The sequence below is a fragment of the Pseudomonas fluorescens genome (genome assembly GCF_902497625.1).
GTDB classification, from domain to species: domain Bacteria; phylum Pseudomonadota; class Gammaproteobacteria; order Pseudomonadales; family Pseudomonadaceae; genus Aquipseudomonas; species Aquipseudomonas fluorescens_BQ.
The window spans coordinates 1-50833 of sequence record NZ_CABVGX010000040.1 but is presented as its reverse complement, the minus strand read 5'-3'; the positions used below and the strand labels follow the sequence as shown (position 1 = coordinate 50833).

Below are 50833 nucleotides of genomic sequence, written 5' to 3'. Positions count from 1 at the left end.
GTCCCAGTCGGTGCGGCTGCGCGCGAGCCCTTTGCCCAGGCGCAGTTCGGGGTATAACGCGCGGGCGGCGAGGTCGCCGGTCAGGTGCAGGGTCGAACCTTTACTGCACAGTTTGCCGAAATTGGCCGGGTGCGCCGGATCGCCGCTGACGCCGACGATGCGCTCGCCGTCATGCTCGATCAATACGCCGCAGCCGACACCGCAGTAACAGCAGGTCGAGGCCGTGATCTGGCTGTTCATCAGCTGGCTTCCTTAAAAATAACCGAACCCAGGTCTAGTTCATCGCTGACGGCTGCCGGGAACAGGTCGCCGAACATCAGGTGATCGCGAATGAGCCCGATGTCGTCGTTCTCGCGAATCTGTTGAAAATACCGACCACCATCAGCGGTATCCCCATACAGGCAAGCACCGACCAGTACATCATTCTTGATCACCAGTTTTTTATAGATTCCGCTGATCGGGTCGCAGAGTGTGATGGTCTCGGTGCCTTCACCGCCCATGAAGTCGCCGGCGGAGAAAAGGTCGATACCGGTCACCTTCAACTTGGTCGAGGTCACCGAGCCCTTGTAAGTGGCGAAGCCCAATTGAGCCAAGTGGTTGGCGCACACCTTGGCCTGTTCGAACAGCGGCGCGACCAGGCCGTAGGCGATACCACGGTGACTGGCGCATTCGCCGATCGCGTAAACCCGTGGGTCGTAGGTTTGCATCGTGTCGTTGACCAGAATCCCGCGATTGCACGGCAGGCCGGCTTTTTCTGCGAGCTCGGTGCGCGGCCGGACGCCGGCGGCCATCACGACCAGATCAGCGCTGAGGATCTCGCCGTTGCTGAATTCGATCGAGCCGACCCGACCGTTGCCGGCATCGTGCAGGGCCAGCGTCTGCTCGCGCAGGCGAAACTGCAGGCCGCGGGCCTCCAGCGCGGATTGCAGGAATTGGCCGCTGGTTTTGTCGAGTTGTCGTTCCAGCAGCCATTCGCCGATGTGCACCACCGTGACGTGCATGCCGCGCAGCATCAACCCGTTCGCCGCCTCCAGGCCGAGCAGACCGCCGCCGATAACCACCGCGTGTTTATGTGTTTTCGCGGTGTTGATCATCGCCTGCGTGTCGGCGATATCGCGGTAGCCGATCACGCCTTCCAAGGTGTTTCCGGGGATCGGCAGGATGAATGGCGTCGAGCCCGTGGCGATCAGCAGGCGATCGTATTCGGCCTCGGTGCCGTCGTCGGCGATAACCCGGCGTTTGACTCGGTCGATTTCCACCACGTTGCGATTGAGCAGCAGCTTGATGTCGTTTTCGAGGTACCAGTCCAGGTCATTAAGCACGATTTCTTCGAATGTCTGCTCGCCGGCCAGCACGGGCGAGAGCAGGATTCGGTTGTAGTTGGCATGGGGTTCAGCGCCGAAGACCGTGATGTCGTACAGTTCGTTGCTCAACTTGAGCAGCTCTTCCAGGGTGCGAACCCCGGCCATGCCGTTGCCGATCATCACCAGTTTTAATTTTTTCATCAGCTTCTCCGGGGAGTCCGTACCGGCCTCATCAGGCTGTCAGGTCGTGCTCGACATATTTTGCGCAAACAAAAAAGGCGTCCCGCTAGTTGCCTAGCGAGGACGCCTTTGTCCTGGTCCCGTTCTCTCGGGCAGCTCACCCTTCGTCTTTGAAGGCTGGGCTTTATGTGTGATGAGATGGGTAATGCAGTGGTTGTGCCAAGTAGCGCGGCCCGGCGGATTTGCGGGTATTGCCGGGTTGAAGGTGGGTGTTGCTGCACCGAATTAATGCGGAGTGCCCGTTTTGAGGCGGAGGGTCAAGGGATCGCAGCCTCGTTTCACTCGACAGCTGCTACGGGGGGATTTGGACCGGGGAATTTGATTGTCGGTCGGTGGTGTCGAATGTTGGGGTTCGGATCGGGCAGACGAATTTTCTGTAGCAGCTGTCGAGTGAAACGAGGCTGCGATCTTTCAGCCATGAAAAATCAACACCAGCAGCACCAGGTTCACCACCAGCGAAACCAGCGCCATCGTTCGCCAGACCTTCAACGGCTCGCGCTCCAGCAACGGTCGTGGGCGCACGCTCAGACTGCGTCGCTCGCCCTGTTCCAGCAGCAATAACCATTCCTCCGCCGTTTCAAATCGCGCGGCAGGTTCCACCTCCACCGCCCGCTCGAGGCTTTGCGCCAGCCATTCCGGCAGGTCCGGGCGGTAGCGGCTGGGGCTTACCGGCACGCCAAAACGAGGGCGCTGAAAGGCTTCGATTTCACCGAACGGGTAATGCCCGGTGAGCAGGAAATACAGGGTCACGCCGACCGCGTACAAATCCTGCTGCGCCGTCGGCGGATCACCACGAAAAGCCTCTGGCGCAATGTAGCTCGGGGTACCGGGCAGTTCACAGGCCTGATCTTCGGACAAGCCAGGGCAGTAGGCGAGCCCGAAATCCAGCAGGCGTAATTCACCGTCCTCGCCCAGTAACAGGTTTTCCGGTTTGATGTCGCGATGCAAAATCTGCCGACGATGCAGCATGCCCACCGCCCGCAGCAGGCGCTCGGCCAGGTCCTGCCATTGTGCAAGTGGCAAGGGTCCATGCGCCTGTAATTGTGCGAGGGTGCAGCCGGAATATTCACGCATCACGTAGTACAGATGCTGACGTTGGCTGGCCGCATGCACTTCCGGAAAATGCCTGCCGGCCACGCGTTTAAGAAACCATTCCTCAGACAGCAACGCCTGTCCGGCCAGGTGATCGTCGTGCAGCGCCGCCGGCAACGTCTTCATTAACCAGGGTTGCTGCTGCGCATCACGCACTCGGTACAGCAGCGATTGCTGGCTCTGCGCAAGAATCCCGTCAATCTGCCAGCCCTCGAACGCCTGACCCGGTTTCAGGGCAGGCGGCAGTGGCCACTGCTGCAGATGAATAAGCGCGTCGCCGATACTGGTTTCGCCGAGCGCATCGACCCGCACCAACAACGCACTGGCGTTGTCCTGACTGCCCGCCAGGTGCGCCGCGCTGACTAACGTCTGGGCGGCGCTGGATAAATCCGGCTGGTCGCGCAGAATCGCGGCAATCGCCGTATCCCCCAAAACAGCCCAGATGCCGTCGCTGAGCAGCACAAAACTCTCATCGACACGCAGCTCGCCGTCGAGAAAATCCAGCACCAGATGCTGATCCAGTCCCAGTGCGCGTTTCAGCACATGCTGCATGCCCGGCTGATCCCAGACATGATCTTCGCTGATGCGTTGCAACTGGTCAGCGTGCCAGCGATAAACCCTGCAGTCACCGACGTGCGCCAGGGTAAACCGCCTGCCGCGCATCACCAGGGCGCTGACGGTGGTCAGCAGCGGCTGGCCACCACCGTTGGCTTGCAACCAGCGGTTCTGCGCGAGCAGCAAGCGATCCAGTGCCTGCGCGACACCCCAGGTTTCCGGAGTGGCGTAATAATCCAGCGCCAGTGCCTGCAAGGTCGAGCGCGCGGCGAGGGCGCCATCGGCACACTGGCTGACGCCATCGGCAATGGCGAACAGATAACCTTTGCTCGCCGCCAGCGCCGGCGCAGGCGTCACCAGGCGCAAGGCGTCCTGGTTTTCCTCGCGCGGGCCGGTGGCGCTGGCTTCGGCAAAACTCAGTTGCAGGCTCATTCAGTATTCAGACCCGCGCCGCCGTCACGGCCGCCGAGCCCCAGGTGGTTCTCCAGCGACGTTTCACCCCGTGCAGACCGAACCAGGCGAGTACGCCAAGGCTGGCGAACAACCACAACGCCAGCTGGTAACTGCCGGTGCTTTGCTTGATCGCGCCCATCCCTGCGGCCAGCGCGAAACCGCCGATGCCGCCGGCCATGCCGATCAGGCCGGTCATCACGCCGATTTCCCGCCGAAAACGCTGCGGGACCAACTGGAAAACCGCACCGTTACCTGCGCCCAGACCGAGCATGGTGCAGACGAAAAGCGCCAGCGCCGCATAGGAGCTCGGCAGGTTGAAGCCGACGGCAGCTATGCAGATCGCCGCGACGGTGTACATCGCCAACAGGGTGCGGATGCCGCCGAAACGGTCGGCCATAGCGCCGCCCAACGGGCGCATCAGGCTGCCGCCAAACACACAGGCGGCGGTGTAGTAACCGGCAGTCACCGGGCTCAGGCCGTACTGGTCATTGAAGTAGCCGGGCAGGGCGCTGGCCAGGCCGATAAAACCGCCGAAGGTCACGCTGTAGAAGAACATGAACCACCAGCTGTCACGGTCTCCCAAGGCTTTGAAGTAATCCGCGACTGATTTGGCTTTCGGCCGCTCAGGGGCGTTTTTGGCCAGCCAGGCGAAAACGATGAGGGTCACGATCAGCGGGATCAGCGCGAAGCCGAATACGTTGCTCCAGCCGAACGCGGCCGCGAGCACCGGCGCGATCAGCGCGGCAAGCACCGTCCCGGAGTTTCCGGCACCGGCAATGCCCATGGCTTTGCCCTGATGCTGCGGCGGATACCATTGCGAGGCCAGCGGCAAGGCGACGGCGAAGGACGCGCCCGCCATACCGAGAAACAGACCCAGCAGCAGCGCTTGTTCATAGCTGTGAATGCCGTGCATCCAGGCGACGAACAGGGCGCAGATGACGATCACCTGGCCAATCAGCCCGGCGGTTTTCGGCGACAGGCGATCCGCAAGCAGGCCCATGATGAAGCGCAGTATGGCGCCGGCCAGAATCGGCGTGGCGACCATCAGGCCCCGTTGTTGGGTGGTCAGTTGCAGGTCGGCGGCGATCTGCACCGCCATCGGGCCCAGCAGATACCAGACCATGAAACTCAGGTCGAAATACAGAAAGGCTGCGAACAGGGTCGGGGTATGGCCGGATTTCCAGAAGCTTGAATTCATCGCGCACCTCAGCGGTTGGTCGTCTCGAATAGAGTCATGAGCTTGCGAGTGGGGCGCCGGCACGGCCGCACCACCGACCCCGTGTTGCGGGGCCAAAACAAAAAAACGCCGCCACCTGATTCGCCGGGAGGCAAACGAGGTGAGCGACGTCTTTGTCGTAGGTGGGGCAACCGCCGTTGGTTACCTGTGCTGATTGCTTAGCGAGATTTGTGCCAACAGTCTGGAACCGAGTCGTGTCCTTCGCGAGCAAGCCCGCTCCCACCCTTGGAATGCATTTCAAAACGTGGGAGCGGGCTTGCTCGCGAAAGGGCCCTTGCGGACCCCACAGGGCTTCAGCCCAACAACTCACTCATCGCAATAATCTGCTCCGCCACCTGAATCAGCTTCTGCTGACGGCTCATCGCCTGGCGGCGCATCAGGGTGTAGGCCTCTTCTTCATTGCACGCCTTCAACTTCATCAGCATGCCCTTGGCCAGCTCGATGCGCTTACGCTCGGCCAATTGCTGGTCGCGGGCGTGCAGCTGCGCACGCAGGGCCTGGTCGCTTTCGAAGCGTGCCATGGCGACGTCGAGAATCGGCTGCAAACGTTGTGCGTGAATGCCCTCGACGATGTAGGCGCTGACCCCGGACTTGATCGCCTGGCGCATCACATTGGGGTCGTGCTCATCGGTAAACATTACGATCGGCCGGGGCTGGTCGCGGGAAACCAGCACTACTTGCTCCAGCACATCGCGGCTCGGTGACTCGGTATCGATCAGAATCACGTCCGGGCGCACCGTTTCGACGCGCGCGGGCAGGTCGATGGTCAGCCCGGATTCATCGATCACCTCAAACCCGGCTTCGGTCAGCGCCGCTTTCAGGCGCCCGACTTTTTTCGCAGTGTCGTTGATCAGCAGGATACGCAGCATGTTCGCTATCTCCTGTCAGCGGCGGGCAAGAAGGCAGCGCTGTCGCTCAGCGCGTGCAGCCTGAAGCTGCGGGCGTACGCGGCGGGATCCGCTCCGTCCCAGATTCTGCCGTCGATCAGCTGGCTGCTGCGCATGTCCGCAGCGTTGGTGGCGACGCCGACGGCAGCGGCGGCCTCCCGGTACACGTCCAATTGCTGCACGTGCCGGGCGACCGCGAGGTAGTCCGGATCGTCGCGCAACAATCCCCAGCGGCGGAACTGGGTCATGAACCACATGCCGTCGGACAGATAAGGCAGATTGACTTCGCCATTGCCGTGGAAGCGCAGCCTGTGCGGGTCCTGCCAGTGATTGCCGAGGCCGTCGTCATAATCGCCCAGCAGGCGCGGTTCGATGCAGTCGAGCGGCGCGTCGAGAAACTCTGGCGCGCTCAGCAACTGCGCGGTACTTCGGCGATTTTCGCTGTTTTGATCTATGAAGCGGCTGGCTTCCAGAATCGCCATCACCAGCGCTCGCGCCGTGTTGGGGAATTGCTCGATGAAGGCGCGAGTGCAACCAAGCACCTTCTCCGGGTGATCCGGCCAGATGGTCTGCGTAGTTGCCATGGTAAAGCCCAGGCTCTGTTTCACCGCGCTGGCAGACCAGGGCTCGCCGACACAAAAGCCATCGATGCGTCCGGCCTGCAGGTGCGCGACCATTTGCGGCGGCGGCACCACGACGCTGTTGACGTCGTGCAACGGATGAATGCCCTGACTCGCGAGCCAGTAATACAGCCACATGGCGTGGGTCCCGGTCGGGAAGGTCTGGGCGAAGGTGAGTTTTGGACGACTTTGGTGCACGTGCCGATCGAGTGCTTCAGGACCGGTCACGCCAAGCGCTTGCAAGCCATGGGACAGATTGATGCTCTGGCCGTTCTGATTCAGGCCCATCAGCACGGCCATGTCGGTGGACGCGACGCCGCCGATGCCCAGGTGCACCGCGTAGATCAATCCGTACAGGCTGTGCGCGGCGTCGAGCTCACCGCTGACCAGTTTGTCGCGCAGGTTGGCCCAGGATGACTGGCGCTTGAGGTTCAAGCTCAGTCCATAAGGCTGGGCGAAGCCCTGGGTGGCGGCCACCACCAGCGAGGCGCAGTCGCTGAGGGCCATGAAGCCGAGGTTGATTTCGGTCTTTTCCGGGGCGTCGCTGCCGTTGACCCAGGCCAACGGGCTGGCTGTGGTTTGTTTCATAAGCAAACACCTTCCAAAAAAAAGCGCCGTCCCGGGCTCTCTCGATAACTGAGCCGAGTGACGACGCCATTGTCTTTCGACTCATCCCGTCGTTGGCATGAGTGCTGATTGCACTGAGTGGTGCAAGGCATATGCCAGCGCGGGTGGATTTAGCTGCGCGCCTCGCGCCCGACTGCGATGCCCGGCTATAATCGCCGCCTCATTTCGCCGCACTCGAGACCACGCCGCCCATGTACTCCCTGGCCCGTCAGCTGTTGTTCAAACTTTCCCCGGAAACCTCCCACGATCTGTCGCTGGATTTGATTGGCGCAGGCGGGCGTTTGGGCCTCAACGGCATGCTCAGCAAGGCACCGGCGAAAATGCCGGTGACGGTCATGGGCCTGAATTTACCGAACCCGGTGGGGCTGGCGGCCGGTCTGGACAAGAACGGCGCAGCCATCGACGGTTTCGCACAACTGGGCTTCGGTTTTGTCGAGATCGGCACCATTACCCCACGTGCGCAGCCAGGCAACCCGAAACCGCGGATTTTTCGGCTGCCGGAAGCCGAGGCGATCATCAACCGTATGGGCTTCAACAACCTCGGTGTCGATCATTTGCTCGCCCGCGTGGCGGCGGCGAAATACACCGGCGTGCTGGGCATCAATATCGGCAAGAACTTCGATACGCCGGTCGAGCGCGCGGTCGATGACTACCTGATCTGCCTGGACAAGGTTTACGCCCACGCCAGTTACATCACGGTCAACGTCAGTTCGCCGAACACTCCGGGCCTGCGCAGCCTGCAATTCGGGGACTCGCTCAAGCAATTGCTCGCCGACCTCGCCACCCGCCGCGCGGAGCTGGCGCTGCGTCACGGCAAGCATGTGCCACTGGCGATCAAGATCGCCCCGGACATGACCGACGAAGAAACCGTGCAGGTCGCCCAGGCGCTGGTGGAAACCGGGATGGATGCGGTGATCGCGACCAACACCACCCTCAGCCGTGTTGGCGTCGAAGGCATGGAACACGGCGACGAGGCGGGCGGCTTGTCTGGCGCACCGGTGCGCGAGAAAAGCACCCACACGGTGAAAGTGTTGGCGGCGGAGCTGGCGGGGCGCTTGCCGATCATTGCCGTGGGCGGGATCACTGAAGGCAGGCATGCTGCCGAGAAGATCGCAGCGGGTGCGAGCCTGGTGCAGATCTACTCCGGCTTCATCTACAAAGGTCCGGCGTTGATCCGTGAGTCCGTGGATGCCATTGCAGCGCTGCGCTGACCTGTAGCAGCTGCCGAGCCCGCGAGGCTGCGTTCGGCTGCAAAGCAGTCGCCAGTTCCCTGCACGCCAGGCTTATTGGGATTGATCGCGTTGGCGGGTCTCACGACTGCGTTGCGGCGGGACGCAGCCTCGCGGTGCTCGGCAGCTGCTACGGACCGCGTTTCAAACATAAAAAAGGGCTCCTTGAAGGAGCCCCTGGGCCGAAGCCCGCCGCCCGGATGGGGCGTGCGTGTTAAGTCGTTACGTATTCAGATTGTCGTGTCGGAGTGTTAAGCCCTGTGTCAGCCGACGGCGTGAAGTTCGTTGAGTCTATGGATTCCCGCAGTGCCGGTCATACCGTCCCAGTTGTCGCCGCGTCCTTCTCGCCAGCCGTTAATCCAGGCTTGACGTACCGACGGTAGAGTAAATGGGCAAAGCTCACGGGATTTGCCACCAACGCCATATTGATATCCGCGTAAAAATGCTCTTTCCAACGGGTCACGCTTAAGTCTTCTCATAGGGTATTGCCCTCACTTGTTGACTGTATTTATCGCGTCGACCTCGAATTGAGGTCTGGCAGAAAATCTCTGCCGTTGGGGCTCGCTGCCGGCGTGGCGAGCCAAGGTGTTGACGCCGTTGCGACGTCAACCTGTGTTGAGTTCTAACCAATGAGTCACACAGATGGAATGATCGTTTTGTCATAAGGACGTAATCATTAAGGTACTCTGGCCATAAGTAACATGATGTTCGGGGCAGGTTTATTGGCCAAACCCCGGTATGATCGGCCCCCACACTAGATGACGGGCTTAATCCTTTAACGAGAATCGCTCTTGTTGCTGCGAGCATTATTCGACGAAGGGTCGCCTTATGACATTTTGTTGCTTCAAGCTTTTTTATCTGCCCGTGCATCTAAGCTCATTTGACCCGAGCAGCACGGGTGGGTCGGCACACCTTCGTGCCACGCGGGCGCTCTTCAAGAAAAGCGCCTGATTGAAATCGGGCCGGCAATGCGTTGCCGGTCCACTAGCCAAAGGCTCTGGAATAACCATGTCCGATCGTTTCGAACTCTTCCTCACTTGCCCCAAAGGCCTTGAAGGCCTGCTCATCGAGGAAGCCATCGGGCTTGGCCTTGAAGAAGCGCGTGAGCACACCTCTGCCGTGCGCGGCATGGCCACCATGGAAACTGCTTATCGCCTCTGTCTGTGGTCGCGTCTGGCGAACCGGGTGTTGCTGGTGCTCAAGCGTTTCCCGATGAAGGACGCCGAAGACCTGTACCACGGCGTGCTCGACATCGAATGGCAAGACCACATGCTTAACGACGGCACCCTGGCCGTCGAGTTCAGCGGCCACGGGTCGGGCATCGACAATACCCACTTCGGCGCGTTGAAGGTCAAGGACGCGATCGTCGACAAACTGCGTACCCCGCAGGGGGACCGTCCTTCCATCGATAAACTCAACCCGGACCTGCGCATTCACCTGCGTCTGGACCGTGGCGAAGCCATTCTGTCGCTCGATCTGTCCGGGCACAGCCTGCACCAGCGCGGTTATCGACTGCAGCAGGGCGCTGCGCCGTTGAAGGAAAACCTCGCGGCCGCGATTCTGATCCGCTCCGGCTGGCCGCGCATTGCCGCCGACGGTGGTGCGCTGGCTGACCCGATGTGCGGTGTCGGTACGTTCCTGGTTGAAGCGGCGATGATCGCCGCCGATATGGCCCCCAACCTGCGCCGCGAGCAGTGGGGCTTTACCGCGTGGCTGGGTCACGTGCCGGCACTGTGGAAAAAGCTTCATGAAGAGGCCACCGAGCGCGCCGCTGCCGGTCTGGCCAGGCCACCGCTGTGGATTCGTGGCTACGAAGCCGATCCGCGCCTGATTCAACCTGGCCGCAACAACGTCGAACGGGCCGGCCTGAGCGAGTGGATCAAGATCTACCAGGGCGAAGTCGGTACGTTCGAACCGCGTCCGGACCAGAACCAGAAAGGTCTGGTCATCTGCAACCCGCCATACGGCGAACGTCTGGGCGACGAGGCAAGTCTGCTTTACCTCTACCAGAACCTTGGCGAACGTCTGCGTCAGGCCTGCCTGAACTGGGAAGCCGCCGTGTTCACCGGCGCGCCGGACCTGGGCAAGCGCATGGGCATCCGCAGTCACAAACAGTATTCGTTCTGGAACGGCGCGCTGCCGTGCAAACTGCTGCTGATCAAAGTCACGCCGGACCAGTTTGTCACGGGTGAGCGTCGCACCCCGGAGCAGCGTCAGGTCGAGCGTGAACAGGCTGAAGTCGAAGTTGCCGACAACGATGTCGCGCCGGGCAAGTACGAGAAGTACAACAAGAACGGCAACCCGATCAAACCGGCCCCGGTGGTGATCGAGCAACCGCGCTTGAGCGAAGGCGGGCAGATGTTTGCCAACCGTTTGCAGAAGAATCTCAAGGCGCTGGGCAAGTGGGTCAAGCGTGAAGGCATCGACTGCTATCGCATCTACGATGCCGACATGCCGGAATACTCGATGGCCATCGACCTGTATCACGATTGGGTCCACGTCCAGGAATACGCCGCGCCTAAATCCATCGACCCGGAAAAAGCCTCGGCGCGCATGTTCGATGCCCTGGCGGCCATTCCGCAGGCGTTGAACGTCGACAAGAGCCGCGTGGTGGTCAAGCGCCGCGAGCGTCAGAGCGGCACCAAGCAATACGAACGTCAAGCGGCCCAGGGCAAGTTTGTCGAGGTTAACGAAGGTGGCGTCAAGCTGCTGGTCAACCTCACCGATTACCTGGATACCGGTCTGTTCCTTGATCACCGGCCGATGCGCTTGCGGATTCAGAAGGAAGCAGAGGGTAAACGCTTCCTCAACCTGTATTGCTACACCGCAACCGCCAGTGTTCACGCGGCCAAGGGTGGCGCGCGCAGCACCACCAGTGTCGACCTGTCGAAAACCTACCTTGACTGGGCGCGACGCAACCTGTCGTTGAACGGTTTCTCCGACAAGAACCGTCTGGAGCAGGGCGATGTGATGGTCTGGCTGGACGCCTGCCGTGACGAGTTCGACCTGATCTTCATCGATCCGCCGACGTTCTCCAACTCCAAACGCATGGAAGGGATTTTCGACGTGCAGCGCGATCAGGTGCAATTGATTGACCTGGCCATGGCGCGACTCGCGCCGGGTGGCGTGCTGTATTTCTCCAACAACTTCCGCAAGTTTGAGCTCGAGCCAAACCTCAGCGAACGCTATGCCGTGGAAGAAATCACGGCGAAGACCATCGATCCGGATTTCGCCCGCAACGGCAAGATCCATCGGGCCTGGAAAATAATGGCGCGTTAACGGGGGTGAACTGTAGGAGCAGCCAGTGGACGCTCCTACAGTTCATTTATCTGCTGGTCAAATTAGTGGCTAATAGCTATAACTCATTCATGGCCAATGGGCTTTTCCGGCACCTGGCGTTATGAGTTGCCTCTATGTCGTTGCACGCCGTGCGCCCGAAGATTCTGGGGTTTATCAGTGAAGATGTGTCGGCCATACGCGTCGCGCTGCTGGTATTACTGATTGGCGGTTTGTTTACTGCAGTGCTTGCGTGGTCGACGCTGAACCTGTTCCACCAACAATTGCGGCAACGCTTCCAGCTGCTCGCCAGCGAACGTTACAGCCGTATCGAAGAACGTTTCGATGATCAGCAACAGCGTCTCGATGGTCTGCGTCGATTCTTCATCAATTCCGATAGTGTCGACCGCGCCGAATTCGACGGCTACACGCAACCGCTGCTGCGCCGCACCCAGGCGTATTCCTTTGCATTGCGCGTCAGCCAGGCCGAGCGGCCCGGGCTGGAGCGGCGTATGCGCGAGGAAGGCATGTCCGACTTCAGCATTCGCGAGCTGGATGCCAACGGTCAACTGCAACTGGCCGGTGACCGCGATGAATACGTCGCCGTACTGTTCAGCCAGACGCAAAGCAAACTCGGTGCGCCACTGGGCTACGACCTGCTTGCGCAACCTTTGCGCCGTGCCACGCTGGAACGGGCCGACCAGCATGGGCAGATGGCAGTGTCGCAGCCGATGCATCTGGTCAGCATTGAACCCGCATATGCTCGGGGTGTGCTGCTGGTGGCACCGGTCATCAATGCCGGCGACAGCCAACCTTACGGTTATGTGATGGCCGTGATCAGCATGCGTCAGTTGCTCGCCGATGGCTTGCCGGAAGCCCCACGCGATTACCTCGCTGTGCGCATTCTGGACCTGTCCACCGACGATCAGCACGAAGTCCTCTACGAGTCGCCGAACCGTGCGGCGCCGAGCGATCTGGCCGCAACGCGGCTGTTGCGCCTGGCTGATCATGATTACCAGGTCGACATCCAGCCCAGCGAAGCGTTTCTGCAAGCCAATCATTCGTCGGTGACCAGCGTGGTGGTGCTGGGCGGGTTGCTCAGCCTGATGCTCAGTGCGTTGCTCTACGTGTTGGTGAGCCAGCGTCAGCGTGCGCTGAAACTGGTCGAGCGGCGCACCGAGGAGCTGCACGCCCGCGAGCAGGAGTTGCGCGGCACCCACGGACAGTTGCGCGGAGTGCTGGATGCAGCGACTCAAGTGGCAATCATCGCCACCGATCTGCGCGGTGTGATCAGCACGTTCAATGCCGGCGCAGAGCAAATGCTCGGCTATGCGAGTGCGGAGGCGGTCGGGCACATGACGCTGGAAAGTCTGCACCTGCCGCGCGAACTGACGTCCCGTTCGGCCGAGCTGAGCGCGCGTTACGGCAAGTCGATTCCAACCTGCCAGGCCATGCTGGTCGAGGGCGGCGAGGAGGGCGGCCAGGAAGCGCGGGAATGGACACTGGTGCGCAGCGACGGCAGCCACCTGGCGGTCAACATGCTGGCGACGCCGCTGCTCGATGAGCAGGGTTTGTGGATCGGACACCTGGCCATCTGCATCGACATTACTGAACGCAAACGCGTGCACGAAGCGCTGGCGGCACGGGACTTGTTGCTGAAGAAGCTCAGCGCCCACGTTCCTGGCGGGATCTATCAGTTCAAAATGGAATTCGACGGACGATTCAGTGTGATCTACGCCAGCGACGGCATTCGCGAGATCTATGAGCTGGAGCCCGACGTGCTGCTGCTCAACGCCGAAGCGATTTTCACCCGGATCCATCCTCAAGACACCACCCGGGTTCGCGCCTCGATTCGCGCTTCGGCGGAAACGCTCAGTCCGTGGCGCGAGGAGTATCGCGTGCAGCTGCCGCAGCGCGGTGTGCGCTGGGTTCGCGGCGAGGCGACACCCGAAGAGTTGCCCGGTGGCGGCGTGCTCTGGCACGGTTACATCTCGGACATTTCCGACTTGAAGCGGGTGGAAGAAGAGCTGCGGGCGCTGTCGATCACTGATTCGCTGACCGGCATTCACAATCGACGCTACTTCCAGGAGCGCCTGACCACGGAGATGGCCAGGGTCGAGCGCGGAGGGGGTCAGCTCTCGGTGATCATGCTCGACATCGACCACTTCAAGCGCATCAACGATCTGCATGGTCACGCAGTGGGCGACAGAGTGTTGCAGACAGTGTGCGACCGCATTGGCCATCGCCTGCGGCGCACCGATGTGTTCTGTCGGCTGGGCGGCGAAGAGTTCATGGTGCTCTGCCCGGACATCGACGGCGAGCATGCTCGGCTGTTGGCGCTGGAATTGTGGCAAGGGCTGCGCAACACGCCGATCGACGACGTCGGCATCGTCACCGCGAGTTTCGGGATAGCCAGCTGGCGCGTCGGAGAGGGCGCCGACGCCTTGCTGCTGCGCGCTGATTCGGGGGTTTATGCGGCGAAACAGGCAGGCCGGGACCGGGTAGAGGGCGAGGTGAGCTAAGGCTGTACGCAAGTCCCCTGTGGGAGCGGGCTTGCTCGCGAATGCGGTTATCAGTCAGCACTTGTATTCACTGATCCACCGCATTCGCGAGCAAGCCCGCTCCCACATTGTCGGTCTTTGGTGTCCTTGAAATCTGTTACAGCACCGAAGCGGTTTGCGGCAGTTTCGGCTGGCGATAGAGGTCGAGCAGCACCTGATCCAGCACCGACGACGCGCCGAACGGAGCTTTGTCGTTGAGGATGGCCACGACCGCCCAGGTATTGCCATTGATGTCGCGGCTGTAACCGGCAATCGCCCGTACGGTGTTCAAGGTACCGGTCTTGACGTGAGCTTCGCCGGCCATCGCGGTGCGTTTCAGACGCTTGCGCATGGTGCCGTCGGTGCCGGCAATCGGCATCGAGCTGATGAATTCTGCCGAATACGGACTCTTCCACGCCGCCTGCAGCATGCCCGCCATTTCACGCGCACTCACGCGCTCGGCGCGGGACAGGCCGGAGCCGTTTTCCATGACCAGATGCGGTGCGGTGATGCCTTTCTTCGCCAGCCACTGACGCACTACCCGCTGCGCTGCTTTGGCATCGTCGCCATCGGCGTCGGTGCGGAAACGCTGGCCCAGGCTCAGGAACAACTGCTGGGCCATGGTGTTGTTGCTGTACTTGTTGATGTCGCGAATGATTTCGGCGAGGTCTGGCGAATAAGCCCGTGCGAGTACTTTCGCACCGCTTGGCACTGTTGCCAGGCGATCACGTCCCTGGATGCTGCCGCCCAGTTCTTTCCAGATCGCACGCACGGCGCCGGCGGTGTAGGTCGCGTGATCAAGCAGCGACAGGTAAGTCTGTGAGCTGCAGCCATCGCCCAATTGACCGCCGACGGTCACGGTTACGCTACCGTCGGGCTGGTTGACCGGGTTGTAGCGCACGCCACCGGTGCATTGTTTGGAGTTGACTGCCTTGACCTGGTTTTCGATGCGAACAGTGGCGATCGGCGGCTCGACGGAAATCAGCACCCGGCCATTGTCATTGCGCGCGACAAAACGCAGGGCCTTGAGGTTGACCAGCAGCGAATCGGGTTTCACCAGGAACGGTTTGTTGTCGTTATTGCCGTCGTCATTGAAGTCCGGCAGTTGCGGTTGCACGAAGAAGTTGCGGTCGAGCACCAGATCGCCGGTGATTTGCGTCACGCCGTTGGCACGCAGATCGCGCATCAGCAACCAGAGTTTTTCCATGTTCAGCTTCGGATCACCACCACCCTTGAGGTACAGGTTGCCGTTGAGGATGCCGCCGCTGAGGGTGCCATCGGTGTAGAACTCGGTTTTCCACTGATGGTTCGGGCCGAGCATTTCCAGCGCGGCGTAGGTGGTCACCAGTTTCATGGTCGAGGCCGGGTTGACCGAAACGTCAGCGTTGAAGATGGTCGGCGTGCCAGGGCCGTTGAGCGGGATCATTACCAGCGACAAGGCGTTGGTTTGCAGTTTGCTGGCCTTGAGCGCCTTTTCGACGTTGGGCGTCAGGCCAGTGTTGATAGGGGCGGCGGAAACGGTGAAGGCCAGCGGGAGAAGAAAACCGGCCAGTAACAATGGACGCAAAGATTTGATCATGTGTAATAAAACCCTACAGCCGAGGGGGGAAAAGACGAGGGCATGCTGAAAAATTCCCTCAGTGGTCATGAAAGTGTCGGCATTATGCCCCAAGGTGTCCCGGCTTGTGCCGTGCCCCGGTCGTCTAATCGGCTATTTTTTTACCGACGGTCGCCAGCGCCACCCAGAGAGTCGGGCAATTGGCCGCTTAAACTGCTAAAGTGCCGCCCGTTATTACTTATGAGGATTGTTCCAATGGCGACTAACCGTTCCCAGCGTCTGCGCAAAAAACTGTGCGTCGATGAATTTCAAGAGCTGGGTTTCGAGCTGAACCTGGATTTCAAAGAAGATTTGGCTGATGAAGCCATTGATGCTTTCCTCGACGCGTTCCTGAAAGAGGCCATGGAAGCCAACGGTCTGGGCTATGTTGGCGGCGACGACTTCGGTCTGGTTTGCCTGCAGAAGCGCGGCTCGGTCTCCGAAGAGCAGCGTGCTGCTGTTGAAGCCTGGCTCAAAGGCCGTAGCGAACTGACCGAAGCGACGGTCAGCCCGCTGATCGACGTCTGGTATCCGGAAAAGCCGATCAATCAGGCCTGACGGCAGTTGTAAGTTACAAGCTTCAAGCCGCAAGTTGATTCGGCTTGAAGCTTGAAGCTTGAAGCTTGAAGCTTACGGCTGCTTTTTTTGCCAATTCAGAATCACCAACGTCAATACCCCCGCGACAATCCCCCAGAACGCCGAACCGATGGAAAACAGCGTCAGCCCTGACGCCGTGACCATAAAGGTGATCAACGCCGCTTCCCGTTCCGTCACTTCGGCCATGGCGATGCTCAAGCCATTGATAATCGAGCCGAACAAGGCCAGCGCCGCGATCGACAGCACCAGTTCTTTCGGCAGCGCGGCAAACAAGGCTGCCAGCGTCGCACCGAACACCCCGGCGATGCCGTAAAAAATCCCGCACCAGAGCGCCGCTGTGTAGCGTTTATTGCGATCTTCGTGAGCATGCGGACCGGTGCAGATGGCCGCGCTGATCGCCGCCAGATTGATCCCGTGGGAGCCGAATGGCGCCAACAGCAACGAGGCAATGCCGGTGGTAGTGATCAGTGGCGAGGCTGGCACGTTGTAACCGTCCGCGCGCAGAACGGCGATGCCCGGCATGTTTTGCGAGGTCATCGCGACTACGAACAGCGGGATGCCAATGCTGATGGTTGCGGCCAAAGAGAAGTGCGGCGTGGTCCAGACCGGAGTCGCCAGTTCCAGATGGAACCCGCTGAAATCCAGCAGCCCCATGGATCCCGACAGCGCCGTGCCAACTAACAGCGCGGCCAGCACGGCGTAACGGGGCGACAACCGCTTGATCAGCAGGTAAGTGAAAAACATGCCCAGCACCAGCGCCGTGCGATGCTGCGCGGCGACGAAGATTTCACTACCGATCTTGAACAGAATCCCTGCCAGCAAGGCGGCGGCCAGAGATGCCGGGATCTTTTTCACCAGCCGCTCGAAGCTGCCGGTCAGGCCGCAGATGGTTACCAGCACTGCGCAGGTGATGTAGGCGCCAATCGCTTCGCCATAACTGACGCCACCCAGGCTGGTAATCAGCAGCGCCGCACCGGGCGTCGACCAGGCAATGGTTATCGGCATGCGATAGCGCAGCGACAGGCCGATCGAACACACCGCCATGCCAATCGAAATTGCCCAGATCCACGAAGAAATCTGCCCGCTGCTCAGCCCTGCCGCCTGACCGGCCTGAAACATCAACACCAGGGAACTGGTGTAGCCGGTCATCATCGCGATAAAACCGGCGACGATGGCTGACGGTGAGGTGTCGGCCAGCGGGCGGAGCTGCGACTGCGTAGCGTTGTTCATGGCGGTGATGTTCCTTGTCTATAAAACCAGTGAATCCCAAAGAGCCTTCGTGGCGAGGGGGCTTGCCAAGCAGTCTTCGTGGCGAGGGGGCTTGCCCCCGTTGGGCGGCGAAGCAGCCCCCAAATCTATGCTGATCCTTCAATCTTGCGAGTGCTACGCACTCGAACGGGGGCAAGCCCCCTCGCCACAGGCAAGCCCCCTTGCCACAGGCAAGCCCTTTGCCACAGGCAAGCCCTTTGCCACAGGCAAGCCCTTGGCCACAGGCAAGCCCTTGGCCACAGGCAAGCCCCCTTGCCACAGGCAAGCCCTTTGCCACAGAGGGATGTTTACCGCAGATCCGCGAGCACAGGTTTGCGTGGATAAGCCTAAACTCAAATGTGATGACTCGTCGCAATACAGCCGGGGCCGCAAAGAGCCGTACAGTCGTGTTGCCACCATTCATTGTGTACAATCGCCGTGTTTTTTACGCGATACTTGCCAGCGACCTACTGTGCCGTATTACATTCACGGTCTATTCGCCGCAGTTCTCCCGACTCGAGTGCCCATGAACGAACAGTTGCAACCCCTCAAGAAACAACCGCGAGCAGGCAAAGCCGGCCGCAGCGGAACCCAGGACGATATTGTCTACGCGCATATCTTCGAGGCCATCCTCGAACAGCGCCTGGCGCCCGGCACAAAGTTGAGCGAAGAAGCGCTGGGGGAAATTTTCGGGGTCAGTCGCACCATCATTCGCCGCGCACTCTCGCGCCTGGCCCATGAAGGCGTCGTGCTCCTGCGTCCGAACCGCGGCGCGGTGGTTGCCAGCCCGAGCGTCGAAGAGGCTCGTCAGGTGTTTCTGGCGCGGCGGCTGGTGGAGCGGGCCATCACGGAACTGGCTGTGCAGCATGCAACGGCCGAGCAGATCGCCGAATTGCGCCAGATGGTCAATGACGAGCGCGACAGTTTCTCCCGGGGTGATCGCGGTGCGGGAATCCGCCTCTCCGGGGAATTCCATCTGAAGCTGGCCGAAGCGGCAAAAAATGCTCCGCTGATCAGCTTTCAGCGCAGCCTTGTGTCGCAGACTTCCCTGATCATCGCCCAGTACGAAAGTGGCAACCGCTCGCACTGTTCGTATGACGAGCACACCCAGTTGATCGACGCCATCGAAGCGCGCAACGGCACGCTGGCGGTGGATTTGATGATGCACCACATGAATCACATCGACAGCAAACTCAACCTCGACGAAGAAAGCGCGTCGGATGATTTGCATGCAGTGTTCTCGCATTTGTTGCAGACCAGGAAGCCTGGGCGTTCGAGCGCGAAGCTTTGATTGTCGGTTGTTGCCGAAAAGATCGCAGCCTCATTCCACGCGTTCGCAGCCTCGTTTCACTCGACAGCTCCTACCGGGGAACTCGTTCCACGCGTTCGCAGCCTCGTTTCACTCGACAGCTCCTACGGGGGATCTCATTCCACGCGTTCGCAGCCTCGTTTCACTCGACAGCTCCTACGGGGATCTCACTCCACGCGTTCGCAGCCTCGTTTCACTCGACAGCTCCTACGGGGATCTCACTCCACGTTCGCAGCCTCGTTTCACTCGACAGCTCCTACGGGGGTCTCATTCCACGCGTTCGCAGCCTTGTTTCACTCGACAGCTCCTACGGGGATCTCATTCCAACGTAGGAGCTGTCGAGTGAAACGAGGCTGCGATCTTTCGATTTTTTGACCGGCAAAAAGAATCCCCCGAGCTGTAAGGCCCCGGGGGATTTTTTTTGCCCGAAGAAATCTTAGCGCTGATGCACCTGATTCCCCGCCGCATAGGTCTGCAGCACCGTGCGGTCATCGCCCAGCGTCATCAACACAAACAACGTCTCGGCAATGTTGGTGGACTGCTTCAAACGGTAGCTCAGCAACGGTGTCGCGTTGTAATCCAGCACCACGAAGTCGGCATCGGTGCCCGGCTGCAACGTGCCGATCCTGTCTTCCAGGCGCAGTGCCCGAGCGCCACCGAGTGTCGCCAGGTACAGCGACTTGAACGGGCTCAACCGCGCGCCCTGCAACTGCATCACTTTGTACGCCTCGTTCAGCGTCTGCAGCAGCGAGAAACTGGTGCCGCCACCGACGTCGGTGCCCAGGCCCACGTTGACTTTATGCTTCTCGGCCATCGGCAGATTGAACAGACCGCTGCCGAGGAACAGGTTCGAGGTCGGGCAGAAGGCGATCGCCGAGCCGGTTTCCGCCAGCCGCGCGCACTCGTCATCGCACAGGTGCACACCGTGGGCGAACACCGAGCGTTCACCCAGCAGCTGGAAGTGATCGTAAACGTCGAGATACCCCTTACGCTCCGGGAACAACTCTTTGACCCATTCGACTTCTTTCAGGTTTTCGCTGATGTGGGTCTGCATGTACAGATCCGGGTATTCGCTGAGCAATTGACCGGCGAGGGTCAATTGTTCGGGGGTGCTGGTCGGTGCAAAGCGCGGAGTGACCGCGTAGTGCAGGCGACCCTTGCCGTGCCAGCGCTCGATCAGCGCCTTGCTGTCGACGTAGCTCGATTCAGCGGTGTCGACCAGATAGTCCGGAGCATTGCGATCCATCATCACTTTACCGGCGATCATTCGCAGGTCCAGCCGCTCGGCGACTTCGAAGAACGAGTTCACCGATTGCGGGTGAACGCTGCCGAACACCAACGCTGTGGTGGTGCCGTTGCGCAGCAGTTCCTTGACGAAAATGTCCGCGACTTCATCGGCATGGGCCTTGTCGGCGAACTGGCTTTCGCACGGGAAGGTGTAAGTGTTGAGCCAGTCCAGCAGCTGTTCGCCATACGAGCCGACCATGCCGGTTTGCGGGAAGTGGATGTGCGTATCGATGAAGCCCGGGGTGATCAGCGCGTCCTGGTAATGCGTGATCTCGATATCCGCCGGCAGCGTCGGTAGCAGGTCGCTGGCGTGGCCGACGGCACTGATCTGACCGTTGTCGACCACCAGCAGGCCGTCTTCGAAATACTCATAAGACGCCTCGATACCGACTTCGGCGGGGTCGGCGATGCTGTGCAGAATGGCGGCGCGATAAGCTTTGCGAGTCAAAGGCATTGTCGTTCTCAATTCGTGGCAGTTAGTTCGAAGCCTGGCTGCGACGGGACGCAGGCAGCAATTTGGCGATCGACGATCCGGCACTGGCAGTGTGCTGGCCGAAATCGGCGTTATAGGTGGCGATGATTTCGCCGGCGATGGAGACGGCGATTTCCACAGGCAGCTTGCCTTTGACTTCGCCGATGCCCATCGGGCAGCGCATGCGTTGCAGCACGCTGCTGTCAAACCCGCGATCACGCAAACGATGTTCGAACTTCATCCGTTTGGTCTTCGAGCCGATCAGGCCGAAGTAGGCGAAGTCGTTGCGCTTGAGAATCGCGGCGGTGAGTTCGAGGTCGAGCTGATGATTGTGGGTCATGACGATGCAATAACTGCCGGCGGGCAGATCGTCGATTTCATCCACCGGTTCTTCCGCAACGATCTTGCGCACGCCATGGGGCAGTTGCTCAGGAAATTCAGCTTCCCGCGAGTCGATCCAGCGCACGCGGCAGGGCAGACTGGCGAGCAACGACACCAGCGCGCGGCCGACATGGCCGGCGCCGAACACGGCAATCTGCGCCTGGACCTGGCCCATCGGTTCAAACAGCAATACTGTCACACCACCGCAGCACTGACCCAGGCTGGCGCCGAGGCTGAAGCGCTCCAGGTGGGTGTCCTGTTTGCCGCTGGCGAGCATCTCGCGGCCGATCTGCATGGCTTTGTATTCCAGATGCCCGCCACCGATGGTGTCGAAGCTCTGGTTGGCGCTGATGACCATTTTCGAACCGGCATTGCGCGGTGTCGAGCCGAGCTCTTCGATGATGGTCACCAGTACGCACGGTTCACCGCGATTTTGCAGGTCAGCGAGGGCGTCGATCCAGTTGTACATGTTTCACCTCGACATCAGTGTTGTCTGTTTGGGCCTCTTCGCGAGCAAGCCCGCTCCCACATTTTGATCTCTGTCATTCTCAAATCTTGTGCCCACTGGAGATCTATTGTGGGAGCGGGCTTGCTCGCGAAAGCCGCACCTCGGTCCCTAGAGCGAAGCCAACTCAGCTTCAGCTTCAACAGCCTTAGCCACCTTCAACTGGCGCATCTGCTCACAGCCCCACAACACCCGCTCCGGCGTCGCCGGCGCGTCGATTTTCGGTTGGTGTTTGTAATCGCCCAGGCTCGCCACGGCGTCCTTGATCGCGCACCACGCAGCGATGCCGAGCATGAACGGCGGCTCGCCGACCGCCTTGGAATGGAACACCGTGTCTTCCGGATTCTTGCGGTTTTCCACCAGCTTCACCCGCAGGTCCAGCGGCATGTCCGCCACGGCCGGGACCTTGTAGCTGGCCGGGCCGTTGGTCATCAGCTTGCCCTTGTTGTTCCAGACCAGCTCTTCCATGGTCAGCCAGCCTGCGCCTTGAATGTAACCACCCTCGACCTGACCGATGTCGATGGCAGGGTTCAGCGAGTCACCGACGTCGTGAAGAATATCGGTACGCAGCATCTTGTATTCGCCGGTCAGGGTGTCGACGATGACCTCCGCGCACGCGGCACCAAATGCGTAGTAGTAGAACGGCCGACCCCGTGCCTGGCTGCGGTCGTAATAGATTTTCGGCGTCTTGTAGAAACCAGTGCTCGACAGCGACACCTGGGCGAAATACGCCTGTTGAATCAACGCTTCGAAGGTCAGAATGTGATCGCGCACGCGCACATGACCGTTGTGGAATTCCACGTCTTCTTCGCTGACTTTGTATTGCCGTGCAGCAAATTCGACCAGGCGCTGCTTGATGATTTCCGCCGCATTCTGCGCGGCTTTACCGTTAAGGTCAGCGCCGCTGGATGCTGCGGTAGGCGAGGTGTTCGGCACCTTGTCGGTATTGGTCGCGGTGATCTGTACGCGGTCCATCTCCACCTGGAACACTTCGGCGACGACCTGCGCAACCTTGGTGTTCAACCCCTGGCCCATTTCCGTGCCGCCGTGGTTCAGGTGGATGCTACCGTCGGTGTAGACGTGGATCAGCGCGCCGGCCTGGTTGAGGAAGCTTGCGGTGAACGAAATACCGAATTTGACTGGTGTCAGCGCCAGGCCTTTTTTCAGGATCGGACTGTTGGCGTTATAGCGACGAATCGCTTCGCGGCGCTCGGCGTACTGGCTGCTTTCTTCCAGTTCGGCGGTCATTTCCTCGAGCATGTTGTGCTCGACGGTCTGGTAGTAATGGGTGACGTTGCGTTCGGTCTTGCCGTAGTAGTTGGCCTTGCGCACGGCCAACGGGTCAAGCGCCAGATGGCGGGCAATCGCGTCCATCACTTCTTCGATGGCGACCATCCCTTGCGGGCCGCCGAAGCCACGGTAGGCGGTGTTCGACGCGGTGTTGGTCTTGCAGCGATGACCGTTGATGGTCGCATCGCCCAGGTAATACGAGTTGTCGGCATGGAACATCGCCCGGTCGACAATCGAGGCCGACAAGTCCGGCGAGCAACCGCAGTTGCCGGCCAGCTCCAGCGCGATGCCGTGCAGGCGACCGGTGCTGTCGAAGCCAACGTCGTATTCAACGTAGAACGGGTGACGCTTGCCGGTCATCAACATATCTTCGACGCGCGGCAGGCGCATCTTGGTCGGCTGGCCGGTGAGGTGCGCGATCACCGCACACAGGCATGCCGGACTGGCGGCCTGGGTTTCCTTGCCACCGAAACCACCGCCCATGCGGCGCATATCGACGACGATCTTGTTCATCGACACGTCGAGCACTTCGGCGACGAGTTTCTGCACTTCAGTGGGATTTTGCGTCGAGCAGTAGACGATCATCCCGCCATCTTCGGTCGGCATCACCGAAGAGATCTGGGTTTCGAGGTAGAAGTGTTCCTGGCCGCCTATGTGCAGCGTGCCCTGAATACGGTGCTCGGCGGTCGCCAACGCGCCGGCCGAATCGCCACGCTGATGCGTGTGGCTGTCGAGCACGAAATGGCGTTTGCGCAGGGCTTCCACCACGTCCAGCACCGGCTCCAGATCTTCATATTCGATGATCGCCGCCATCGCTGCTTTACGCGCGGTCTCCAGGTCTCTGGCGGCCACAGCGAGCACCGGTTGCCCAACGAATTGCACATCGTCAATGGCCAGCAACGGATCGCCCGGCAGCAGCGGGCCGATGTCTTTCAGCCCAGGCACGTCTGCGTGGGTAATGGCGATGCGCACGCCTTCAAAGGCATAGCAAGGCTGGGTGTCGATGCTGATGATTTTTGCGTGCGCGCGGTCCGACAGGCGAGCGTACACGTGCAACTGGTTGGGAAATTCCAGGCGGTCGTCGATGTATTGCGCCTCACCGCTGACGTGCTTGGCGCCGCTGTCGTGCTTGACGCTACGGCCGACGCCGCTGGTCAGGTCCTGAGCGAACAGTTCAGCCAGTTCGGCCTGAGTCTTCTCTACAGCGTGATGATTAGACATAAGCGGTCACCCGAGTCTCGATGTGCGGTGTTTGCAGTTCGATGAAGTACTTACGCAGCAGATTTTGCGCGCCCAGCAGGCGATATTCCTTGCTGGCGCGGAAATCCGAGAGCGGCGTGAAATCTTCGGCGAGGGCGGCGCAGGCGCGTTCGATGGTGGCGCTGTTGAATGGCGCACCGATCAAAACGGCTTCGCAATTGGCCGCGCGTTTCGGGATCGCAGCCATGCCGCCAAAGGCCACGCGGGCGTCGGCGATCACGCCGGTGTCGACGCGCAGATTGAAGGCCGCGCAGACTGCGGAAATATCATCGTCCAGACGCTTCGACACCTTGTAGGCGCGGAACAATTGTTCGGCACTGGCGCGCGGTACGATGATCTTTTCGATGAACTCGCTCTCCTGCCGTGCAGTGACGCGGTAGTCGATGAAGTAATCTTCCAGCGCCAGCGTGCGACGGGTTTCGCCTTTGCACAGAACGATCTGCGCACCCAGTGCGATCAGCAGCGGTGGCGAATCACCGATCGGTGAGGCGTTGCCGATGTTGCCGCCCAGGGTGCCCTGGTTGCGAATCTGCAGCGAAGCAAAACGCTGCAGCAGTTCGCCAAAGTCCGGGTACTCGTTCTTCAAGGCTTCGTAGCAGTCGGAGAGGGCGGTCGCGGCGCCGATTTCCAGGCGATCGTCAAAACGCTCGATGCGCTTCATCTCGGCGACGTTGCCGACGTAGATCATCACCGGCAGGGTGCGATGAAACTGGCTGACTTCCAGCGCGAGATCGGTGCCGCCGGCCAGCAGGCGTGCTTGTGGATAGGCGTCGTAAAGGTCGGCCAGATCGGCCACGGTCAGCGGCACCAGGCAGCGTTTGTCGCCGCTGTTGAGCTCGCCGATGTCGGTAGGGGCGATGGCTTTCAAGCGGGCGATGGTGTCCGCTTCACGGGCATCGAACTGGTCGGGTTGCTTGCCGCAGCAGGATTGCTCGGCCGCTTCCAGAATCGGCCGGTAGCCGGTGCAACGGCAAAGATTGCCGGCGAGGGCCTCGTGAGCCTTATGGGAATCGGGTTGCTCGCTGTTTTTCTGCAAGGCGAACAGCGACATGACGAAGCCCGGTGTGCAGAAGCCGCATTGCGAACCGTGACACTCGACCATGGCTTTTTGCACGCTGTGCAGTTCGCCCTGATGCTTGAGGTCTTCGACACTGATCAACTGCTTGCCGTGCAGTGACGAAACAAACGTCAGGCACGAGTTGAGACTGCGATAGCGAATGTGTTCGCGGCCGTTGCCATCGGTCTGCAATTCGCCAACCACCACGGTGCACGCGCCACAGTCACCGCTGGCGCAGCCCTCTTTGGTACCGGGTTTGCCCACATGTTCGCGCAGGTAATTGAGCACGGTCAGGTTTGGGTCCAGGGCGTGCTCGCTACGGAGTTCCTGGTTAAGTAAAAACTGGATCACGGAAGGCCTCGCAGACTCATTATTGTTGTTAACCGACTTGGACCGAATTTATCAGGTCTGACTTTGTGGTCAATGATTTTCTGACTTAAAGGTCAGGAAATCTTATTTTGTCGATCAACGACCTGTGACTTCATTATTGACCCTCACGGGAGACCCTGCCTTTTTGCGGGAATCGTGCCAAAACCGCTGAGTGGGCACTCCGCCATGACCTCTCACTTGCGCTACACTGCGCCGCTTGTGAAGATTGAAGAGTTTGAAGGGACAACCATGACGTTCAAGGCGCCGGATAGCCTCGCCGAGCAAATCGCCCACCACCTCGCCGAACGCATCATTCGTGGCGAAATGAAGCCCGGGGAGCGCATTCAGGAACAGAAAGTCACGCTGGCGCTGAATGTCAGCCGCGGATCGGTCCGCGAAGCCTTGCTGATCCTCGAACGCCGCCACCTGATCGCGATCCTGCCGCGCCGTGGTGCGCACGTGACCGAACTCACTGCGCACAAAGTGCAGAGCCTATGCACGCTGATGAGCGAGTTGTACATTCTGCTCGGCAACGCCGTCGCCAGTGGCTGGCAGGTTCAAGCCGACATGGCGCCGTTCGTGCAGATTCAGCAGCGTCTGGCGGCCAGTTGCGAGCGTCAGGACATTCGCACCTTCGTCGACGACAGCTTCAACGTGATGCGCGCGGCTTACCCGTTCGCCAACAACCCGTATTTGCAGGAAACCGTCGAAAACCTGCAGCCGGCCATGAGCCGCGCGTATTTCCTTGCCCTCGACCAGCGCAAAGCCTCGATGAGTGAGTTCCTCGAGCTGTTCGAACGCTTGCTCGCGGCCGTGCTGGCCCGCGACTTTCCACTGATCCGCGAAGTGCTGACGGCCTACGCCCAGCGCAGCAGCGATCTGGTGGTTTCCGCCCTGACGGACGCCTGAGGGTGCGGCTGAAGTGCATCAAGCTGGCGGGGTTCAAGTCCTTCGTCGACCCGACCACGGTGAACTTCCCCAGTAACATGGCCGCGGTGGTCGGGCCCAATGGGTGCGGCAAGTCGAATATCATCGACGCCGTGCGCTGGGTGATGGGCGAGAGCTCGGCAAAAAACCTGCGCGGCGAGTCGATGACCGACGTCATCTTCAACGGCTCGACCAGCCGCAAACCGGTGAGCCAGGCCAGCATCGAGCTGGTGTTCGACAACTCCGACGGTACCCTGGTCGGTGAATACGCCGCCTACGCGGAAATCTCCATTCGCCGCAAGGTTACCCGCGACAGCCAGAACAGCTACTTCCTCAACGGCACCAAATGCCGCCGCCGGGACATCACCGACATCTTCCTCGGTACCGGCCTCGGCCCGCGCAGCTACTCGATCATTGAACAGGGGATGATCTCCAAGCTGATCGAAGCCAAGCCTGAAGACCTGCGCAACTTTATTGAAGAAGCGGCCGGCATATCCAAATACAAGGAGCGCCGCCGTGAGACCGAAAATCGCATTCGCCGGACCCACGAAAACCTCGCCCGCCTGACCGACCTTCGCGAAGAGCTGGAACGTCAGCTCGAACGTCTGCACAGGCAAGCCGAGGCGGCAAAGAAATATCAGGAATACAAAGGCGAGGAGCGTCAGCTCAAGGCGCAATTGTCGGCCTTGCGCTGGCAGGCACTGAATGAGCAGGTTGGGCAGCGCGAAGCGGTGATCGGCACCCAGGAAGTCAGCTTCGAAGCCTTGGTCGCCGAGCAGCGCAATGCCGACGCGAGCATCGAACGCTTGCGTGACGGTCACCACGACCTGTCCGAGCGCTTCAATCTGGTGCAGGGACGCTTCTATTCGGTCGGCGGTGACATCGCGCGGGTCGAGCAGAGCATTCAGCATGGTCAGCAGCGTTTACGGCAATTGCAGGATGACCTGAAAGAAGCCGAACGCGCCCGTCTGGAAACAGAATCGCACCTTGGCCATGACCGCACCTTGCTGCTGACCCTCGGCGAGGAGCTCGACCTGCTCACGCCCGAGCAGGAAGTCAGCAGCGCAGCCGCTGAAGAAGCCGCCGCCGCGCTGGAAGAATCCGAAGCCACCATGCACGCGTGGCAGGAGCGGTGGGACGCCTTCAACCTGACGTCCGCCGAACCGCGTCGCCAGTCCGAGGTTCAACAGTCGCGCATTCAGCAGCTGGAAACCAGCATGGAGCGCTTGGCGGATCGCCAAAAGCGTCTTGGCGAAGAGCGGGCTCTGCTCTCGGCCGATCCGGAAGACGCAGCGATCATGGAAATCAGCGAGCAGTTGGCGGCCTCCGAAGCCACGCTCGAAGATCTGCAGGCCAGCGAAGAGGCGCAAGTCGAACGGCTCGAACAGTTACGGCAGCAATTGCAGCATGCGTTGACCGCGCAACAGCAGGCGCAGGGCGATCTGCAGCGGCTGAACGGGCGCCTCGCGTCCCTTGAGGCGTTACAGCAAGCGGCGCTCGATCCAGGCACCGGCACCGCCGAATGGCTGCGTGAGCAGCACCTCGCCGACCGTCCACGCTTGGCCGAAGGCCTGACCGTTGAAGCCGGATGGGAACTGGCGGTGGAAACCGTGCTCGGCGCCGACCTGCAGGCGGTGCTGGTCGATGACGTTGGCGATTATGATCTGGCCGGTTTTGCCCAGGGCGATCTGCGCCTGGTCAGCCCGGCTAGCGATGGCGTGCGGGTGCCCGGCAGTCTGCTCGACAAGGTCGAGGCGAACATTGATCTGTCGCCTTGGCTGGCACAGGTGAAACCGGTCGACAGCCTCGAACAGGCGTTGGCCCTGCGCGGTCAGTTGTCGGCCGGACAAAGCCTGATCAGTCGCGACGGTTACTGGGTCGGTCGGCACTTTTTACGCGTGCGTCGCGCCAGTGAAGCGGAAAGCGGCGTACTGGCGCGTGGTCAGGAAATTCAGGACCTGAGTCTTGAGCGCGAGGAGCGTGAAGCCACGGTCGAAACCCTGGAAACGCAGCTGCAAAATCTGCGCGCGCAGCAGCGTCAGCAGGAGAACGGCCGCGAACACTTGCGCCGTCTGCTGCAAGATGAAGCACGTCAGCAAGGTGAATTAAAAGCGCAGTTGTCCGCCGGCAAAGCCAAGGCGGAACAGCTTACCCTGCGCCGCACTCGTCTCGACGAGGAACTCAGCGAGCTGGCCGAACAGCGCGCGCTGGAACACGAAAGCGTGGGCGAAGCGCGCCTGCAGTTGCAGGATGCCCTCGACGCGATGGCGCTCGATACCGAACAGCGCGAACTACTGCTGGCTCAGCGCGACAGCCTGCGCGAGCGCCTTGATCGCGTGCGTCAGGAAGCCCGGCAGCACAAGGATCATGCGCATCAACTGGCGGTGCGCCTGGGCTCGCTCAAGGCGCAGCATGACTCGACACGCCAGGCTCTGGAGCGGCTGGAAATGCAGTCCGAGCGCCTGACTGAAAAGCGCGAGCAACTGAGCCTTAATCTGGAGGAGGGCGAGGCACCGCTGGAAGAGTTGCGCCTCAAACTCGAAGAGCTGCTCGACAAGCGCATGACCGTCGACGAGGAACTCAAGACTGCGCAGATCGCCATGGAAGACGCCGACCGCGAACTGCGCGACGCGGAAAAGCGCCGTAGCCAGGCCGAACAGCAATCGCAGTTGATCCGCGGCCAGATGGAAACTCAGCGCATGGAGTGGCAAGCCCTGACCGTGCGCCGCAAGACTCTGCAGGATCAGTTGCTGGAAGACGGCTACGACCTTCACGGCGTGCTCGCGACGTTGACCGCCGAGGCCAATGAGAAAGACGCCGAGGAAGAGCTTGAGCGCATCGCCGCGCGCATTCAGCGCCTGGGCGCGATCAACCTCGCGGCCATCGACGAATACCAGCAACAGTCCGAGCGTAAGCGTTACCTGGATGCGCAGAACGACGATCTGGTGGAAGCGCTCGATACCCTGGAAAACGTGATTCGCAAGATCGACAAGGAAACCCGTAATCGTTTCAAAGATACCTTTGATCAGATCAATAGCGGTTTACAGGCACTTTTTCCAAAAGTTTTCGGTGGTGGCAGCGCGTATTTGGAACTGACGGGCGAAGATCTACTCGATACAGGGGTGACGATCATGGCGCGACCGCCCGGAAAGAAGAACAGCACCATCCATTTGCTGTCCGGCGGTGAAAAAGCCTTGACCGCGCTGGCACTGGTTTTTGCGATCTTCAAGTTGAATCCGGCGCCGTTTTGCATGCTCGATGAGGTTGACGCGCCACTTGATGACGCTAACGTCGGTCGCTACGCGCGGCTGGTGAAAGAGATGTCGCAAACGGTGCAGTTCATTTATATCACTCACAACAAGATCGCCATGGAAATGGCCGATCAACTGATGGGGGTGACGATGCATGAGCCGGGTTGTTCGCGACTGGTAGCCGTCGACGTGGAGGAGGCAATGGCGATGGTGGACGCCTGACGGCGAGCTGCAAGCGGCAAGCTAACAGCTGCAAGTGATGCGGCTTGCAGCTTGGAGCTTAAAGCTTGTAGCTGCGAAGCCGCCTGTCGTGCTAGTTTAATGTCAATTTTTCGTGTACGTGGGTAAAACGCCTGTCAGAACATAGAGTTGGCGCCACGTTTTAAAGCGGTTTGCGAGTTGTAAACCCCTTATTTTTCAGCATTTTTTATAGAGGCACGGGATTACATGGAAATCGGTCTGCGCGAGTGGCTGATCGTCATCGGCATTATTGTCATTGCCGGTATTCTTTTCGATGGCTGGCGCCGGATGCGCGGCGGCAAGGGAAAACTGAAATTTCGTCTTGACCGCAATTTGTCCAATCTGCCCGACGAGGACACCGGCGCCGAGCTGCTGGGCCCGCCGCGGGTGCTGGATACCCACAAGGAACCGCAACTGGACGAGCACGATCTGCCGTCGGTGAGCATGCCTGCCCGGGAAACCAGGGAGTCGGGTTCCAAGCGTGGCAAGCGCGGGCACGGTGAGCCCTCGCAAGGCGATTTGAATCTGAACCTGGATCTGGACGGCGGCCCGAGCTTCAGCAGCGCTGATGATTTCCCGGACGACACCAAACCGTCGCCATCGGCCAGTGACAGAGAGCAGCCGCAAGCTGAAGAAGTACTGGTGATCAGCGTGATCTGCCGCGATGCAGCCGGCTTCAAGGGCCCGGCGCTGTTGCAGAATATTCTCGAAAGTGGCCTGCGTTTCGGCGAGATGGACATTTTTCATCGCCACGAGAGCATGGCCGGCAACGGCGAAGTGCTGTTCTCGATGGCCAATGCGGTCAAGCCCGGCGTATTCGATCTGGACGATATCGACCATTTCAGCACCCCGGCCGTGAGTTTCTTCCTCGGCCTGCCAGGCCCGCGTCATCCCAAGCAGGCTTTTGATGTGATGGTCGCCGCGGCGCGTAAATTGTCGCAGGAACTGAACGGCGAGCTGAAGGATGACCAGCGCAGCGTACTGACTGCTCAAACTATCGAGCATTACCGTCAGCGCATTGTTGAATTTGAACGCCGTGCTTTGACGCAGAAGCGTTGATTCGAAGGTTGGCACGGGGCTTTTGTGGTGAGGGGGCTTGCCCCCGTTGGGCTGCGAAGCGGCCCTAAAACCATCCAGCCCGGTGTGTCAGATAAAGCGCGTTTGCGGTATTTACGACTGCTTCGCAGCCGAACGGGGGCAAGCCCCCTCGCCACAAAGCGCACGTCTTAAGCTATTGTGATTTACAGATTGAGCAGCCTCGGCTGCTTTTTTGCTTTATGAGAGAACACCCATGACCGCCGCCAAAACCCGCATCCTGGAACTGCGCGCTGAGCTGGATCAGCACAACTATCGCTATCACGTGCTGGACGAGCCGAGCATCCCGGACGCCGAATACGACCGCTTGTTTCACGAGCTTAAGGCTCTGGAAGCGGCCAATCCCGACCTCGTGACCAGCGATTCGCCGACCCAGCGTGTCGGCAGCGCGGCGCTGTCTGCGTTCACGCAAGTGCGCCACGAAGTGCCGATGCTCAGCCTTGGCAACGCCTTCGAAGAAAGCGACATGCGCGAGTTCGATCGCCGGGTGACGGAAGGCCTCGATCTGCCGGCCGGCGATTTGCTCGGCGGCGCAGCGGCGGTGGAATACAGTTGCGAACCCAAGCTTGATGGCCTGGCGGTCAGCCTGCTTTATCAGGATGGCGTGCTGATACGCGGCGCGACCCGCGGGGATGGCACCACAGGCGAAGACATCAGCGTCAACGTGCGCACGGTGCGCAACATTCCGCTGAAACTCCAGGGCAGTTGTTGGCCGGCGACCCTCGAAGTGCGCGGCGAAGTGTTCATGTCCAAGGCCGGCTTCGAACGCCTCAACGCCACGCAACTGGAGGTTGGCGGCAAGACCTTCGCCAACCCGCGCAATGCCGCGGCGGGGAGCTTGCGTCAGCTGGATTCAAAGGTCACCGCCAACCGTCCGCTGGAATTCTGCTGCTACGGCATCGGCCAGATTTCCGCTGACGTCGCCGATACCCATATCGGCAATCTCAAGCAGCTTCAGCATTGGGGTTTGCCCATCAGCCGTGAACTCAAACTCGCTCACGGTATCGACGAGTGCCTGGACTACTATCGCGACATCGGTTCACGCCGCAACGACCTGACCTATGAAATCGACGGTGTCGTCTTCAAGGTCAACAGCATTGCCTCTCAGCGCGAACTCGGCTTCCGCGCCCGCGAGCCGCGTTGGGCCATCGCCCACAAATTCCCGGCGATGGAAGAGCTCACAGAGTTGCTCGACGTGGAATTCCAGGTCGGCCGCACCGGCGCGGTCACTCCCGTGGCGCGGCTGAAACCGGTGAAAGTGGCCGGCGTCACTGTGGCCAATGCGACCTTGCACAACATGGATGAAGTGGCGCGTCTGGGCCTGATGATCGGCGATACCGTGATCATTCGCCGAGCCGGCGACGTGATTCCGCAAGTGGTGCAAGTCGTCACCGAGCGCCGTCCGGAAAACGCCAGAGCAGTGCAGATTCCCGAGCAATGCCCGGTGTGCGGCTCGCAAGTCGAGCGCACGCAACTGGTCAAGCGCAGCAAGGGTCGCGAGACCGTCAGCGAAGGTGCGGTCTACCGCTGCGTCGGCCGTCTGGCCTGCGGGGCGCAACTCAAGCAGGCCATCATTCACTTTGTCTCGCGCCGCGCGATGGATATCGAGGGTCTGGGCGACAAGAGCGTCGAGCAATTGGTCGATGAAGGTCTGGTGAGTTCGCCAGCCGATCTGTATGCCCTGAAGTTCGAGGACATTGTCGACCTGGAAGGTTTCGCCGAGCTGTCGAGCAAGAAGCTGCTCAGCGCCATCGAGAACAGCAAGAAGCCAAGCCTGGCGCGCTTTATTTACGCGCTCGGCATTCCTGATGTCGGGGAGGAGACGGCCAAGGTGCTGGCGCGCTCCCTCGGTACCCTGGAGCGCGTTCAGCAAGCATTGCCGCATGTGCTCACGTACCTGCCGGATGTGGGCCTGGAAGTGGCGCACGAGATTCACAGTTTCTTTGAGGATGAGCACAACCAGCAGGTCATCAAGGATCTGCTCAGGCATGGTCTGCAGATCCAGGATCAGGGCGATCTGGGTGCCGAGTTCGCTGCGAGTACCACGCTGGGCGGTTTTCTCGACAAACTGCACATACCTTCGGTCGGGCCGGGCGGGGCGCAGAAACTCGCGGAGCGCTTCGGTTCGCTGCAAGGCGTGTTCACCGCGGACTGGCTGGACATGCGTCAGGCGTTGCCGGAGAAACAAGCGAATTCCGTGCGAGAGTTTTTCGCGATTGCCGAAAACCGACAGCTCGCTGAAGCCGCCGAACAGCAGCTGCGCGAGTTCGGCATGCATTGGCAGAGCGAGAAAAAAGTCGTCGAAGGGTTGCCGCTGGCCGGACAGACCTGGGTGTTGACCGGTTCGCTGGAATTGATGAGCCGCGATGTCGCCAAGGACAAACTGGAAAGCCTCGGCGCCAAAGTGGCGGGCTCGGTCTCGGCCAAGACCCACTGCGTTGTGGCCGGGCCAGGCGCGGGCTCGAAGTTGACCAAGGCCAATGAGCTGGGGTTGAAGGTGCTGGATGAAGAGGCGTTTGTGGCGTTTTTGAGTTCGCACGGTATCGCGATCTGACGTGTTAGATCAAAAGATCGCGGCCTTCGGCAACGCCTGCAAAGTACCGGCGTACGACTGCAGGAGCCGCCGAAGGCTGCGATCTTTTGATTCATTCCCGGCAAATCGCAGAACGCCGTTCCAGCGGCAGTGATCCAGTGCTGGCAAGCTCAACCGCACTTCATCCGAAATCCCCCAAACCTGTAGCAGCTGCCGAAGGCTGCGTCCGGCTGCGCCCGGCTGCGCAGCAGCCGTAAACCCGACGTCCACCGTCGGGCTGACAGACCCCAGCGCCATTTTTTACGACTGCTGCGCAGCCAGACGCAGCCTCGCAGGCTCGACAGCTGCTACGGGGTGCGGTGATGCGCGAGAGCAACGCCGGTAACCCGGCCGCCGTTTCGCTTGAGTCGCATGTCGTTGAACGTACTCATATTTTTTAATCTGCTCGAACGGTTGTAACTTCGTCTCAGACAGGTACAATGGCGCGGCTCGCCGTCAGGTGAGTGTCGTTATGGTGACCCCATCGGTCCCCCCGCAACGATTACCCGTGAACCTGGTCAGATCCGGAAGGAAGCAGCCACAGCGGGAACATTGTGTGCCGGGGTGTGGCTGGTGGGGGCACCACCTATCTCTAAATCCTTGATTTTGCAAGGATTTGTCAGTCAAAAAACTCGAAGTGTGACAGCGTTTAGGTACACCAAAGTGTGCACCATAAGCGGCATGTTATCGTCTGCCTGTTGTTTCTCCAACACTTCTCCTGACCAACCACCTATAGATGCAACTGGCGGCACCCTGCGGCTGGCCCCTAGCCATTGCGGTCATTACTATCACTGAACCTTTTCGGTGAGGTGTAAACATGAGCGATGACGTAAAGAAGACCTGGCAGCAGTTTGTTTTCGAGTACCAACCGCCCTCAGAAGCCGCTTGGATCAACGACCTCGCTATCAGGTGCTTCAGGGATACGGGAGACGGTGATTATATTGCTGCGAGGCTGGCCCTGAAGGCCGGTTTAGCTACGCAGGCCATCTGGTCTGGGTTGCAAGCTGTCGAAAAGTACTTGAAGTGCATGCTGCTTCTTCGCAGGGTCAGCTCAAAGGGGGTAGGGCACAAAATCGCTGAAGGCCTCAGGCTGGTAAATGATCGCTTAGGCTACGACATAGTTTTGCCCGACCATGAGCAAGCAGTCTTCAATCATCTCGCAGAGTCTTGTGGTGATCGATATCTAGTCGCATCACTCCACCTATTCGATCACGAGCTGTCAGGGTTAGATGCACTGGTGTGGCGCCTCCGCCAGTACTGCGATGTGCTTGATGTCGAGCACTATAACGACAAGCCGTCTGAAGAAGTTTTGTCTAGGAGCCTGGATAAGATTAAGGCAAGGCTGTACGGAGAGCCTGTCGGTGGGCACCTAGAACGCGGCGCTCTTGAGAAGATCCTGGCTTACCAGCATCACCGGGCCCGTGAAGGTCTTGTCTGGCGTAACGCAATGTTCGGTGGGGGGCAGCCTTTCAGCGCCTCTGGGAATTTCAACTTCGTTGCGACCAACTCGCCATTGTACTTGAACCCTCAAATCGCCAGAGCGGTGAGTAAGCTGGTGCAGCTACCATACGGGGCCCTGGAGGCATTCGAAGAGCTCGCGATAGAGCAGGGGAAAGTCTGACGAGTCAGCGGCTATTCGCCGCCATAACGTTCCTGTGGTGGTCTTGCCATCCATCAGCCGCGGATCAGGTCGTCAGGATACTGTTTACATATACAGTATTTGGTGCGTGCGTGATGGAAGACGATGATCAATGACAGAGGGTTTGCACTGGGCCTTCCCTCTCGCGAGGAAATGCTCAAGCATCAGTATGATTAGCTTTGTGCCGAGCTGGAGACTACGCGGCGAGACTTGAGGAAGGCTCATCAGGACATCGCCGGACTGATCGTCATGAGTCGGAACAGGTTAACTGAGTTGTCTGCTTTAAAGGTTGAGCACGAGCATTTGAAGTGGACACTTACTGAGACGTACCGGAGGGAACGTGAAAGAGGCATGACACAATTGGGATATGCATACCGTTACCACGGCGCCAGGGAAAAAGACGTAGCATCAGGTCTCGAATGATGTGATGGCAGGAAGCCATTGCACCCGGTAACATGCTGCCACTCACTCGCATCGGAACGCGACCATGAATAAGATAATAGCCGTTGCCGCCTGTCTGCTGACACTCTCGGGATGTCAGGACTCTGAAGAACAACGTCTGCTCACGCTGGCGGATGCCGCAAAAAAGAGCATAGCCGAGCGGTATAAAGACCCAGAATCAGTAATCTTTAAGGACCTGAAGCTGGATTGGCAACAACAGCATATTTGTGGGGAGCTGAACGCTAAGAACGGCTACGGTGGGTATACCGGATTTGAACGGTTTCGAGCTGATCTAGACGGAGTTGGTGCGAATACGGTTGTGACAAACGTTTGGACCCCGACAGAGATGCTCATGCAAATGAAAGCTGACGTTGCAGTGGGACGACAGACTATCTCGCACGCAGAGGGAATCAACAAAATAGGCTTTGATCTCATGTGTGCAGACGTTGAGCTGCTCAAGGGATCAAAGAAGATACCCATTAACATACCTTCTACAAGCTGACGAAACTCGCTGCCATAAAGCCACCGGAGAACACGCATGACTGCAGGCATGGGCTTTGCTTTGATCATGAGCCTAGTGATTTTAATTGGCGGTGTGCTGGCTGGACTCTCGGTTAGGGGTTTTATCTGCCTGCTTCGCCAGAGGGGTGAACCACTAGCGCGCAATCGGGGATGGATAGCAGTGATCGCATGTGTCGGGTGTTTCGCATGGTATCCCTTGCATGGCACCTTTAACGCCGGGGGGGCTGTTGTGTCATTCCTATTTGCTGTGGGGATGCTGACCTCCATCGTGTATTAAACATCAGCCAGCCTTGAGCTATTGGCTGAGGGTGTGGAAGCTGGACGGAGGCTCACGCATGGAAAGAATGTTCATGGTAGGTATGGCGATAAACAAACCTAGTGGCACTGTGAGAGTCTGGCGGTATGATCGGAGCTACTTGAATCACGGAATTCAACAATGAAGGGATGTCTTGTAATATTTGCGAGCATAGGCGGATTTTTGACTCTTATTTTCGCATGGTTAGTCCTGCTAACTAACAAGCCGAACTATCCTGATCGCGCCGATAGAGTTGATCATCCTAAATTTGATGAAGCACTATGCATGGAAGCAGCAAGAGAAGAAATATATAGACGGCATTATTCTTATGACGATCAGGCGAACAGCAAGACAGACAGGTGGATATACAAGACTCATTTCAAATTCTTAGACAATGATATGGATGGACTTGGTTTTTCGATGCCCGGTAACTATAAAGTCGGCAACATATATTCCAAATACGCCGGATACATTCCCGGAATTGTCACATGGGGAAGGAAGAGCACCCAAGTGATTATCCAAAAAGCGCCGGGATTGCTAACCTCGCAGCTAGCCATAGAGCCAACATACGTTGCTATCAAGCTTCGCTGTCAGCCTGACAGATTACTGGCTACCAATACGCCCTACAATAGGGCGAGTCTTTTCCATCTAGACCGCCCAGACAACGACCCCACTATTACCATAAATCGACAGCTCGGCATTAGACAAGTCGATGAAAGTTTTGATACAAGTTTCATGCCGTTGGACAAAAGCCTTAGAAACCCTGACGGTAGCGAACTTGTCGTGCAATGTCATAAAAGCGGCAGGCGCCACTGCTGGAACTCTTTTCTCTTTAGAGATGGCGTATGGGTAATCTACAGATTTCCAACTGAGCAACTAGCTGACTGGAAAAAAATACATGATCTTGTATTGTCGAATTTAGAGTCAGCGATAATAAGGTGATTCGCTCGTGCCTCCTTGCCCGCCGTTTTTCAGACAAGGCACAGGGTGGGGGCCGATCTACACAGCGGCTGAAATAGTATGGCTGGAGATTCTGTCGGTCTTGCTCGGGCTATTAAGCGGGCTAGCGCGCACCCAAGGCTGAGTCGCCGAAATCTCACGAATAAGTTGAGGGGTCTATGGGTGGCGCCGACAGCGATTGTAGCGCAGCTGAGACGGTGATTGATTGTTTTGCTAGGACCAGGTCTGACGAGTGACGAACTCATGCTCCTCGAAGGCTATACGTCTCTTAACCGAATGTGATGTTCAACGTCTTCACGACACCAGACACTTGCAACGCTGACCACTCACCACCTCTAGCCGTAGTGATCTTCTTACCGTTGAGGCAATCCGCAACCTGCTGAAGCGTTGTCGCACTACGATGGATACACAGTTGGATAGGATCATGGATAGATGCTGTGAATGTGCTTACACGTACGTGTACAGCGTCTTGAGCCTTCGCACGTTGGCTTGTGTACGGCCTATGGCTAATGCGTCAGCTCTGCTCTGTACACCCTGCACGGAAACAGCATCTCTGCTATCAGCCTTGGCTTTCAGAGTGGCGAGAGTGTCTTTCGTACGATCACTGATCAACTTGCGTTCCTGATCAGCAAGTGCGGCGAACAAATGAAGCTGGAAGGGGGTTGCGTCTGGTGGGCTTGCCTCCTATCTCTAAATCCTTGATTCTACACGGATTTGTCGGTCAGAAAACTCGAAGTGTGACAGCGTTTAGCCATACCAAAATGGTACGGCCATGCGGCATGTTAACGTCTTCCAATCCTCCGACCAAGCTCGACTCAATTGATCGCGCAAAGATACGCTCGGTTAAGTGCTTTTCCGCACGCGACCAGCGAGTTCTGAAGCTGGACAGTGCCCTCCAACGCCTCCATGACCCAGCAAGCGGGGTGGTAGTGACCCTTGTAGTCGAAGCCTTCAACCTTCCCGCCTCGGTTTTCATCAATAAACGAAAGTGATGGGTTGTGGGTGATGAGCTGGCGATGCTTCACGGTGTTCGAGAATGCTTGGATGTACGCAAACCATTCGGAAGATATCGCAGCGGAAAGCTCTTCTTTCAGTTCTCCGTGTGACAGCGCTTTGGCAACTTCCTGAACGTACGGGTTGGCCTTGCACGGCTTCGTTAACATCAGCTGATTCACGAGTTGCCCAAAACTATCGAAAGAGCTTCGTGTAATGGTGGTGCAAGCAATGAAATTTGCTTCGCTGACAATTCCAGCCTGCCACAGCACACCATCGTCGTCCTCAATCCCAAAGATCCGATTAGCGAAACTCATTCCGTCGGGATCATTTGTTACGTTGAAAGCCTCGAAGGCATCACGAGCAAGGCACTTGTGGTAATCAAAAATTTCGCGGGATCGGGCTAGAGAGTTAATCAGGGATATAAGCTCTTTCGCTCTGCTGGGGTGGTTGATCTTCACGCCGTCGCGTAACTGGTCAAGTTGCCATTGGGTAGTCACGACAGTTCCTCTGAAATCTGCTGAAGCATCACCGGAAGTACAGGCCCAAGGCGTGTAGCGGATGGTGCCTGTGGTTCACTGCCGGAGGTAGTTGTTGATGTGCAGGTACATCCAGAGTGCGGCAATGGAGCTTGCCGCGCCCCAGACGAGGGGGATTACGTAATCTGTTAGCCACGGGGTCACAAACGCCCCTCGCACGATGACGAACGCTTTGATCGGCCATGTGATAAACACTGAGGGCTTGTAGATGCAAAGCTGAGCTTCACTCCAAAAGGGATTCCACCCTTCCTTCGTTCGCACTCGGTAATCAAACCATAGACGGACCTCAGTGCGAAATTCTCTGCTTACGTAGCGTATATCGGTGCTTTCAGGATGTGCCATGTTGTCGGCTTCAATTTTGCCGTGACAGGTGAGCATGCCCCGACCTCGGTAAAACTCTACCGCCTCTGCACCGTTCGGGTCTTCGGCGAACATCTCCCGCAATCTTGCCTTCATGGAGCGTGTCTGAAGACGAATCGCCGCCCATCGCAGACTTGCATCGTAAAGGTTCTGCATAGCGTCATCAAAAAATAGCGCTAGTGCGGGGATGCGCAGGTAGTACCGCCACCAGAGGTAGACGTTGAGCAGACATAGCACTAGCCACGCTTTGCCAACATTCGTCCCCAACTGAATCTCCGTTCCCATCAGCTGAAATTTTTCCAGCTTCGCTCCGAAGAACCACAGCGCCAAAACGATACCGGAGTATCCGATCAGGAATCCGCGTGCCTTGTTAAAATCAGTCGGATCAATATCGTGCATATCCAGCAGCCTCATGAGCGATGGCAGATGGTAGCAGTTCGCCCAAGGGTCATGCACTCAAGGCCTTTTTGGGCCATTTCTCACCACTTGTCTTCGCGTTATCTCACCCACTATTGATTCCATGCTCTGCCAACGGATGCTGTCCGGGGCGGATTTTTTTTCGTCTGCGTTTTGTTGCTGCGAAGCGCAAATCACAGCGCCGACAGCCCCGGGCGTTATCGATTGGCCCCATCGGCTGCGGGTTTTCCGCCGACGTACAGACGAATAATGTCGTCAATTTCCCCGGACATTTTCATCCGCAGCAGGGTGCGCAGGATCCGTTGTACCGGCACTTTCGGATCATTGCGCACATAACAGCCGACTTTCTGCACCTGCAATACCGCCACGCCTTGCAGTTGCTGATTGGGCTGCAGACGCTGGTTGAACCATTCCAGCGTCCACTGATTGCTGACTGCATATTGGTAGCGCCCGGCCAGCAGTTTCTCCAGTACCTGCTCCTGATTGCGCGCGTCTTCACGCTGCAGCTGGTCTGCATCGAACAACGGTTGCAGGCTCGGGTAGCTGTAGCCGTGCACCGTGCCGATCGATTGTCTTGGTAGATCTGCCGGAACGACCGGGTCAGGCGGCGCCTGCTTGCTGATCAGCAGATCCGGTTGGGTCCACAGCAGAATGCTCCAGATGTAGTCGCCGGACTGGTTCGGCAGCCAGGACTGCGCGGAGTAGCAGCGGATGTCGACCTCGCCGCGTTCCATGGCGTTTTGCACGCGGGCTCGGGGCAACACATGAAACTCCGCCGGTGCGCCGACCTGGGTCGCGAGGCTGATCATCACGTCATGCAGGATGCCTTGAATCGGGCGGCCGCGTTCCAGTTGCACCATCGGCATCGCCCAACTGTCGGGCACGACAAAGCGCAACGGCGGCTCGGCGGCAGCGGCGCTCAGACTCATCAACAGCAGTGCCCCCAAGGCCAGCCGCATAGACACTCCGATCCAAATGGAAAACGAGCCATAAGCGCCCGCAAATTGCATCTTAGCCAGATTAGACGAGCGCGCCGGATGCAATTTTGCCCCTGCTCCGCTAGCATTAGCCGCTTCTGCTTTCCAGTGGCGACGGTTTTCGATGAGTTATCAGGTTCTTGCACGTAAATGGCGTCCGCGCTCGTTCCGCGAAATGGTCGGCCAGACCCATGTGCTCAAGGCTCTGATCAATGCCTTGGACAGCCAGCGGCTGCACCATGCCTACCTGTTCACCGGCACGCGAGGCGTCGGCAAGACCACTATTGCGCGGATCATCGCGAAATGCCTGAACTGTGAAACAGGTATCACTTCGACACCCTGCGGCGAGTGCTCGGTGTGCCGGGAAATCGATGAAGGCCGTTTTGTCGACCTGATCGAGATCGACGCCGCGAGCCGGACCAAGGTCGAGGACACCCGCGAACTGCTCGACAATGTGCAATACGCCCCAAGTCGCGGGCGCTTCAAGGTCTATCTGATCGACGAAGTGCACATGCTGTCCAGCCACTCTTTCAATGCGCTTTTGAAAACCCTTGAAGAGCCGCCGCCGTACGTTAAATTCATCCTGGCGACCACCGACCCGCAGAAACTTCCTGCAACCATTCTCTCGCGGTGCCTGCAGTTCTCCCTGAAGAACATGACGCCGGAGCGCGTGGTTGAGCATTTGACCCACGTCCTCGGTGTGGAAAATGTGCCGTTCGAGGACGATGCACTGTGGTTGCTGGGTCGAGCCGCCGACGGTTCGATGCGCGACGCCATGAGCCTGACCGATCAGGCGATTGCCTTCGGTGAGGGCAAGGTCATGGCCGCCGATGTGCGGGCGATGCTGGGCACCCTCGATCACGGCCAGGTCTATGACGTCCTGCATTCGCTGATCGAAGGCGACGCCAGGGCGCTGCTCGAAGCCGTTCGCCATCTGGCTGAGCAGGGCCCGGACTGGAATGGCGTGCTCTCGGAAATTCTCAATGTATTGCACCGGGTTGCCATCGCCCAGGCATTGCCTGAGGGCGTCGACAATGGCCACGGCGATCGTGACCGGGTGTTGGCACTGGCCCAGGCGCTACCGGCCGAAGATGTACAGTTTTACTACCAGATGGGCCTGATCGGCCGCCGCGATTTGCCGCTGGCGCCGGACCCGCGTGGTGGTTTCGAGATGGTCTTGCTGCGCATGCTCGCGTTCCGCCCGGCAGACACCGCGGACGTCCCGAGGCAACCGCTAAAGCCAGTGGGGATCAGCCAGGCCACAGTTGATTCCGCAAATGCAGTGGCTGCCGCGCCTGTCGTCGCGGCGGTAGCCCCTATGGCGGCTGTACCCGTTGCGAAGAATACGCCGCCTGAGCCTGAGCCTGAGCCCGTAGCGCCGATTGCCGAACCGCAGCCGGAGCCCGTCGCGATCGAAGCGGTTGTCGATCTGCCGTGGAATGACCCGGTCGAACCCGAAGTAGCGCAGCAGGCCGCCGTCGAGCCGATGCTGGAAACCGCCGCCGAGCAGCCCGAGTTGCCGCCGATGCCGTTGCCGACCCCGGACAGCGTCGTGCCCGATGCCCCCGAATGGGCGGCCGCGCCGATCCCGGAACCGTCTGTGGCTGAGGTCGATGCCGCCACGCCCGGTGTCGACCTTGATGACGAGCCGCCGCTGGATGAGGATTACATCGAGCCTGACATGGATTCGTCCTACAGCTACCTCGATGAGCTGGCCAGCGAACATGCTGCCGAACCGGCGCCGGAACCTGAGCCAGAACCCGCCGCAATGCCGGCCACCGGTTTGGCGCTGCAGTGGCTGGAGCTGTTCCCGAAACTGCCGATTTCCGGCATGACAGGTAGCATCGCCGCCAACTGCACACTGATCGCCGTCGATGGCGACAACTGGTTGCTGCACCTGGATCCGGCTCATAGCGCCTTGTTCAACGCGACCCAGCAACGCCGTCTCAACGACGCGTTGAACCAATATCACGGGCGCACGCTTACATTGAGCATGGAGCTGATCAAGCCCGAGCAGGAAACCCCGGCTCAGGCGGCTTCCCGGCGACGGGTCGACCGCCAGCGCGAAGCCGAGGCATCGATCCACGGCGATCCGTTCATCCAGCAAATGATGCAGCAGTTCGGTGCGGTCATCCGTAACGATACTATTGAACCTGTCGAAGCTCTGGTCAGTCAGGGCTAATATCTGAAGGCGTTCGGTCGCAGGGCCGGGCGCTGCTTAATCCAAGTACTTTGAGGTGATTCCCATGATGAAAGGTGGCATGGCCGGCCTGATGAAGCAGGCGCAGCAGATGCAGGAAAAAATGGCCAAGATGCAGGAAGAACTGGCCAACGCCGAAGTCACCGGTAAAGCCGGCGGCGATATGGTCACTGTGGTTATGACCGGTCGGCACGACGTCAAGCGTGTGACCATAGACCCGAGCATGGTTGAAGGTCTGAGCGAGGACGACCGCGAAATGCTGGAAGCCGTGTTCGCCGCCGCCGTCAACGACGCCGTGCGCAAGATCGAAGCCAACAGCCAGGACAAAATGTCCGGCATGACCGCTGGCATGCAACTGCCGCCGGGGATGAAATTGCCGTTCTGATTCGCCAACGCGGGTTAAGTGAGTTACACAAAATGCCAGGCGTTGCTTGGCATTTTTGTATTCGCGGTATTTTGTCGTTCCCACGCAGACGGTTCGACGCCTCGACGAAGGAACGATCAAGCGTCGATCCTGTGGGAGCGTGGCTTGCCCGCGATGAAGTCACCTCGGTACAACTGACGAAACTTCGAACCCGACACCGCCACAAAGGTCTGCTCCCTATACCGCCAATTTTCACCGATCACAGGAGACGCTCACATGCCAGACGCATTGACCCTCAACCAACGATTCGTATTGGCCTCCCGCCCGACAGGCGCGCCGACCCCGGAAAATTTTCGCCTGGAGCGTGAAGCGCTGCCAGACCTGGCCGAGGGTCAAGTGTTGCTCAAGACCCTTTACCTGTCGCTCGACCCCTACATGCGTGGGCGCATGAGTGACGCACCGTCCTACGCCGCGCCGGTAGAAATCGGTGAAGTGATGACCGGCGGTGCCGTCAGCCGTGTCGAGCGTTCGCTCAATCCCAAATTTCATGAAGGCGATCTGGTCGTCGGCGCGACGGGCTGGCAGAGCCACAGCATCAGCGACGGTCGCGACATCATGCCAGTGCCGTCCGGTCTGCCGAGCCCATCGATGGCACTGGGCGTGTTGGGCATGCCCGGGATGACTGCTTACATGGGCCTGATGGACATTGGCCAGCCGAAAGAAGGTGAAACCCTGGTGGTGGCCGCAGCGTCCGGTGCGGTCGGTTCGGTCGTCGGCCAGGTGGCGAAGATCAAGGGTCTGCGCGTGGTGGGCGTTGCCGGCGGCGCGGACAAATGCCGCTATGTGGTGGAAGAGTTGGGATTCGACGCCTGTGTCGACCATAAGAGCGACAATTTCGCCGACGAGCTCGCGCAAGCATGCCCCGACGGCATCGACATCTATTACGAAAATGTCGGCGGCAAGGTATTCGATGCCGTCGTGCCGCTGCTCAACGCCAAGGCGCGCGTGCCGCTGTGCGGCTTGATCGCCTCCTACAATGCACACGAAGCCCCGAGCGGTCCGGATCGCCTGCCGTTGTTGCAACGCACTTTGCTGACCAAGCGGGTACGCATTCAGGGCTTCATCGTCTTCGACGATTACGGCGACCGTCAGCCCGAGTTCGTCAGCGCGATGGCACCGTGGGTTCGCGATGGCAAGGTCAAGTTCCGTGAGGACGTGGTCGATGGCCTCGAGAACGCACCGGAGGCATTCATCGGCCTGTTGGAAGGCCGCAACTTTGGCAAATTGGTGGTGCGGGTTGCTCAGGACTGAGTAATTGTCGCCGCTATTTGACGCTTTACAGAGGCGCGGGTATAAACCGCGTCTCGTTATGTTGTCGGATGTTTCCTCATGAGCTTCAGCCCTTTGATTCGCCAACTGATCGATTCCCTGCGAATTCTGCCGGGCGTGGGTCAGAAAACTGCCCAACGTATGGCCTTGCAACTGCTCGAGCGTGATCGCAGCGGTGGCTCGCGCCTGGCATCGGCGTTGAGCCAGGCCATGGAAGGGGTGGGCCACTGCCGTTTGTGCCGCACCCTGACTGAAGACGATCTATGCCCACAATGCGCTGATACCCGCCGCGATGACACCTTGCTCTGTGTGGTCGAAGGGCCGATGGATGTTTATGCGGTGGAGCAGACAGGTTTCCGCGGTCGCTACTTCGTGTTGAAGGGCCACTTGTCGCCGCTTGACGGGCTGGGCCCGGAAGCGATTGGCATCCCGCAATTGCTTGAGCGCATTCAGCAGGCGGGCACGTTTACCGAAGTCATTCTTGCGACCAACCCGACGGTCGAAGGTGAAGCGACAGCACACTACATCGCCCAGTTGCTCAACAACAAGGGCCTGATCGCCTCACGCATCGCCCATGGTGTACCGCTGGGTGGCGAACTGGAGCTGGTCGATGGCGGGACGCTGGCGCATTCGTTTGCCGGGCGTAAGCCGATAGCCCTGTAATACCTGGAGTGACGCCATCGCGAGCAGGCTCGCTCCTGCATTGTACTTAGGAGGTTCACAAAGTTCCTATGGGAGCGAGCCTGCTCGCGATGCAAACAACTCGGTCCACCCGATTCACACAATCCTGTTGAAAACCAAGCAAGCGCTCGGTTAACGTCGCTGAACCCCTCAGTGGAGTTCGCCGATGCCTGCCTTTCAGGAATACTTCGATCCCAGCCACCAGTTAGTCCGCGACAGCGTCAGACGTTTCGTCGAGCGCGAGATTCTTCCGGACGTTGATCAGTGGGAAGAAGCCGAAAGCTTTCCCCGCGAACTCTACCTCAAGGCGGGCGCAGCGGGCATTCTCGGTATTGGCTACCCGCAAGAGCTGGGGGGCAGCCACGAAGGTGACCTGTTCGCCAAAATCGCCGCCAGCGAAGAGCTGCTGCGCTGTGGTTCCGGCGGTCTGGTCGCGGGCCTCGGTTCCCTGGATATCGGCCTTCCGCCGATCCTTAAATGGGCCCGTCCCGAGGTCCGAGAGCGCGTGGTGCCGGCCGTGCTGACCGGTGAAAAAATCAGCGCGCTGGCGGTCACCGAGCCCAGCGGCGGTTCAGACGTGGCCCATTTACAAACCCGGGCCGTGCGCGAAGGTGATTTTTATCGGGTCAGCGGCAGCAAAACTTTCATCACCAGCGGTGTTCGCGCTGATTTTTACACGGTCGCGGTACGCACGGGCGCAACCGGTTTCGGTGGTATCAGTCTGTTGCTGATCGAGAAAGGCACCCCAGGTTTCACGGTCGGTCGTCAGTTGAAGAAAATGGGCTGGTGGGCGTCGGACACGGCTGAGTTGTTCTTCGACAATTGCCTGGTGCCTGTAGGCAATTTGATCGGCGCAGAGAACATGGGCTTCGCCTGCATCATGGGCAACTTCCAGAGCGAACGACTCGCTCTGGCGCTGATGGCCAACATGACCGCGCAATTGGCGCTCGAAGAAAGCCTTAAGTGGGCTCGGCAGCGTGAGGCATTCGGTAAGCCGATCGGCAAATTTCAGGTGCTCAAGCATCGCCTCGCCGAGATGGCCACGGCGCTGGAAGTTTCGCGGGAATTTACCTATCGCCAGGCGGCAAAAATGGCGGCGGGGCAGAGTGTGATCAAAGAGATTTCAATGGCCAAGAATTTCGCCACCGACACTGCCGACCGGATCACCCACGATGCAGTGCAGATCCTCGGTGGTCTGGGGTACATGCGCGAAGGTCTGGTGGAGCGTCTGTACCGCGATAACCGTATTCTGTCGATTGGCGGCGGCACCCGGGAAGTGATGAACGAAATCATCAGCAAGCAGATGGGGCTTTAGTTTTTTGGTGTTGCAGGTATCGCGCTCGTCGGAATGCCGCCCAGAGCAGGCATTCCGACGAAGAGGGCGGTACAGGCCCCGCTTATTTATCCGTCAACGCAAACTGCGTCAGGCAGAAGGTCGGGATGCCCATATCCTGCAATCGCTGCGAACCGTTCAGCTCCGGCAGATCAATGATCGCCGCAGCTTCATGCACCCGCGCACCCATCCGGCGAATCAGGTTTGCTGCCGCAATCAGAGTGCCGCCGGTGGCGATCAGGTCATCGAACATCACTACAGAATCCCCCTCGCACAGACTGTCTGCATGTACTTCGAGAAACGCTTCGCCGTACTCCGTCGCATAACCTTCGGCCAAGACATCGGCCGGCAGCTTGCCTTGCTTGCGGAACAGTACCAGCGGTTTGTTCAACTGATAGGCCAACACTGAGCCGATCAGAAAACCCCGGGCATCCATGGCGCCGATGTGGGTGAAATCGACCTCGACATAGCGGTGAGCGAAACTATCCATCACCAGACGCAACGCCGCAGGCGACTGGAATAGCGGCGTGATGTCGCGAAAGATCACGCCCGGTTTGGGGAAGTCGATCACGGGGCGGATCAGGGATTTGATGTCGAAGGAGTCGAAGACCATCGTCGAGGTGTCCTGGCAGGCTACAAACGACGCAGTATAACGGTGGCTGAACCGTTTCGCTCAGCCACCATCCATCGGATCAGCTTTCGATGGAGCCGCCCGCGAGCGCGCACAGCTGAATCGGGTCAAGAATGTGGATCTCCTTGCCCTCGGCTGCAATCAGCTCGTTCTGCTGGAATCGGGTGAACACCCGCGACACGGTTTCCACCGCCAGGCCCAGATAATTACCGATTTCATTACGCGACATGCTTAAACGAAACTGGTTGGCCGAGAAGCCGCGAGCGCGGAAGCGCGCCGACAAGTTGACCAGGAATGTAGCGATGCGCTCGTCGGCAGTTTTTTTCGACAACAGCAGCATCATTTGCTGATCGTCACGAATTTCCCGACTCATGACTCGCATCAATTGCCGGCGCAGTTGCGGCAACTGCAGTGCCAGTTCATCGAGGCGTTCGAAGGGGATTTCACACACCGAGGTGGTTTCCAGTGCCTGCGCCGACACTGGATGCTTTTCAGTGTCCATGCCGGACAAACCGACCAGTTCGCTCGGCAAATGGAAACCTGTGAGTTGTTCTTCTCCGCCATCGCTCAGGCCAAAGGTCTTCAGGGCGCCCGAGCGGACGGCATAAACGGCTTCGAAAACGTCGCCCTGGCGGAACAGGAATTCGCCTTTTTTCAGCGGGCGGCCACGCTTGACGATTTCGTCCAGCGCATCCATGTCTTCCAGATTCAGCGACAGCGGGAGGCAAAGCGGGGCGAGACTGCAATCCTTGCAATGGGCCTGGGTGTGAGCACGCAACTTGACTGGCTCAGACATTTCTTCAATCCTTGTGGGAAAAACACACATAAGACGTAAGGGTAACCCACGACAGCATATTCAGGCCAGCTTGCAACGATTTAGATCACCCGGGAAAACCGCTGGTGATTGTGTTGCTCCAGGTACGCGTCGAACACCATGCACACGGAGCGGACCAATAGCCGACCGGCGGGGAGCACGCTGATTTTTTCGTTATCGAGTGCGATCAGGCCATCAGTGGCCATGCTTTGCAGTTGCGGCCACTGCGCGCTGAAATAACCTCGAAAATCGATGTTGAACACTCGTTCAATCTCGGCGAATTCGAGGTGGAAGGTGCAGATCAATTGCTGAATCACCGCCCGTCGCAGGCGGTCATCCGCGTTGCACACCAGGCCGCGTTGGGTCGCCATTTGTGCCGAAGCCAAAGCGTTCTGGTAGTGATTCAGGTCGCTGCTGTTCTGACAGTACAGATCGCCGATCTGACTGATCGCGGAAACGCCCAGGCCGATCAGGTCGCAATGACCATGGGTGGTGTAGCCCTGGAAATTGCGTTGCAGCGTCGATTCTTCCTGGGCAATGGCCAGCTCATCGTCGGGCAGGGCGAAATGGTCCATGCCGATGTAGCGGTAGCCGGCGGCGGTCAGCTGATCGATGGTGCGCTGCAGAATGTCCAGTTTTTGCGCAGCGGTCGGCAGTTCGTGGCTGTGAATGCGCCGCTGCGGCATGAAGCGTTCCGGCAGGTGTGCGTAGTTGAACACAGACAAGCGGTCGGGTTGCAGGCTGATGACTTCCTCGACTGTGCGGGCGAAGTTGTCCGGAGTCTGCTTCGGCAGGCCGTAGATCAGATCGATGTTGATCGAGCGAAACTGCAGGGTTCGCGCAGCCTCGATCACCGCGCGGGTCTCTTCCAGGCTCTGCAGGCGGTTGACCGCGCGTTGCACTGCGGGATCCAGATCCTGCAGGCCGATGCTGACCCGGTTGAAACCCAGCTCCCGCAGCAGGCCCATGGTCGACCAGTCGGCTTCCCGTGGGTCGATCTCGATTCCGTAATCGCCTGAGTCGTCGTCCAGCAGGTTGAAACTCTTGCGCAGTCGAGACATCAGCTGACGCAGTTCATCGTGACTGAGAAAGGTAGGTGTGCCGCCGCCGAAGTGCAATTGTTCGACCTTTTGTGCCGGGTCGAGGTGGCAAGCGATCAGCTGGATTTCCTGTTCGAGGCGTTGCAGGTAGGGAAGGGCGCGGCCGCGATCCTTGGTGATGACTTTGTTGCATGCGCAGTAGTAGCAAATGTTCGCGCAGAACGGCACATGCACATACAACGACAGCGGCCGCTGGGCTTTGCGGCTTTCGCGCAGAGCGTGGAAAAGGTCGAAAGTGCCGACAAGGCTGTCGAACTGCACGGCCGTCGGATAGGAGGTATAGCGCGGTCCCGCCAGGTCGTAGCGGCGGATCAGATCGTTGTCCCAACGAATGGCGTCGAGCATCATGCGGGCGTTCCCCGGATAGGCTGGCAGTGTCAGCAAGTCTATGGGGTGGGGCGTTGAGGCGTGTTGATTTGTATCAAGTGAACACAGACCTGTAGCAGCTGCCGAAGGCTGCGTCCGGCGGCGAAGCCGTCGTAAACCCGGACACCTGGGTGTGTCAGGGGAGTTGCGTGGGCCTTGTTGGCGAGGACTTTGTCCTCGGACGCAGCCTTCGGCAGCTGCTACAGGGAAGGTTTGTAGTCGGACGCAGCCTTCGGCAGCTGCTACAGGGAAGGTTTGTAGTCGGACGCAGCCTTCGGCAGCTGCTACATGGAAGGTTTGTAGTCGGACGCAGCCTTCGGCAGCTGCTACAAGGGCGGTTGTGGAGTCGGACGCGGCTTCTACAGGTACACGCGCTTTCATGTAGCAGCTGCCGAAGGCTGCGATCTCTTCAATGGCCCATCAACCAATGCTGATGCGGGCCGGGCAGGGTCCAGAGGCCGAAGAGGATGACCAGCACGCCGCCGGTCATGCGCACGCTGCGTTTGCGCAACAACGCCGTGACGCGCTCGGCGGCCAGGCCGGTGGCGAGTAATACCGGCCAGGTACCCAGGCCGAAAGCCAGCATCAGCAGTGCGCTGTCGAGCGCATTGCCCTGGCTCGCGGCCCACAACAAAGTGCTGTACACCAGCCCGCACGGCAGCCAGCCCCACAAGGCGCCGAGCAGCAAGGCGCGCGGAAGGCTCGAGACCGGCAGCAGCCTGTTGGCAACCGGTTGAATGTACCGCCACAGCCCGCGACCCAGGCTTTCAATGCGAGTGAGGCCGCTCCACCATCCCGCCAGGTACAGGCCCATGGCGATCAGCAGCAGACCGGCAAGGACGCGCATGAACATCGCCGCCGGACTGTTTGCCACCGCCCATCCGGCCAGGCCGATCAGCAGTCCTGCCGTGGCGTAACTGAGGACTCTTCCGAAATTGTAGGCCAGCAGCAGACGAAACCGGCGGCTGCGTTGTTCTTTGGGGATCGCCAGCGTCAGCGCGCCCATCAACCCGCCGCACATGCCCAGGCAATGGCCGCCGCCAAGCAGCCCGAGGATTACCGCGGATACCAGCAGGGGCACCAAATCAAGCATGCGGTGGCGCCTTGTCGTCCGAATCCAGTGGCCGAGCACTGGCTTCATCGACGGCGGCCTGGTGATTCGGGTCCTGATCGTCGAACAAAATGCTGTGGGCCGGGCCGTCGAGGTCATCGTACTGACCACTGTCGACCGCCCAGAAGAAAATATAAATCGCGATGCCGACGATCAGCAGCGCCGCCGGGATCATCACGTAGAGAGCTGGCATGGGTGAACTCCATGCCCGCGCGGCTCAGGCCGGCAGCGGGCGGGTGTGCGC

General features: G+C 59.4%; 37 protein-coding genes, 1 other RNA gene and 1 pseudogene. 18 read left to right on the top strand and 21 right to left on the bottom strand.

What is annotated here, in order from left to right; genetic code table 11:
• The 6 genes and pseudogenes from F8N12_RS21220 to F8N12_RS21195 form a co-directional block, all read right to left on the bottom strand.
• On the bottom strand, nt 1–240 hold a 240-nt coding region (locus F8N12_RS21220), incomplete at its 3' end, for a hypothetical protein (RefSeq protein WP_150582143.1).
• Nucleotides 241–305: 65 nt separating this feature from the next.
• Nucleotides 306–1505 (bottom strand): annotated as a pseudogene (locus tag F8N12_RS21215) (NAD(P)/FAD-dependent oxidoreductase); the annotation flags it as partial.
• 450 nt (nt 1506–1955) lie between these two features.
• The gene (locus tag F8N12_RS21210) at nt 1956–3623 is read right to left on the bottom strand and encodes a bifunctional protein-serine/threonine kinase/phosphatase (protein ID WP_150582142.1); all 1668 of its coding nucleotides are present in this window, start codon (nt 3621–3623) and stop codon (nt 1956–1958) included.
• 7 nt (nt 3624–3630) lie between these two features.
• Nucleotides 3631–4842, bottom strand: a complete 1212-nt coding sequence (locus F8N12_RS21205; RefSeq protein WP_150582141.1) for a nitrate/nitrite transporter — start codon at nt 4840–4842, stop codon at nt 3631–3633.
• A 332-nt stretch (nt 4843–5174) separates the two neighbouring features.
• A complete protein-coding gene (locus F8N12_RS21200; RefSeq protein ID WP_150582140.1) occupies nt 5175–5750 on the bottom strand; it encodes an ANTAR domain-containing response regulator in 576 nt (191 codons plus the stop codon).
• Nucleotides 5751–5755: 5 nt separating this feature from the next.
• Nucleotides 5756–6976, bottom strand: a complete 1221-nt coding sequence (locus F8N12_RS21195) for a CmpA/NrtA family ABC transporter substrate-binding protein (protein WP_150582139.1) — start codon at nt 6974–6976, stop codon at nt 5756–5758.
• A 230-nt stretch (nt 6977–7206) separates the two neighbouring features.
• Between F8N12_RS21195 and F8N12_RS21190 the strand changes: the two genes are divergently transcribed.
• Nucleotides 7207–8226 (top strand): quinone-dependent dihydroorotate dehydrogenase, encoded by a 1020-nt coding sequence (locus tag F8N12_RS21190; protein WP_150582138.1) that lies wholly within the window; start codon nt 7207–7209, stop codon nt 8224–8226.
• 281 nt (nt 8227–8507) lie between these two features.
• Here the strand turns inward: F8N12_RS21190 and rmf are convergent, their stop codons facing one another.
• Nucleotides 8508–8723, bottom strand: a complete 216-nt coding sequence (gene rmf, locus F8N12_RS21185; protein WP_003223300.1) for a ribosome modulation factor — start codon at nt 8721–8723, stop codon at nt 8508–8510.
• A gap of 529 nt (nt 8724–9252) precedes the next feature.
• Here rmf and rlmKL point away from each other — a divergent pair.
• Both rlmKL and F8N12_RS21170 read left to right on the top strand, forming a co-directional pair.
• Complete coding sequence (gene rlmKL / locus F8N12_RS21175) at nt 9253–11523, top strand: bifunctional 23S rRNA (guanine(2069)-N(7))-methyltransferase RlmK/23S rRNA (guanine(2445)-N(2))-methyltransferase RlmL (protein WP_150582137.1); 2271 nt, start codon at nt 9253–9255, stop codon at nt 11521–11523.
• Nucleotides 11524–11657: 134 nt separating this feature from the next.
• Nucleotides 11658–14042, top strand: coding sequence for a diguanylate cyclase (locus tag F8N12_RS21170; RefSeq protein ID WP_150582136.1), 2385 nt, complete (start codon nt 11658–11660; stop codon nt 14040–14042).
• 136 nt (nt 14043–14178) lie between these two features.
• Here F8N12_RS21170 and dacB read toward each other — a convergent pair whose 3' ends face one another.
• The gene (gene dacB / locus F8N12_RS21160; RefSeq protein ID WP_150582135.1) at nt 14179–15639 is read right to left on the bottom strand and encodes a D-alanyl-D-alanine carboxypeptidase/D-alanyl-D-alanine-endopeptidase; all 1461 of its coding nucleotides are present in this window, start codon (nt 15637–15639) and stop codon (nt 14179–14181) included.
• Nucleotides 15640–15873: 234 nt separating this feature from the next.
• On the opposite strand from dacB, the gene F8N12_RS21155 reads away from it, so the two are divergent.
• Nucleotides 15874–16215, top strand: coding sequence for a YggL family protein (locus F8N12_RS21155; RefSeq protein WP_150582134.1), 342 nt, complete (start codon nt 15874–15876; stop codon nt 16213–16215).
• Nucleotides 16216–16287: 72 nt separating this feature from the next.
• Here F8N12_RS21155 and F8N12_RS21150 read toward each other — a convergent pair whose 3' ends face one another.
• Nucleotides 16288–17484 carry a benzoate/H(+) symporter BenE family transporter gene (locus tag F8N12_RS21150; RefSeq protein ID WP_150582133.1) on the bottom strand — a complete coding sequence of 399 codons (1197 nt, stop codon included), beginning with the start codon at nt 17482–17484 and terminating at the stop codon, nt 16288–16290.
• Between the two features lie 544 nt (nt 17485–18028).
• Here F8N12_RS21150 and F8N12_RS21145 point away from each other — a divergent pair.
• Nucleotides 18029–18793 carry a GntR family transcriptional regulator gene (locus tag F8N12_RS21145; protein ID WP_150582132.1) on the top strand — a complete coding sequence of 255 codons (765 nt, stop codon included), beginning with the start codon at nt 18029–18031 and terminating at the stop codon, nt 18791–18793.
• 454 nt (nt 18794–19247) lie between these two features.
• On the opposite strand, the gene guaD is transcribed toward F8N12_RS21145, so the two are convergent.
• The 4 genes from guaD to xdhA form a co-directional block, all read right to left on the bottom strand.
• Entirely contained in the window at nt 19248–20552 is a 1305-nt protein-coding gene (gene guaD, locus F8N12_RS21140; protein ID WP_150582131.1) for a guanine deaminase, read from the bottom strand.
• Nucleotides 20553–20574: 22 nt separating this feature from the next.
• Nucleotides 20575–21420 carry a xanthine dehydrogenase accessory protein XdhC gene (gene xdhC / locus F8N12_RS21135; protein ID WP_150582130.1) on the bottom strand — a complete coding sequence of 282 codons (846 nt, stop codon included), beginning with the start codon at nt 21418–21420 and terminating at the stop codon, nt 20575–20577.
• 147 nt (nt 21421–21567) lie between these two features.
• Complete coding sequence (gene xdhB / locus F8N12_RS21130) at nt 21568–23967, bottom strand: xanthine dehydrogenase molybdopterin binding subunit (RefSeq protein ID WP_150582129.1); 2400 nt, start codon at nt 23965–23967, stop codon at nt 21568–21570.
• The gene (gene xdhA, locus F8N12_RS21125) at nt 23960–25414 is read right to left on the bottom strand and encodes a xanthine dehydrogenase small subunit (protein ID WP_150582128.1); all 1455 of its coding nucleotides are present in this window, start codon (nt 25412–25414) and stop codon (nt 23960–23962) included. The genes xdhB and xdhA overlap by 8 nt, the downstream gene beginning before the upstream one ends.
• Before the next feature lie 267 nt (nt 25415–25681).
• Between xdhA and F8N12_RS21120 the strand changes: the two genes are divergently transcribed.
• From F8N12_RS21120 to F8N12_RS21080, 8 genes are all read left to right on the top strand, one after another.
• The gene (locus F8N12_RS21120) at nt 25682–26341 is read left to right on the top strand and encodes a GntR family transcriptional regulator (RefSeq protein WP_150582145.1); all 660 of its coding nucleotides are present in this window, start codon (nt 25682–25684) and stop codon (nt 26339–26341) included.
• 2 nt (nt 26342–26343) lie between these two features.
• Nucleotides 26344–29832 carry a chromosome segregation protein SMC gene (smc, locus tag F8N12_RS21115; RefSeq protein WP_150582127.1) on the top strand — a complete coding sequence of 1163 codons (3489 nt, stop codon included), beginning with the start codon at nt 26344–26346 and terminating at the stop codon, nt 29830–29832.
• Nucleotides 29833–30057: 225 nt separating this feature from the next.
• Nucleotides 30058–30909, top strand: a complete 852-nt coding sequence (gene zipA, locus F8N12_RS21110; RefSeq protein WP_150582126.1) for a cell division protein ZipA — start codon at nt 30058–30060, stop codon at nt 30907–30909.
• Between the two features lie 232 nt (nt 30910–31141).
• A complete protein-coding gene (ligA, locus tag F8N12_RS21105) occupies nt 31142–33499 on the top strand; it encodes an NAD-dependent DNA ligase LigA (RefSeq protein ID WP_150582125.1) in 2358 nt (785 codons plus the stop codon).
• Nucleotides 33500–33999: 500 nt separating this feature from the next.
• Nucleotides 34000–34096, top strand: an RNA gene (ffs, locus tag F8N12_RS21100) — signal recognition particle sRNA small type.
• Nucleotides 34097–34334: 238 nt separating this feature from the next.
• Complete coding sequence (locus F8N12_RS21095; protein ID WP_150582124.1) at nt 34335–35138, top strand: hypothetical protein; 804 nt, start codon at nt 34335–34337, stop codon at nt 35136–35138.
• 505 nt (nt 35139–35643) lie between these two features.
• Nucleotides 35644–36099, top strand: coding sequence for a hypothetical protein (locus F8N12_RS21085; protein ID WP_150582123.1), 456 nt, complete (start codon nt 35644–35646; stop codon nt 36097–36099).
• A gap of 456 nt (nt 36100–36555) precedes the next feature.
• The gene (locus F8N12_RS21080) at nt 36556–37356 is read left to right on the top strand and encodes a hypothetical protein (RefSeq protein ID WP_150582122.1); all 801 of its coding nucleotides are present in this window, start codon (nt 36556–36558) and stop codon (nt 37354–37356) included.
• 833 nt (nt 37357–38189) lie between these two features.
• Here the strand turns inward: F8N12_RS21080 and F8N12_RS21075 are convergent.
• From F8N12_RS21075 to F8N12_RS21065, 3 genes are all read right to left on the bottom strand, one after another.
• A complete protein-coding gene (locus F8N12_RS21075; RefSeq protein ID WP_150582121.1) occupies nt 38190–38867 on the bottom strand; it encodes a hypothetical protein in 678 nt (225 codons plus the stop codon).
• A 75-nt stretch (nt 38868–38942) separates the two neighbouring features.
• Nucleotides 38943–39665, bottom strand: a complete 723-nt coding sequence (locus tag F8N12_RS21070) for a hypothetical protein (RefSeq protein ID WP_150582120.1) — start codon at nt 39663–39665, stop codon at nt 38943–38945.
• A gap of 215 nt (nt 39666–39880) precedes the next feature.
• Nucleotides 39881–40642, bottom strand: a complete 762-nt coding sequence (locus F8N12_RS21065; protein WP_150582119.1) for a substrate-binding periplasmic protein — start codon at nt 40640–40642, stop codon at nt 39881–39883.
• Between the two features lie 142 nt (nt 40643–40784).
• Here F8N12_RS21065 and dnaX point away from each other — a divergent pair, with 142 nt between their 5' ends.
• From dnaX to F8N12_RS21040, 5 genes are all read left to right on the top strand, one after another.
• Nucleotides 40785–42842: a DNA polymerase III subunit gamma/tau gene (gene dnaX, locus F8N12_RS21060; protein ID WP_150582118.1), complete on the top strand. Its 2058-nt coding sequence runs from the start codon at nt 40785–40787 to the stop codon at nt 42840–42842.
• 64 nt (nt 42843–42906) lie between these two features.
• Nucleotides 42907–43245, top strand: coding sequence for a YbaB/EbfC family nucleoid-associated protein (locus tag F8N12_RS21055; protein ID WP_056856987.1), 339 nt, complete (start codon nt 42907–42909; stop codon nt 43243–43245).
• A 255-nt stretch (nt 43246–43500) separates the two neighbouring features.
• The gene (locus F8N12_RS21050; RefSeq protein WP_150582117.1) at nt 43501–44535 is read left to right on the top strand and encodes an NADP-dependent oxidoreductase; all 1035 of its coding nucleotides are present in this window, start codon (nt 43501–43503) and stop codon (nt 44533–44535) included.
• A 78-nt stretch (nt 44536–44613) separates the two neighbouring features.
• On the top strand, nt 44614–45216 hold the full coding sequence (gene recR, locus F8N12_RS21045) for a recombination mediator RecR (RefSeq protein ID WP_028621411.1): 603 nt from the start codon (nt 44614–44616) through the stop codon (nt 45214–45216).
• Between the two features lie 184 nt (nt 45217–45400).
• Complete coding sequence (locus F8N12_RS21040; protein WP_150582116.1) at nt 45401–46549, top strand: acyl-CoA dehydrogenase family protein; 1149 nt, start codon at nt 45401–45403, stop codon at nt 46547–46549.
• Between the two features lie 82 nt (nt 46550–46631).
• Here F8N12_RS21040 and F8N12_RS21035 read toward each other — a convergent pair whose 3' ends face one another.
• The 5 genes from F8N12_RS21035 to ccoS form a co-directional block, all read right to left on the bottom strand.
• A complete protein-coding gene (locus F8N12_RS21035) occupies nt 46632–47180 on the bottom strand; it encodes an adenine phosphoribosyltransferase (RefSeq protein ID WP_150582115.1) in 549 nt (182 codons plus the stop codon).
• Nucleotides 47181–47259: 79 nt separating this feature from the next.
• On the bottom strand, nt 47260–47994 hold the full coding sequence (gene fnr / locus F8N12_RS21030; protein ID WP_150582114.1) for a fumarate/nitrate reduction transcriptional regulator Fnr: 735 nt from the start codon (nt 47992–47994) through the stop codon (nt 47260–47262).
• Between the two features lie 80 nt (nt 47995–48074).
• A complete protein-coding gene (gene hemN / locus F8N12_RS21025) occupies nt 48075–49457 on the bottom strand; it encodes an oxygen-independent coproporphyrinogen III oxidase (RefSeq protein ID WP_150582144.1) in 1383 nt (460 codons plus the stop codon).
• 430 nt (nt 49458–49887) lie between these two features.
• The gene (locus F8N12_RS21020; RefSeq protein ID WP_150582113.1) at nt 49888–50571 is read right to left on the bottom strand and encodes a sulfite exporter TauE/SafE family protein; all 684 of its coding nucleotides are present in this window, start codon (nt 50569–50571) and stop codon (nt 49888–49890) included.
• The gene (ccoS, locus tag F8N12_RS21015) at nt 50564–50782 is read right to left on the bottom strand and encodes a cbb3-type cytochrome oxidase assembly protein CcoS (RefSeq protein WP_150582112.1); all 219 of its coding nucleotides are present in this window, start codon (nt 50780–50782) and stop codon (nt 50564–50566) included. Before ccoS ends, F8N12_RS21020 begins: the two co-directional genes overlap by 8 nt.
• Between the last annotated feature and the right edge of the window lie 51 nt (nt 50783–50833).

Coding starts and splice junctions, on each gene's coding strand:
- F8N12_RS21210 (WP_150582142.1), bottom strand. CDS start 3,623: ATGAGCCTGCAACTGAGTTTTGCCGAAGCCAGCGCCACCGGCCCGCGC.
- F8N12_RS21205 (WP_150582141.1), bottom strand. CDS start 4,842: ATGAATTCAAGCTTCTGGAAATCCGGCCATACCCCGACCCTGTTCGCA.
- F8N12_RS21200 (WP_150582140.1), bottom strand. CDS start 5,750: ATGCTGCGTATCCTGCTGATCAACGACACTGCGAAAAAAGTCGGGCGC.
- F8N12_RS21195 (WP_150582139.1), bottom strand. CDS start 6,976: ATGAAACAAACCACAGCCAGCCCGTTGGCCTGGGTCAACGGCAGCGAC.
- F8N12_RS21190 (WP_150582138.1), top strand. CDS start 7,207: ATGTACTCCCTGGCCCGTCAGCTGTTGTTCAAACTTTCCCCGGAAACC.
- rmf (WP_003223300.1), bottom strand. CDS start 8,723: ATGAGAAGACTTAAGCGTGACCCGTTGGAAAGAGCATTTTTACGCGGA.
- rlmKL (WP_150582137.1), top strand. CDS start 9,253: ATGTCCGATCGTTTCGAACTCTTCCTCACTTGCCCCAAAGGCCTTGAA.
- F8N12_RS21170 (WP_150582136.1), top strand. CDS start 11,658: ATGTCGTTGCACGCCGTGCGCCCGAAGATTCTGGGGTTTATCAGTGAA.
- dacB (WP_150582135.1), bottom strand. CDS start 15,639: ATGATCAAATCTTTGCGTCCATTGTTACTGGCCGGTTTTCTTCTCCCG.
- F8N12_RS21155 (WP_150582134.1), top strand. CDS start 15,874: ATGGCGACTAACCGTTCCCAGCGTCTGCGCAAAAAACTGTGCGTCGAT.
- F8N12_RS21150 (WP_150582133.1), bottom strand. CDS start 17,484: ATGAACAACGCTACGCAGTCGCAGCTCCGCCCGCTGGCCGACACCTCA.
- F8N12_RS21145 (WP_150582132.1), top strand. CDS start 18,029: ATGAACGAACAGTTGCAACCCCTCAAGAAACAACCGCGAGCAGGCAAA.
- guaD (WP_150582131.1), bottom strand. CDS start 20,552: ATGCCTTTGACTCGCAAAGCTTATCGCGCCGCCATTCTGCACAGCATC.
- xdhC (WP_150582130.1), bottom strand. CDS start 21,420: ATGTACAACTGGATCGACGCCCTCGCTGACCTGCAAAATCGCGGTGAA.
- xdhB (WP_150582129.1), bottom strand. CDS start 23,967: ATGTCTAATCATCACGCTGTAGAGAAGACTCAGGCCGAACTGGCTGAA.
- F8N12_RS21120 (WP_150582145.1), top strand. CDS start 25,682: ATGACGTTCAAGGCGCCGGATAGCCTCGCCGAGCAAATCGCCCACCAC.
- zipA (WP_150582126.1), top strand. CDS start 30,058: ATGGAAATCGGTCTGCGCGAGTGGCTGATCGTCATCGGCATTATTGTC.
- ligA (WP_150582125.1), top strand. CDS start 31,142: ATGACCGCCGCCAAAACCCGCATCCTGGAACTGCGCGCTGAGCTGGAT.
- F8N12_RS21095 (WP_150582124.1), top strand. CDS start 34,335: ATGAGCGATGACGTAAAGAAGACCTGGCAGCAGTTTGTTTTCGAGTAC.
- F8N12_RS21085 (WP_150582123.1), top strand. CDS start 35,644: ATGAATAAGATAATAGCCGTTGCCGCCTGTCTGCTGACACTCTCGGGA.
- F8N12_RS21080 (WP_150582122.1), top strand. CDS start 36,556: ATGAAGGGATGTCTTGTAATATTTGCGAGCATAGGCGGATTTTTGACT.
- F8N12_RS21070 (WP_150582120.1), bottom strand. CDS start 39,665: ATGCACGATATTGATCCGACTGATTTTAACAAGGCACGCGGATTCCTG.
- F8N12_RS21065 (WP_150582119.1), bottom strand. CDS start 40,642: ATGCGGCTGGCCTTGGGGGCACTGCTGTTGATGAGTCTGAGCGCCGCT.
- dnaX (WP_150582118.1), top strand. CDS start 40,785: ATGAGTTATCAGGTTCTTGCACGTAAATGGCGTCCGCGCTCGTTCCGC.
- F8N12_RS21055 (WP_056856987.1), top strand. CDS start 42,907: ATGATGAAAGGTGGCATGGCCGGCCTGATGAAGCAGGCGCAGCAGATG.
- F8N12_RS21050 (WP_150582117.1), top strand. CDS start 43,501: ATGCCAGACGCATTGACCCTCAACCAACGATTCGTATTGGCCTCCCGC.
- recR (WP_028621411.1), top strand. CDS start 44,614: ATGAGCTTCAGCCCTTTGATTCGCCAACTGATCGATTCCCTGCGAATT.
- F8N12_RS21040 (WP_150582116.1), top strand. CDS start 45,401: ATGCCTGCCTTTCAGGAATACTTCGATCCCAGCCACCAGTTAGTCCGC.
- F8N12_RS21035 (WP_150582115.1), bottom strand. CDS start 47,180: ATGGTCTTCGACTCCTTCGACATCAAATCCCTGATCCGCCCCGTGATC.
- fnr (WP_150582114.1), bottom strand. CDS start 47,994: ATGTCTGAGCCAGTCAAGTTGCGTGCTCACACCCAGGCCCATTGCAAG.
- hemN (WP_150582144.1), bottom strand. CDS start 49,457: ATGCTCGACGCCATTCGTTGGGACAACGATCTGATCCGCCGCTACGAC.
- F8N12_RS21020 (WP_150582113.1), bottom strand. CDS start 50,571: ATGCTTGATTTGGTGCCCCTGCTGGTATCCGCGGTAATCCTCGGGCTG.
- ccoS (WP_150582112.1), bottom strand. CDS start 50,782: ATGCCAGCTCTCTACGTGATGATCCCGGCGGCGCTGCTGATCGTCGGC.